The sequence below is a fragment of the Mycobacterium sp. 852002-10029_SCH5224772 genome (assembly GCF_001667315.1).
Taxonomy (GTDB): Bacteria; Actinomycetota; Actinomycetes; order Mycobacteriales; family Mycobacteriaceae; genus Mycobacterium.
In genome coordinates this window covers 1-57,671 of the sequence record NZ_LZHT01000106.1, presented here as the reverse complement: position 1 = coordinate 57,671, position 57,671 = coordinate 1, and the positions used below count along the sequence as shown (strand labels likewise).

General features: G+C 66.7%; 45 protein-coding genes and 1 pseudogene (1 of these 46 running past the window's edge). 19 read left to right on the top strand and 27 right to left on the bottom strand.

Features of this window, described 5'->3' with window-relative positions:
- Together efeU and A5775_RS18615 are read right to left on the bottom strand one after the other, a co-directional pair.
- Positions 1 to 584, bottom strand: the start of a protein-coding gene (gene efeU, locus A5775_RS18620; RefSeq protein WP_067255611.1) for an iron uptake transporter permease EfeU. 985 nt of this gene lie to the left of the window's left edge; the window shows 584 of its 1,569 coding nt (coding positions 1–584); its start codon is at positions 582 to 584; its stop codon lies off the left edge, out of view.
- A 94-nt stretch (positions 585 to 678) separates the two neighbouring features.
- On the bottom strand, positions 679 to 1,512 hold the full coding sequence (locus A5775_RS18615; RefSeq protein ID WP_067255608.1) for a DUF3097 domain-containing protein: 834 nt from the start codon (positions 1,510 to 1,512) through the stop codon (positions 679 to 681).
- A 221-nt stretch (positions 1,513 to 1,733) separates the two neighbouring features.
- Between A5775_RS18615 and A5775_RS18610 the strand changes: the two genes are divergently transcribed.
- Complete coding sequence (locus tag A5775_RS18610; protein ID WP_067255606.1) at positions 1,734 to 2,021, top strand: DUF3349 domain-containing protein; 288 nt, start codon at positions 1,734 to 1,736, stop codon at positions 2,019 to 2,021.
- Between the two features lie 24 nt (positions 2,022 to 2,045).
- On the opposite strand, the gene A5775_RS18605 is transcribed toward A5775_RS18610, so the two are convergent.
- The 6 genes from A5775_RS18605 to A5775_RS18580 all read right to left on the bottom strand — a co-directional run bounded on the left by A5775_RS18605 (position 2,046) and on the right by A5775_RS18580 (position 8,269).
- Complete coding sequence (locus A5775_RS18605; protein WP_067255603.1) at positions 2,046 to 3,023, bottom strand: patatin-like phospholipase family protein; 978 nt, start codon at positions 3,021 to 3,023, stop codon at positions 2,046 to 2,048.
- A gap of 66 nt (positions 3,024 to 3,089) precedes the next feature.
- Positions 3,090 to 4,160, bottom strand: a complete 1,071-nt coding sequence (locus A5775_RS18600; protein WP_067255880.1) for an ABC transporter ATP-binding protein — start codon at positions 4,158 to 4,160, stop codon at positions 3,090 to 3,092.
- Positions 4,161 to 4,162: 2 nt separating this feature from the next.
- Positions 4,163 to 4,957 carry a carbohydrate ABC transporter permease gene (locus A5775_RS18595; protein ID WP_369827889.1) on the bottom strand — a complete coding sequence of 265 codons (795 nt, stop codon included), beginning with the start codon at positions 4,955 to 4,957 and terminating at the stop codon, positions 4,163 to 4,165.
- A 34-nt stretch (positions 4,958 to 4,991) separates the two neighbouring features.
- Positions 4,992 to 5,960 carry a carbohydrate ABC transporter permease gene (locus A5775_RS18590; RefSeq protein ID WP_067255882.1) on the bottom strand — a complete coding sequence of 323 codons (969 nt, stop codon included), beginning with the start codon at positions 5,958 to 5,960 and terminating at the stop codon, positions 4,992 to 4,994.
- The gene (locus A5775_RS18585) at positions 5,957 to 7,282 is read right to left on the bottom strand and encodes a sugar ABC transporter substrate-binding protein (protein ID WP_067255599.1); all 1,326 of its coding nucleotides are present in this window, start codon (positions 7,280 to 7,282) and stop codon (positions 5,957 to 5,959) included. Before A5775_RS18585 ends, A5775_RS18590 begins: the two co-directional genes overlap by 4 nt.
- A gap of 12 nt (positions 7,283 to 7,294) precedes the next feature.
- Complete coding sequence (locus A5775_RS18580) at positions 7,295 to 8,269, bottom strand: sigma-70 family RNA polymerase sigma factor (protein ID WP_067255597.1); 975 nt, start codon at positions 8,267 to 8,269, stop codon at positions 7,295 to 7,297.
- 168 nt (positions 8,270 to 8,437) lie between these two features.
- On the opposite strand from A5775_RS18580, the gene A5775_RS18575 reads away from it, so the two are divergent.
- Positions 8,438 to 8,788 carry a DoxX family protein gene (locus A5775_RS18575; protein WP_067255594.1) on the top strand — a complete coding sequence of 117 codons (351 nt, stop codon included), beginning with the start codon at positions 8,438 to 8,440 and terminating at the stop codon, positions 8,786 to 8,788.
- An 11-nt stretch (positions 8,789 to 8,799) separates the two neighbouring features.
- Here A5775_RS18575 and A5775_RS18570 read toward each other — a convergent pair whose 3' ends face one another.
- Both A5775_RS18570 and pncA read right to left on the bottom strand, forming a co-directional pair.
- Positions 8,800 to 9,600, bottom strand: coding sequence for a ketosteroid isomerase family protein (locus A5775_RS18570; protein ID WP_067255591.1), 801 nt, complete (start codon positions 9,598 to 9,600; stop codon positions 8,800 to 8,802).
- The gene (pncA, locus tag A5775_RS18565; RefSeq protein WP_156660769.1) at positions 9,600 to 10,160 is read right to left on the bottom strand and encodes a pyrazinamidase PncA; all 561 of its coding nucleotides are present in this window, start codon (positions 10,158 to 10,160) and stop codon (positions 9,600 to 9,602) included. The genes A5775_RS18570 and pncA overlap by 1 nt, the downstream gene beginning before the upstream one ends.
- Positions 10,161 to 10,255: 95 nt before the next feature.
- Between pncA and A5775_RS18560 the strand changes: the two genes are divergently transcribed.
- The gene (locus A5775_RS18560) at positions 10,256 to 11,323 is read left to right on the top strand and encodes a DoxX family protein (RefSeq protein WP_067255589.1); all 1,068 of its coding nucleotides are present in this window, start codon (positions 10,256 to 10,258) and stop codon (positions 11,321 to 11,323) included.
- A gap of 19 nt (positions 11,324 to 11,342) precedes the next feature.
- On the opposite strand, the gene A5775_RS18555 is transcribed toward A5775_RS18560, so the two are convergent.
- From A5775_RS18555 to A5775_RS18535, 5 genes are all read right to left on the bottom strand, one after another.
- A complete protein-coding gene (locus tag A5775_RS18555) occupies positions 11,343 to 11,921 on the bottom strand; it encodes a zeta toxin family protein (RefSeq protein WP_067255586.1) in 579 nt (192 codons plus the stop codon).
- Between the two features lie 24 nt (positions 11,922 to 11,945).
- Complete coding sequence (locus tag A5775_RS18550; RefSeq protein WP_067255876.1) at positions 11,946 to 12,335, bottom strand: hypothetical protein; 390 nt, start codon at positions 12,333 to 12,335, stop codon at positions 11,946 to 11,948.
- Positions 12,336 to 12,547: 212 nt separating this feature from the next.
- Positions 12,548 to 13,042: a gluconokinase gene (locus A5775_RS18545; protein ID WP_067255584.1), complete on the bottom strand. Its 495-nt coding sequence runs from the start codon at positions 13,040 to 13,042 to the stop codon at positions 12,548 to 12,550.
- The gene (locus A5775_RS18540; RefSeq protein ID WP_067255582.1) at positions 13,039 to 15,087 is read right to left on the bottom strand and encodes a phosphotransferase; all 2,049 of its coding nucleotides are present in this window, start codon (positions 15,085 to 15,087) and stop codon (positions 13,039 to 13,041) included. Before A5775_RS18540 ends, A5775_RS18545 begins: the two co-directional genes overlap by 4 nt.
- A gap of 18 nt (positions 15,088 to 15,105) precedes the next feature.
- Complete coding sequence (locus A5775_RS18535; protein WP_067255580.1) at positions 15,106 to 16,623, bottom strand: carboxylesterase/lipase family protein; 1,518 nt, start codon at positions 16,621 to 16,623, stop codon at positions 15,106 to 15,108.
- Between the two features lie 79 nt (positions 16,624 to 16,702).
- Between A5775_RS18535 and A5775_RS18530 the strand changes: the two genes are divergently transcribed.
- Positions 16,703 to 17,383, top strand: coding sequence for a hypothetical protein (locus tag A5775_RS18530; protein ID WP_197512720.1), 681 nt, complete (start codon positions 16,703 to 16,705; stop codon positions 17,381 to 17,383).
- On the opposite strand, the gene A5775_RS18525 is transcribed toward A5775_RS18530, so the two are convergent.
- The gene (locus A5775_RS18525; protein WP_231995218.1) at positions 17,373 to 18,356 is read right to left on the bottom strand and encodes an SDR family NAD(P)-dependent oxidoreductase; all 984 of its coding nucleotides are present in this window, start codon (positions 18,354 to 18,356) and stop codon (positions 17,373 to 17,375) included. The two genes, A5775_RS18530 and A5775_RS18525, sit on opposite strands and share 11 nt — an antisense overlap.
- Entirely contained in the window at positions 18,356 to 19,579 is a 1,224-nt protein-coding gene (locus tag A5775_RS18520; protein ID WP_197512718.1) for a cytochrome P450, read from the bottom strand. The genes A5775_RS18525 and A5775_RS18520 overlap by 1 nt, the downstream gene beginning before the upstream one ends.
- A 92-nt stretch (positions 19,580 to 19,671) precedes the next feature.
- On the opposite strand from A5775_RS18520, the gene A5775_RS18515 reads away from it, so the two are divergent.
- The gene (locus tag A5775_RS18515) at positions 19,672 to 20,301 is read left to right on the top strand and encodes a TetR/AcrR family transcriptional regulator (protein WP_067255575.1); all 630 of its coding nucleotides are present in this window, start codon (positions 19,672 to 19,674) and stop codon (positions 20,299 to 20,301) included.
- Positions 20,302 to 20,313: 12 nt separating this feature from the next.
- Here the strand turns inward: A5775_RS18515 and A5775_RS18510 are convergent, their stop codons facing one another.
- The 4 genes from A5775_RS18510 to A5775_RS18495 all read right to left on the bottom strand — a co-directional run bounded on the left by A5775_RS18510 (position 20,314) and on the right by A5775_RS18495 (position 23,788).
- The gene (locus tag A5775_RS18510; protein WP_067255573.1) at positions 20,314 to 20,934 is read right to left on the bottom strand and encodes a hypothetical protein; all 621 of its coding nucleotides are present in this window, start codon (positions 20,932 to 20,934) and stop codon (positions 20,314 to 20,316) included.
- Positions 20,935 to 21,034: 100 nt separating this feature from the next.
- A complete protein-coding gene (locus A5775_RS18505; RefSeq protein ID WP_082953072.1) occupies positions 21,035 to 21,853 on the bottom strand; it encodes a mycofactocin-coupled SDR family oxidoreductase in 819 nt (272 codons plus the stop codon).
- Position 21,854: 1 nt separating this feature from the next.
- The gene (locus A5775_RS18500) at positions 21,855 to 22,937 is read right to left on the bottom strand and encodes a dihydrodipicolinate reductase (protein ID WP_067255569.1); all 1,083 of its coding nucleotides are present in this window, start codon (positions 22,935 to 22,937) and stop codon (positions 21,855 to 21,857) included.
- 62 nt (positions 22,938 to 22,999) lie between these two features.
- Complete coding sequence (locus A5775_RS18495) at positions 23,000 to 23,788, bottom strand: SDR family NAD(P)-dependent oxidoreductase (RefSeq protein WP_067255566.1); 789 nt, start codon at positions 23,786 to 23,788, stop codon at positions 23,000 to 23,002.
- Between the two features lie 208 nt (positions 23,789 to 23,996).
- Between A5775_RS18495 and A5775_RS18490 the strand changes: the two genes are divergently transcribed.
- Positions 23,997 to 24,596, top strand: a complete 600-nt coding sequence (locus A5775_RS18490) for a TetR/AcrR family transcriptional regulator (RefSeq protein WP_067255563.1) — start codon at positions 23,997 to 23,999, stop codon at positions 24,594 to 24,596.
- A gap of 12 nt (positions 24,597 to 24,608) precedes the next feature.
- Here the strand turns inward: A5775_RS18490 and A5775_RS18485 are convergent, their stop codons facing one another.
- Entirely contained in the window at positions 24,609 to 25,712 is a 1,104-nt protein-coding gene (locus A5775_RS18485) for a dihydrodipicolinate reductase (protein WP_067255560.1), read from the bottom strand.
- Positions 25,713 to 26,099: 387 nt separating this feature from the next.
- Between A5775_RS18485 and A5775_RS18480 the strand changes: the two genes are divergently transcribed.
- The 12 genes from A5775_RS18480 (at position 26,100) to A5775_RS18430 (ending at position 36,958) form a co-directional block, all read left to right on the top strand.
- Positions 26,100 to 26,747, top strand: a complete 648-nt coding sequence (locus A5775_RS18480) for a hypothetical protein (RefSeq protein WP_156660774.1) — start codon at positions 26,100 to 26,102, stop codon at positions 26,745 to 26,747.
- 219 nt (positions 26,748 to 26,966) lie between these two features.
- Positions 26,967 to 28,517 carry a nitric oxide reductase activation protein NorD gene (locus A5775_RS18475; protein ID WP_067255557.1) on the top strand — a complete coding sequence of 517 codons (1,551 nt, stop codon included), beginning with the start codon at positions 26,967 to 26,969 and terminating at the stop codon, positions 28,515 to 28,517.
- A gap of 22 nt (positions 28,518 to 28,539) precedes the next feature.
- The gene (locus A5775_RS18470) at positions 28,540 to 29,334 is read left to right on the top strand and encodes a CbbQ/NirQ/NorQ/GpvN family protein (RefSeq protein WP_067255554.1); all 795 of its coding nucleotides are present in this window, start codon (positions 28,540 to 28,542) and stop codon (positions 29,332 to 29,334) included.
- A 17-nt stretch (positions 29,335 to 29,351) separates the two neighbouring features.
- Positions 29,352 to 29,480, top strand: coding sequence for a hypothetical protein (locus A5775_RS26080; protein ID WP_255362120.1), 129 nt, complete (start codon positions 29,352 to 29,354; stop codon positions 29,478 to 29,480).
- Positions 29,477 to 30,202 (top strand): hypothetical protein, encoded by a 726-nt coding sequence (locus A5775_RS18465; RefSeq protein WP_067255551.1) that lies wholly within the window; start codon positions 29,477 to 29,479, stop codon positions 30,200 to 30,202. Before A5775_RS26080 ends, A5775_RS18465 begins: the two co-directional genes overlap by 4 nt.
- Before the next feature lie 13 nt (positions 30,203 to 30,215).
- Positions 30,216 to 30,632 (top strand): hypothetical protein, encoded by a 417-nt coding sequence (locus A5775_RS18460; RefSeq protein ID WP_067255548.1) that lies wholly within the window; start codon positions 30,216 to 30,218, stop codon positions 30,630 to 30,632.
- The gene (locus A5775_RS18455) at positions 30,629 to 31,681 is read left to right on the top strand and encodes a dihydrodipicolinate reductase (RefSeq protein ID WP_067255546.1); all 1,053 of its coding nucleotides are present in this window, start codon (positions 30,629 to 30,631) and stop codon (positions 31,679 to 31,681) included. Before A5775_RS18460 ends, A5775_RS18455 begins: the two co-directional genes overlap by 4 nt.
- Before the next feature lie 14 nt (positions 31,682 to 31,695).
- The gene (locus A5775_RS18450) at positions 31,696 to 32,928 is read left to right on the top strand and encodes a cytochrome P450 (protein ID WP_067255544.1); all 1,233 of its coding nucleotides are present in this window, start codon (positions 31,696 to 31,698) and stop codon (positions 32,926 to 32,928) included.
- Positions 32,929 to 32,990: 62 nt separating this feature from the next.
- On the top strand, positions 32,991 to 33,410 hold the full coding sequence (locus A5775_RS18445; RefSeq protein WP_067255542.1) for a hypothetical protein: 420 nt from the start codon (positions 32,991 to 32,993) through the stop codon (positions 33,408 to 33,410).
- A 58-nt stretch (positions 33,411 to 33,468) separates the two neighbouring features.
- Complete coding sequence (locus tag A5775_RS18440; protein ID WP_082953071.1) at positions 33,469 to 34,491, top strand: SDR family NAD(P)-dependent oxidoreductase; 1,023 nt, start codon at positions 33,469 to 33,471, stop codon at positions 34,489 to 34,491.
- Positions 34,492 to 34,565: 74 nt separating this feature from the next.
- Positions 34,566 to 35,639 (top strand): dihydrodipicolinate reductase, encoded by a 1,074-nt coding sequence (locus tag A5775_RS18435; protein WP_067255867.1) that lies wholly within the window; start codon positions 34,566 to 34,568, stop codon positions 35,637 to 35,639.
- Positions 35,640 to 35,731: 92 nt separating this feature from the next.
- Positions 35,732 to 36,958, top strand: a complete 1,227-nt coding sequence (locus A5775_RS18430) for a cytochrome P450 (RefSeq protein WP_067255541.1) — start codon at positions 35,732 to 35,734, stop codon at positions 36,956 to 36,958.
- Between the two features lie 162 nt (positions 36,959 to 37,120).
- On the opposite strand, the gene A5775_RS18425 is transcribed toward A5775_RS18430, so the two are convergent.
- The 3 genes from A5775_RS18425 to A5775_RS18415 form a co-directional block, all read right to left on the bottom strand.
- Complete coding sequence (locus A5775_RS18425; protein ID WP_067255539.1) at positions 37,121 to 39,727, bottom strand: sugar epimerase family protein; 2,607 nt, start codon at positions 39,725 to 39,727, stop codon at positions 37,121 to 37,123.
- Positions 39,728 to 39,803: 76 nt separating this feature from the next.
- Positions 39,804 to 52,379 carry a type I polyketide synthase gene (locus A5775_RS18420; RefSeq protein ID WP_067255865.1) on the bottom strand — a complete coding sequence of 4,192 codons (12,576 nt, stop codon included), beginning with the start codon at positions 52,377 to 52,379 and terminating at the stop codon, positions 39,804 to 39,806.
- A gap of 416 nt (positions 52,380 to 52,795) precedes the next feature.
- A complete protein-coding gene (locus A5775_RS18415) occupies positions 52,796 to 53,146 on the bottom strand; it encodes a hypothetical protein (protein WP_082953070.1) in 351 nt (116 codons plus the stop codon).
- Between the two features lie 173 nt (positions 53,147 to 53,319).
- Here A5775_RS18415 and A5775_RS18410 point away from each other — a divergent pair, with 173 nt between their 5' ends.
- The gene (locus A5775_RS18410) at positions 53,320 to 53,655 is read left to right on the top strand and encodes an RNA polymerase-binding protein RbpA (protein ID WP_067255534.1); all 336 of its coding nucleotides are present in this window, start codon (positions 53,320 to 53,322) and stop codon (positions 53,653 to 53,655) included.
- A gap of 9 nt (positions 53,656 to 53,664) precedes the next feature.
- On the opposite strand, the pseudogene lnt reads toward A5775_RS18410, so the two are convergent.
- Together lnt and A5775_RS18395 are read right to left on the bottom strand one after the other, a co-directional pair.
- Positions 53,665 to 56,306: pseudogene (gene lnt / locus A5775_RS18400) on the bottom strand (apolipoprotein N-acyltransferase).
- A 226-nt stretch (positions 56,307 to 56,532) separates the two neighbouring features.
- The coding region (locus A5775_RS18395; RefSeq protein WP_156660767.1) for an amidohydrolase family protein at positions 56,533 to 57,671 on the bottom strand (1,139 nt) is incomplete at its 5' end.

The window sequence follows — 57,671 nt, the reverse complement described above, 5'->3', positions numbered from 1 at the left end:
AGGACCAAAAACACCCCGGTGACCCGGAAAAACCGGCCGAGGTTGAGTCGCAGGCCACCCAGGTACAGGGCCACGCCGAGCCCGATCGCCGTCGCGATGCCCACCGCGCCACCGAGCAGGGCCAACCACCGGTTGCCGTGCGACGTCTCGGCGGCAGCCAGCAAGAACACCGACGTCTCGAAGCCCTCCTTGAGGACGGCGAGGAAGGCCATGGCGGCCAGCGCGAGCGCGCCGCCGCGGTTGACCGCTTGCCGGGCTTCGCGCTCCAGCTCGCCCTTGAGCTGTGCGGCGTTGCCGTTCATCCAGATGATCATCGACGTCACGAACACCACGGCGATGGCGTTGATGACGGTTTCCATCATCTCTTGCTGGGCCTGCGGCAGGCTCGCCGCGAACAGATCGAGGCCGACGCCCACAGTGACGCTGAGTGCCACGGCGGCGGCCACACCGACAAACATCGGGCGGATCGTCTGGCCGTTGCGCTTGAGGAAGGCGCCGACGATGCTCACGATGAGCGACGCCTCGAGGCCTTCACGGAGGCCGATGAGGAACGTGCCTATGAATACGCCGTATACGCCCTGCATGCGCCCTATTTCCGTCCCGCCGATCGGGACTTTCGGGTTAGCGTAGCCGACCTACGAGAGACCCCTATCGGCCCTGGTCGTTCGGGCACCGAGGTCAGCGGGCCGGCTGCGTCACGAAATCGATGAGTTCTTCGACCCGGCTGATCAGCGCCGGCTCGAGATCGTTCCAGTCGCGGACCCGCGAACGGATATGCCGCCAGGCCTTGGCGATGTCCGCCTGATCGGCGTGGGGCAGGCGAAGCGCCTGACACGCGCCGTGTTTCCACTCCACCTGCCGCGGCACGTCCGGCCAGGCGGTCAGCCCCAGCCGCTGCGGCTTCACGGCCTGCCAGATGTCGACGTAGGGGTGGCCGACGACGAGGGTGTCGGTGCCGCCCGGACCCCGTCGCACCGCATCGGCGATCCGGGCTTCCTTGGAACCCGTGACGAGGTGGTCGACGAGCACACCCAGCCGCCGCCCCGGGCCGGGCGCGAATTCGGCGACGATGTCCACCAAGTCGTCGACGCCGCCGAGGTGCTCGACGACGACGCCTTCGATCCGCAAGTCCTCGCCCCACACCTGCGCGATGAGTTCGGCGTCGTGGCGGCCCTCGACATAGATCCGGCTGGCGCGAGCGACCCGCGCGCGAACACCCGGCACCGCGACCGAGCCCGACGCCGTCCTGGTCGCGGCGGCCGGTGCCGCCCGCCGCGGCGCGGTCAGGATGACGGGGCGTCCCTCGAGCAAATAGCCAGGGCCCAAAGGAAAGCCACGCACGTGTCCGCGCCGGTCTTCCAAGTCCACTCGACCGTATTCGACGCGCACCACCGCGCCGACGTAGCCGGTTTCGACGTCCTCGACGACCAAGCCCAGTTCGGCAGGGTGTTCGGTCGAGCGGGGCTTGCGTTTGCCCGCGGCCAGCACATCGGTTCCGTAGCGATCCACCACGCGGCAATACTAGAAAGCCCTGCGGCCAAACAGCCTTGCGGCGCGCCACGGTGTGCCGATGGTCGGCAAAATCACTCTTCGCGCGCCTGCCCGGGCCGACCGCAAAAAGCGCGTTTAACTGTGTGGCGTTACCTGGCTGATGGCGTCGCCGATGGTACGTTGCTAGCTAAGGCAAGCACTGCCGCTCATGCGCAACTTGCGGCGGTTAGCGAGGTGGACGTATGGACTTGTCGCATTGGGTGACAAGCATTGTGGCGTTTGTGCGGGCCGGCTACCCCACCGGTATGCCGGCTCCCGCTCACGTACCGCTGGTGGCGTTGACGCGCCGACGACTGTGCAGCCATGACATCACCGCCATCGCAAGCGATCTCATCGCGCGCCGGCTATGGCCGATCAGCCCCATTGACATCGGGGTGGAGATCACCCGAATCACCAACCAGCTGCCGTCACCGGATGACGTCGAGCGTGTCCAGCGTCGCGTGCATGCGATTCGCTGCTCGCGCGGGTAGGCAGCGACACGCGATTCGGCGCGATCACGGTGATCGATGGCGGTCGCGCAGTACCGGGCCTCCGCAGGCCGCCAGATAGTCCGCGTAATTCCAGGTCTGCAGAAACTGTTGGCCCGCTTGCAATCCTCGTGTGTAGAGGGCTTCGCGCTGCTGCGCGGTGATGTCGAAGTCGATCGGGCTGACCTCGTCGGCGGGGACGAAGATGGTGCGCCGAACGGTGCAGGGATCGTCGATGTAGGCGTTGTCCTGGTTGCTCACCAGCGTCTCGATCGCGGCGAGCCCCAACGACACCGGTCCATGGATGGGGTGCGTGGGCGGGATGCCGGGACGCGCGGACAGACGGATCCCCAATGTGGGCCATCGTGGTTGGGCATCCGGCCGGTCGAACAACTGGACGGGAAAGTCCGACAGCAAGCCGCCGTCCACCCACGTCGCGCCGCCGACCCGAACGGGCTCGAACACGTACGGAATGGCGGACGAGGCGTGCACCGCGCGTGCCACCGGAAAGTCATCGGGATCGATGCCATACGTGCTGAGGTCCCAGGGAATTCGCACCAGCCGGCGCCGTGACAGGTCGCTGGCGGTCACCACAAGGGACCACGCGAACTGCTCGGGCTGCTCGCCCGTGCGCAGATCGCCGAACGTGCGCACGCCCAGATCACCCAGCAGACCGGCGAGCAACTGTTCGAGGTAGGCCCCGCGGTACACACCGTCCGACGTCAGCAAGGACAGCGCTCCGCCGATCAGCGGAACCCGCCCGATCAGATTGCGGTCGAGGAACTTCCGGTAATCGATGGTGCGCATGATGTCGGCCAGCCGGCTGATCGGCTCACCGGCGACCTGTAGGGCGGCCACCAGCGACGCGACAATGGCGCCCGCACTGCTTCCCGCGACGCGGGGAAATCGGTATCCGGCCTCGGCGAGCGCATCCACCGCTCCGACCAGGCCGATACCCCTGACACCGCCGCCTTCGCAGACCAGGTCGGCGCGCACATCACTCACTGCCACCACCCTAGCCGGACCGGGCCGGGCTGTGCCTGCACGGCACGCCGAAACCCGGAACCATGATCAACACAGCCGACGGCCATCCATGCCGAAAAAATGCAGGTGCCCCGGCTGCGGATGCAGGCGCACCCGGCTGCCCCTTTCCGGTGGATTGCGTCCGTCGGCGCGCGCCACGATGGGCGCGTCGATTACCTTGCCGGAGCCCGTGATTCGCCCATACAGGTAGGCGTCGGCCCCCAGCTCTTCCACGACGTCGACCTCCATCTCGACCCCCTGGCCTCCCAGCTCGAAATGTTCGGGACGGACCCCGACGATGACCTCGCCCGCGCCGCCGGCAATTTCTTGCGGCAGCGTGACTGGCCAATCACCAAGCGACACAGCGGAATCCGTGATGGGCAGGGTGAACAGGTTCATCGCCGGCGACCCGATGAAACCCGCCACGAAGACGTTGCCCGGGTTTCGGTAGAGCTCGCGGGGCGGGGCGAATTGCTGCAGCAGGCCGTCGCGTAGCACGGCGACGCGGTCACCCATGGTCATCGCCTCGACCTGGTCGTGGGTGACGTAGACGGTCGTGGTGCCCAGCCGTCGTTGCAATGCGGCGATCTGGTTGCGGGTTTGCACTCGCAGTTTGGCGTCGAGATTGGACAGCGGCTCGTCCATCAAAAACACCTGCGGCCGGCGCACGATCGCGCGGCCCATCGCCACGCGCTGGCGCTGTCCGCCGGACAGGTCCTTCGGTTTGCGATCGAGATACGGTTGCAGATCAAGTAATTTCGCCGCGTCCATTACCCGTTCCCGGATCTGCGCCTTCGGAGTTTTGGCGATCTTCATGGCAAAGCCCATATTTTCCGCAACCGTCATGTGCGGGTAGAGGGCATAGTTCTGAAAGACCATCGCGACGTCTCGGTTCTTGGGATCGACATTGGTGACGTCTCGGTCGCCGATCCGGATGCGGCCGGAGTCCACGGTTTCCAGCCCGGCCACCATCCGCAACGATGTGGTCTTGCCGCATCCGGATGGCCCCACCAGAACGACGAATTCGCCGTCGTCGACAACGAGATCCAGGTTGTCCAGGGCGGGGCGATCCGCTCCGGGATAGCGCCGGGTCGCCTGCTCGAAGCTCACCGAAGCCATGGTCACCCACCCATCCCGGTGACCGCGATGCCGCGGACAAACGAGCGTTGCGCGAACGCATAGATGACAACCAAGGGCAGCATGATGAGTATCGAGGTTGCCATCAGGACCGGCCAGCGGGCAACGTATTCACCCTGCATCCGGACCAGCCCCAGAGTCAGGGTGGCCAGGCTGTTGCGCTGAATCATCAACAGTGGCCACAGAAAATCGTTCCAGACGTTGACCCAGGTGAGCACCGCGAGCACCATCACCGCCGGTCTGGCGTGGGGCAGCAGGATGCGCCAATAGACCTGCCACGGTGAACAGCCGTCGAGTATCGCCGCCTCCTCCAGGTCGGTAGGCAGGGTGCGGAAGAATTGCCGCATCAAATACGTGCCGAAGGCGCTACCGAAGAAACCCGGCACGATCATCGCCCACGGGGTGTCCACCCATCCCAGGGTCCGCATGACGAGAAACTGCGGAATCACCGTCACCGTCAGCGGCACCATCAACGTGCCCAGATACACGACGAACAGTGCATCGCGGCCGCGGAAGTCCAGTCGCGCGAACGCGTATCCGGCCAGTGAGCAAAAGAAGACCTGCCCCGCGGTGACGCACCCCGCGTACAGCACGGTGTTGAAGAACATTCGCCCGAGCGGCAGCAACGCGAACACTTCGGTGTAGTTGGACCATCGCGGGTGCGCCGGCAGCAGCGTGGGCTCGCTGACCTCGCCTTCGGTTTTCAGCGAGCCCGACACCGCCCACGCTATCGGGAACAGCGCGCACCAGGCGATGCCGAGCAGCGCAGCGTAGACCATGCCCCCACGCACAGCGCTGCGCCTGATGACAACCTCACTTAAGCCCACGCGAAGTCTCCAAAGAACGTCGATGGCTGACTTTCAACTGCACCACGGTCAGCACCAGCAGGACAGCGAACATCACCCACGCGAGTGCGGATGCATATCCGAACTCGAGGAACGAAAACGCGTGCTGGAACAGCATGATGCCCAAGATGTAGGTCGCCGATTCCGGTCCGCCGCTGGGGCCGGTGAGGACGTAGACCATGTCAAATGCCTGAAAGGCGTGGATGACCGAAATGATGACCACAAACGAGATCGACCCCCGGATCAACGGCACCGTAATGGAGACGAATTGTCTTGTCTCGCTGGCCCCGTCGATCTTGGCCGCCTCATACACCGTCTCCGGGACGCCCTGCATCGCGGCCAGCAAGACGACCGCGGCAAAGGGCACGCTGCGCCATACGCTGACGATGCACAGCGAGACCATGGCCCAGCGGGGCTCGACCAACCAGGGGACGGGGCCGAGCCCAATCCAGCCGAGCATGATGTTCAGCAAGCCATTGTCGGTGTTGAAAACGAATTGCCACACCACCGCCATCACCACCGATGAGATGGCCAGCGGCAGGAAGACAATGGTACGGAAAATGCCGATGCCCCTGACTTTCCGGTTCAGCACACCGGCGACGGCCAAACTGATGACAACCGTCGGCACCACCGTTCCCAGGGTGAAGATCACCGTGTTGCGGATCGCGATGACGAAGAGTGGGTCAGCGGTGAACAGATCTCCGAAGTTCTTCAGGCCCACGAATTTCGGCGGTGTGAACACATCCCACCGCTGAACGCTCATGTACAGGGAGAAGCCCAGCGGAAAGAGCATGAACACGGCGACCGCCACCAGGTTGGGGGCGACGAACAGCCGACCCGCCCGCGCGTGCCGGCGCCACGGGCTCTGATTTTTCGGGACCCGTTCGGCCGCTCTCCCCGCCGGGGCGGCCCCACCACCTGAAGGCATCGAGGTCATGGACTGCGCAGCACCTCGTCGACGGAGCGGGACAGGCCGGCCAAGGACGTCGCCGGTTGGCGACCCCGCAGGACGGGACCAAAGTTGCGGTCCATCAACGCGTTGACCTTCTCCCAGGCCGGAGTGATCGGCAAGCCTTCCGAAAAGGCCGGCCCCTGGGTGAGCACGCTGAGATTGCCGATTCGTCGGTGGGCGGTGGCGAATCCTTCCGACTCGAGCGCCGACCGCAGCACGGGAACGAACAGGCAGGATTCACCGATCAGCGCTTGCCCGACCGGACCGGCCGCGAATTTCACGAACTCCCAGGCCTGCTCCTTGCGCGGACTGGTCGACGAGATACCCAGCCCGGTGGTGCCGACGTCGGAACACGCCGCACGTCGGTGTGCGAGCGCCGGGCCGACCGGCAACGGCGCGACATCGAAATCGAGGTCTTCGGCGCGCAGGTAGGTCTGGTAGCGCCAGTGCCCGCCGAGCGCGATCGCCGCCCGCCCCACCGCAAACAAGTTGGGGGTCGACATCGACTGCGTCTCCGAAGCATTCGGCGCGACCCGATGTTCGTTGGACAGGTCGGCGTAGAACTGCACCGCCTGCTGAAAGGCGTCGTTGTCGAAATTGAGGTGGGTCGGATTCACCCGCGGGGTGGACCACGGGACGCCGTTGTTCATCGCGAACAGGCCGGCCGAGTAGTTCGAGACCCAGGTGTTGACGAAGCCGTACTGCGCGGCCCGCCCGGATGCGTCGCGCTTGGTCAGCGCGCGGGCCGCATCCAGGAATTCGGTGAAACCCCAAGGCCGTTCCCACGTCGTCGGCGGCGCGGGCACGCCCGCCTCGGCGAACAGCCGTTTGTTGTAAAACAGGAAGTTTCCCGACCATTGTTCGGGAAGTGCGAACTGTCTTCCGTTGAACGTGAAGGTTTCATACAGCGCCGGGATGCTGTCCGCCTTGAGGTGCCGGGCGAACGTTTTGTCGCGTGCCAACAGGGGGTTCAGATCCAGCAGCACACCGCGGTCGGCGAGTTCGGCGTAGGACAGTTCCCACGTCATCAGCACGTCTGGGCATTTGCCGCCGACACAGAACGCCGCAAGCTGTTGCATGACGCCCGGCCCGGATAGCACGGCCCGGACCTTGATGTCGGGATGGCGGCGCGCAAACTCGTCGACGATGCGCATCCGGGCGTCACGCTCGTCCGGATTGGCCGCGAAAAAGAAGGTCAGCGCGTCGTCGTCGGGAGCGCAAGCGGCCGTCCACGGTGCCAGCGCCGCCGCGGACAGCGCGCCGGCGCCGCGCAGCAGGCTGCGCCGTCCGAACGGCTTATCGCGCATGGGTCTCCCGGTCTAGCCGCGTTTCCGGCCCTTGGCCGGCTCTGTCTGACGTCCTTGGTACCCGATGAGGTTGTGATGTTCCTGGATCGGTCCACGCGGCAGCGCGAGCGCCGCCCTGCGGATGCGCTCGGCATCGCCGGTGATGTAGATCGTGTGGATGCGATCGTCGGCGCCGATGCCGATCACCAGCAGGATCTGCGCGCGCCCACGTGCGACGATCGCGATGCCCGGGGTCCCGTCGATGAGCATGACAGCACCGGCGCGCGCCCGCCGCGCGAACCGGCGGGTCTCCGCGGCCACCTGCGCGGCGCCGCGCAACGTGGTCGGCACGTCCACGGGCACCAGGGCCCGGTCGACCGTGCGCACGACGTCGGGAGCCAGCAGCTCGAGCAGGGCGGCGATATCGCCGCCGCGGGAGGCCGCCAGAAACGCCTCCACCACCTCGAGGTGGCCGGCGGTGCGGCGTGGTTCGGCGACCGGGCCCGCGTGCAGCCGATTGCGGGCCCGGCTGGCGAGCTTCTTCGCCGCATCCGGCGACCGGTCCAACAACGCGGCGATCGTTTCGAACGGCATGGCAAACACGTCGTGGAGCACGAAAGCGACGCGCTGTGCCGGTGAGAGCCGGTCGAGCACGACGAGCAGCGCGCTGCTCACCGACTCCGCCAGCAGTGGGTCCTGGTCGGCCGGCGCCGACGCCGCCTCGGCGAGCCGGTCCAGCTCGTCGGGTTCGCCGAGGGGTTGCTCGGCGCGCCGCTTGCGCGCGCGGAGTTGGTCCAGCGCCTCGCGGGCGGTGATCGTCGTGAACCAGCCGGAGAGGTTGTCGACGGCCCCGAAGTCCGCACGGCTGGCCTTCAACCACGCCGTCTGCACCGCGTCGTCCGCGTCAGCCACCGAACCCAGCAGTCCGAACGCCACCGACCGCAGGTGTCGCCGATCCGCGTCGAAACGCTGGGCGAGTGCCACCAGATCCGTTGTTGTTGTGCCCATGGGTCACCTTTTCTGCCCGGAAGTCGTCAAGGAGATGACCGCATCTGACGAGATTCCTGTTGCGAAGGAGGCCAACACCATGACCTTACCGATTGTGCGCCACCGCGCACTCGGCAACCATGCGACCCGCCGCTGCGGAAATCGCTGCGGGACAAGGGATTGATCGACATGGGCATCGCACTTGTCGTGATCACGCTGTCGACCGCGGCCGTCACCGCCGCAATAGCGATCGCCGATTTCGTTCCGGCTCGATTCGTGCTGGCGAATTCCGCCCAGGTCGGGGTGCCGCGTTCGTGGTTACCGGCGCTGGGCGCGGTGAAGCTGGCCGGCGCCGCCGGGATCGTGGTCGGGCTGCTGGGCCCACGCGAATTGGGAATCGCGGCTGCCGCCGGCCTGGTCCTGTTTTTCGTCGGTGCGGTGTTGACGCACCTGAGGGCCCGCGTCGTGTACAACATCGCGTTCCCCGGGGCCTACCTGTGCCTGTCCGCGGCGTCGCTGGCGCTGATGGTCCTGCGCTGAACCGAGTCGGATCAGCCGGTAAAGTACCGGATCCGATTGATCGCGTTGCCGCGCCACGCCACATCGGCGAACATGATGGCGCGCCCGTGTCCCGAGTTGACGGAAACCGCGACCGTCGGACCCGCGCTGATCATCTTGGTGGCGCCGGCCCCGTCCAGTTGTTCCACGAGTTCGGCCAGTTCGATCGGGTCGCGATCGCCTAATGTTATTGCGGCTCTTGATGACAACGCCCGCGCCGCAGCGAACGTGTCTCCTTGCGCGACGGCGGCGAGGAACGTTTGCACGAGCCGCTGGTGGCGCGCACCCACCCGCCGGAATCCGGCCATGAATCCGGCGCTCCCCCGCCATCCCTGATTGGTCAGCAGGCCCTTGGACAGGTGCAGCGCGGGGCTCACGGCGCCCGGGCCGGTGCGCAGAAACTGCGCCATCATCGCGGGCAGCTCCCAATAGGCCCGTAGTTCGCCGATTAGCCACTCGCCGTTGGCTTCTCGGAGGTCATAGCGCAGGAATGCGGGAATATACATGGTCACGGCCGGACCCATCGCCACCTCGAGTTCGAGATCGCGCAGAACCGCTGTGCCGAAGACGATGTCGAGATCGCGATGGAACCTGATGTCGCGCGGGCCGATGAAAGTGTCATAGAAACGGCCGATCTGCTCACGCCCCACGTGGGGCCGCGAGCCCACCGGGTCCTCGACCCGGCCGTCTCCGGTAAACAGCGCCACCCACCCGGCGCGATCGTGCGCAGCGGCCGCCTGCGGCGAGCGCTCCACCGCCGCGAGCAGACGTTCCCGGTCCAGTGGCACCACCATCACCGATTCCCCACCAACTCGATGCCGACGGATTCCATCTCCGCCAGCGCCTGTGCGGCCGAATCCGCCGCCGCGGCCGCGGTCAGGTCCACCAGCACCCTGGTGGTCAGACCCGCGCGTGCCGCGTCCTCGGCGGTCCGCCGGACGCAATGGTCGGTGGCGATGCCGACCACGTCGACGTCGTCAACCCCGCGCTGCCGCAACCACTCCAGGAGGGAGGTCCCGTTCTGGTCGGCGCCCTCGAAGCCGCTGTACCCCGCGGAGTAGGCGCCCTTGCGGAAGACGGCATCGATGCGCGTGGTGTCCAAGTCGGGCCGAAATTCCGCGCCCGCGCTTCCGGCGACGCAGTGTGGGGGCCAGGACGAGGAGTAGTCCGGCCGGTCGGAGAAATGGTCTCCCGGGTCGATGTGGAAGTCCTGGGTCGCCACGATGTGCCGGTAGCCCGGGCCGCCGGCGAGGTAGGCGTTGATGGCGGGCGCGACGGCGGCGCCACCGGCCACCGGCACGGAGCCGCCCTCGCAGAAATCGTTTTGCACGTCGACGATGATCAACGCTCGCACGCGCTCCACCCTATCCGGGTGCGCCACTGCGCCGCCCTAGCTGCGCATATCGGCGTCACGGTTTGCTCGACAAGCAGTCGGGTAATACACGGGCCATGGTGATCAGGAGAATCGCGCGACCCCTGTTGTCAGTCGCATTCATCGGGCAAGGAGTCAATTCACTACTCAACCCCAAATCGGCGGCCCAGGCGGCGGCGCCGGCAGTCGACGGCTTGCAGGCGTTGCCGGACGCGGTGAGCGGCAACATTCCCAGCGACCCGGAGACGGTCGCCCAAATCACCGCGGCCGTCCAAATCGGCGGCGGCCTGCTGCTTGCCACCGGCAAGCTCCCCCGCATCGCCTCGGCCGCACTCGCGGTGACGGTGTTACCGGCCAACATCGGGGCGCACTCGTTCTGGAACGAAAGCGACCCGGCGGCCAAAGCCCAGAAGCGCCAGCAATTTCTCACCGACCTCAGCCTGCTGGGCGGGCTTCTCATCGCGTCCGCCGATACCGCGGGCAAGCCCTCGCTGGGATGGCGCGGACGCCGGGCGGCCGAGCGGCTCTCGGAGCGGGTCTCGTCGGCGTGGCCCGGATCCGACGATTCGGCCTTCGATGGCGATTTTTCGGAGCTCGGTGATCGGATCGCACACGGCCTGCAGGTCGGTGCCGAACGCGGCCGCGAGTTGGCCAGCACCGCGGCGGAACGGGGCGCGCCGTACGCCGAAGCCGCGCTCGAACGCGGCCGCGAATTGGCCAACACGGCAGCGCAACGCGGCGCACCGTATGCCGAAACCGCACTGGAACGTGGCCGCGAGCTGGCGAGCACCGCGGCCGAGCGCAGCAGGCCGCTGGCGAAGAAGGCCCGCAAGCGTGGGGAGGAATGGGCCGACGAGGCCGCCGACCGCGCCGCCTATCTGGCCGAGAAGGCGCGCAAGCGCGGCGAAGAACTCGCTGACGAGGCCGCCGACCGGGCCGCACCATTGGCCAAGAAGGCGCGCAAGCGCAGCGAGAAGTTGGCGAAGCGGGCGCGCAAGCGCAGCGAAAAGCTGGCCGATGCCGCACGGGTGCGCGGTGAGGAGCTCGCCGAGACCGCGCGCCAGCGCAGCAGCCACCTTGCCGACACCGCGCGCGAGCGAGTCGGCGGGCAGGTCGAGACCGGCCGCCGCAAGCTCCCCTGGTAAGTACGCCGGACCGGCCGAGCTAGTTGCGCCAGCGTGACCGCAGGTGCTCCGGCGTGAACGCGGGCCACTCGGGGGAACCGACCGTCAGGCCGCCGCTGAGGCGGGCGACGATGCGGGGCCCGCGCAGGCGGCTGTTGTCGTAGACGGTGGCGATGTCGGATAGGGCGACGGCTTCGGTGACCGGCGTCCACAAGCGGCGGTGGCGCTCGCGGATCTTGGTCTCCGGTACGTCATGGCCGCCGGCCCGCACGCGGTGTCGGACACGTTCCACGGCAAGGTCTTCCGGGATGATCAGCGCGTGCACGACGACGGTGAAGCCCGCGCGCCGGGCGGCGTGGATCAGGTCCAGCTTCGACGGGTGGGAAAATACGGTCTCCGCGATGAACGACCGACCGAGGTCGATCAGCTTCGCGCGCGTGCCGGCGGCGACGTGCGCGGCGTCGTAGGCGTGCGCCGTCGGATCCTCCGGCCAGCGCTGTCTTGCGATTTCGTCGGCGTTGACCACCAGGCTTCCGGGTAACAGCGGCGCCAAAGTGAACGCGATAAGGGTCGATTTGCCGGCGCCGTTCGGCCCGACCACCAGGTCAAGTCGATCCATCGGGCCGTGTCCACGAACGCCGGGTCAGCGCCCGGCCGCAAGCACCACGGCGGCGCCGTCGGGCCGGTGCTCGACGATGTCGCCGTTCTCGTCGAGGGCGACGGTGGTGACGCCCTGCCCGGCCAGCGTCGCCCCGTAGTTGGTGCGCGCCAGGCTTTCTTCGATGGCCGCGGAGATCTCGGCGTTGAACACCACGCCCTCCTCGACGGTGAGTTCGCCGGTCGCCAGCTGGCCGGCGAGCGCCGCTTCGACCCGCCGCCGCGAAGCGGTGTGCTGGCTCGAGACAGCGCGCCCGACCCGCGCCCAATGGTCGAGCTGCTGCTTGGCCGAGCGACTCTGGCGGGCGCCCTCGGCGGCCGCGCTGTCCATCAGGTCGGACGCGACGCGGGTGACACGATCGACGGCCTCGGCCATGACATCCTCCACATGCAGCACACCGTTACGTTTCGTAGCATAATGCTACACGAGGGCGTTTGCCCCTGCTAGAGTGGCGGTGCGGGTCACCGAGCGCGTCGGAGATGGACGAAAAAATTAGAGGTTAGGGGAATTCGTACCTAACCCCCACGCGACGCAGCCCGGCCTCACAGCGCCAAACCATGCCGGGTCCGCATTTTTGACCGAGGACGCTAGCGGCGCGTTTTCAGGATGGCGTCGATGATCGCGTCGACATCGTCTCCGGCGTCGACGGTCATGCCGGCCTCGTCGGGGGCGAGGGCCTCCAGCGTGCCCAATTGCGACCGCAGCAGCGCGGCCGGCATGAAGTGGTTGGTCCGGGCCGCCAGCCGGCGGCCGATCAGTTCGGCCGAACCGGACAGATGCAGGAATTCGACGCCAGGGCAGTGCGCGCGCAGCTGGTCGCGATACTGCCTTTTCAGCGCCGAGCAACTCACCACACCGCCGCCGCGATGACCGGTCAGCCATTCGCCGACTTTTTCCAGCCAGGGATAGCGGTCGTCGTCGTCGAGCGGTTCGCCGGCCGCCATCTTGGCGACGTTGGCGGCCGGGTGCAGGGTGTCGGCGTCGACGAACGGGACCCGCATACGTTGCGCGAGCGCCGCCCCGACCGTCGATTTGCCCGATCCGGATACGCCCATCACCACGACGGGGGCCGTTCCGCTCACCCGGTGTGTTCGCCGAGGTTGCGGTTCCATTCCAGCCAACCGACACCGCTGCGTCCGTCGGCGGTGGTGATGCTGGCCCACACGCGGGGGAACTGGCTGACCCGTCCGTCCGCGGCGACGAGCCGGACCGGCGCCTGGCCGCGGACGTCAACGTCGGCGGTGATCTCCCCCGGGTTGAGCGTCAATGTCGCGTTCAGCGGTAACCCGTTGCCGGCGAAGGACTCTCGTGAGTCGACGGTCTGCAGCTCGGTGACCCGGCCGTCGGCGTCTTGGGTGTAGCCGATGCTGAACGCGGGTGCGCCGGGAATGCGGATGTTGACACCGTGCAGATGGGTGCCGTCGTCCAGATGCAGCGCGCTCCAAATCCAATCCATGCTCCACCAATCGCGCACACCCCAGGAGTGATCACGCTGGCCGGGAACGGAATCGACGCGGTAGCTGGTCCCGTCGATGGTGATGGCGCCCGAGACGGTGCACGGAATCTCATACCGCGTCGTCAGCCCGTACTTGTACGGGGTGCCGTCGGTGTCCCACACCAGGTTCATCGTCATCTCGACGGGCGTGCCGGATTCCCCGCGCAACAACGCCGCCGGGTCGGCGTAGGACTGACCCCGCGCGCGCAGGTCGACGCGGTAGCTCCGCAATGGCGCACCGACGGAATGGCCGAGCTCGAACTCATCGGTGCGCACCGTCCACGGGTCCGCTGGCATCCGAACCTGCGCCTCGACGGCGACGGTGGGCATGTCGGGCCCGCACAACAGCACATGAACCCATGCGGTCTGCTCGTTGGCCACCAGGCCCAGGCGGAACCAGCCACCCAATCCCTGTGCGGGATCGGCGAAGTCGGCGTACCAACTCTCGCTCCACAGCGGTTCGGCGGTGGGATCGTGGGCGAGTTCATCCTCGGGCGAGGGTTGCAACGGCTCGGGCGCCACCGCGGCCGGCAGCGTCGCCAGCGCGTCCGTGTCGAGCACATGATCGCAGTGCCGACGCAGCATCGTCATGAACATCTGGTCGCCACGGTCGGTGCGCTCCACCAGCATCGAGGAGACGATCGCCATCATCACGCCGAAAAAGCTCTGCCGGCGCACGCCGTCGGCGACGTCGGCCAGGGTGATGGGCGCGTCGGGTCCCAGCGCTTCGCAGTAAGCCCGCAGCAGCGCATCGTAATGCTTCCGACGGTCCTCGGTGGGCAGCGCGCACCCGAGGAAGTAGGACAGGTCGGTCAGCGCCGGACCCCAGGACACGGTTTGCCAATCGACCACCGTCAACGCGCGGTCGGCACCGGCGGTACCGAACAACATGTTGTCCAACCGGTAGTCGCCGTGCACCAGGCCCTGGATGCGGCCCTGCGCGGAAGCCCCCGCCGCCTCCTGTTCCGAAGCCAGGTAGCCGTCGAATGCGGCCACCAGCCGTTCACACACCACACGGTGCTCGGGTGCGATCTGGTCGCCGTAGCGGTCGACGAAACCCGCGTACAGCGGGGTGATCATCGCCTGGTTCAGCGGCGCGTCACGGTTGAGCCACGGCGCTTCGGCCAGCGAGACGTCGCCGAGCAGCGGGCCGTGCAGCCGGCCCAGTTCGACGGCGCCGAGGCGGGCCTGTTCGATTGTGGCGCCGGCGATTTCGTCGCCCACGACGGCCGGTCCGGCGTCGCCCAGCAGCAGGTCGAACACACCCGTCGAGGTGTCGACCGCCGCGTGGTAGCAGGGCGCGATCGGTCCACCCAGGCGCGGCGCGATGTCGCCGTAGAAGCGGACCTCCCGCTCGTAGAGTCCCAGCGCCAGACCGGTCTGCCGGCTCACCGGGTCGGTGGCCGCAACCTTGAGCACCACCGACTCGGGCCTACTGAGCGGCCCCTCGCCGTCGGCGTCGCCGTCGGCGTCGGCATAGCTGAGCCGGACGCGGTAGCACTCACTCATCTGGCCGGTACCGATGCGCTCGACCGAGAAATCGGCGATGGGTCCGGTGCCGATCACCGCGGTCAACCAGGAGGCGGTGAGGTCACTGGGTCGTTCGATGACTTGCGCGGTCTCGGTGTGCATGAGGGTTAGCGTGCCAGGTCACTGTGCGAGTGAGAAGCCGTCCCAGGCCATCCGGCGGTGCGGGTGTGGATCGAACTCGACGCGGGATTTCCGGTCGAAGACCAGCACGGCGCGATCGGCGGCGTTGTAGCGGGGCCAGTCCTCGCCCGGGACCCCGGTGCGGCTGAAGGCGCGCCAGCGCCGTTGCACCTGATTGCTGACCCGCAACGCGGCCCGTCGATCCGCCGCCGCGGTCAACAGCGCGCCGAATCTGGTGCGGTAGACGTCGAAGACGGCCAGCAACTCGGTGGCATGGGTGGCGCCGAAGCCGGACCAGCGCAGCGTGCGCGGGGCGTAGTCATATCGGTAGAGGTAGGTCGGCGCGTGCGTACAGTGCGCGTCGGCGATCTGCCAGGCCGCCGAGCCGAACGCGAAGTCACCGCCGAGCTGGATGCACGCCGCCCGCTCGGGATAGTCCGGGTATGCGGCGGTGATGCGTTCGCGGATGGCGGGTTCCGCCTCGGCCAGCAGCTCTTCGACCATCGATTCGTTGATCGGCAACATCGCCAGGAACCGGGTGAACAGCCGTCCCTCTTCGGCGTTGGTGCCCACGATGAGCGGCACCGGATGCGCCTCGCCGCGCCGCATCGCCTCGACGGGATCCATGGGCAGGATGTCGTCACCGACGACGGGGCCAATCGGGAAGGCGCCCAACCTGTTCTGCATGCCCTCGTCGATCAATGCGTGCTGGGTTTGTACCAGTTGGGCCGCCGACACCCGCATCAGCGCGTCGGCCGCATCCTGCTTGCGTACGCCGAGCAGGCCGGCGAAGCGGTTCGCGAACTCGGCGGCGACCTCTTTCGACCGCACCAGGCCCGAGGCGGGGCTCTCCGAAATCGCCCGGGTGAACAGGCCTTCGGCGGCGGGCACCGCCAGCAAGGATGCGGTGATGCACGCGCCGGCGCTCTCGCCGAAAATCGTCACATTGTCCGGGTCGCCGCCGAAGCCGGCGATGTTGTCGCGCACCCATTGCAGCGCCAGCACCAGATCGCGCAGGTACAGGTTGCTGTCGATGGTGGTCTCGCGGGTCGATAGCGACGAGAAATCCACACATCCCAGCGCGCCCAGGCGGTAATTCACCGACACGTACACACACCCCCGGCGTGCCAGCGCCGCCCCGTCGTACAGCGGGGTCGCCGAGCTGCCCAGGAAATACCCGCCGCCGTGGATGAAGAGCATGACCGGTAGCGGCCCCTCGGCGGCGGCCTCGGGGGCCACGACGTTGAGGGTGAGGCAATCTTCGCTCATCGGCTGGTAGCGGCCTCCGAAACCCGACAAGCCGAGCAGGGTGTAGCGGCGCTGCTGGGGCGCGCAATTGGCGAAGCCGTGGCAGTGCCGGACCCCCGACCAGGGCGCCGCGGGCTGCGGCGCCCGGAAGCGCAGCTTTCCCACGGGTGGACGGGCGTACGGGATCGACCGCCACCGATTGACCCCGTCGCGGGTGAAGCCTTCGACGGTGCCGAGGGCCGTGCGTGCGCGGACAGTCCGGTCATGCATCACCCGACGGTAACCGACATGACGGTCGTAACGCGCGCGCAGCGCCTTAGTTTCCCGGCGCGGCGGTTAGCCTGACTGCATGCGGATAGCTGCGATGATCGCCGCGTCGTTACTGGTCGCCGGGTGCTCACACACCACGGGCAGCCACTCGGAGTCGACGCCCAGCGCCACCCCGACATCCGCCGGGGCCGCCGCCGGCCCGTCGGGAAGCAAACCGGCTGCAGGAGCCACGGCGCCGGGCGACGGTGCCGCGATGTCTGACGTCATCACGTGGATAGAGGCGGGCCACCGCGCCGATCCGGCTCGCTACCACACGGCCACCCGCGACGGCGCGGCCACACCCTTGGGCAACGACATCGCCCTGGCGGGTGCGGCCGGCAAAGTCTCCTGCATGACGGATGCCCAACACAGCGGCGGCGCCCTGAATTGCCTGGTGAAGCTGACCACTCCGCCCCCGGCGCCCGCGACGGCCTACGGCGAATGGCAGGGCGGCTGGGTCACCTTCGACGGGGTGAACCTGCAGGTGGGAGCCGCCCGGGCCGACCCCGGGCCGTTCGTCAACGGCAACGGACCGGAACTGGCGAACGGGGATTCGCTGTCGTTCGGTGACTATCGGTGCCGCGCCGACCAAGCCGGCTTGTATTGCGTGAACTACGCGCACCAGTCGGCGGTACGTTTTGCCGCCGCCGGCATCCAGCCCTTTGGCTGTCTGAAGTCGGTACCGCCGCCCGACGGGGTCGGCGCGGCGTTCAGCTGCTGAGTCCGCCCATGATGCTTGCGAAGAGCTCGCTCATCTCGTCACCCGGCCCGCCGGGAACGGTGTACCCGGCCTCGTCGCGGATCTCGTCGAGGTGATCGCGCACGTCCTCGACGGATAGCCCGGGACGGTAGAAACCCTTCGTTCTGCCGATGAAGAACCGTGCGACGTGGCCCGCGCCCACCGTGTAGATCTCACCCGAAACCGGGCAATCCTGGTGGGTGAGGAAGGCCGCGACGGGCGCAACCTGCCCCGGGTCCAGTTTCTGGAGGTATTGGCCCACAAGGTCATTCAACACCGCCTGTGACGCCGCATCACTGCCGACGGCGTGCTGACCGGTGGCCCCGTCGAGCGAATAGCCCAACATCCGCGTGTAGGCGATCGGCGAAATGGCGTTGACCTTGATGCCGTGTGCGGCCCCTTCGGCCCCGAGCACCCGCGTCAAGCCCACCAATCCGGCTTTCGCCGCGCCATAGTTGCTCATGCGTTCGGCGCCAAGGATTCCCGCGGCCGAGCAGGTGTTGAGCACGCGACCGTACCGTTGCTCCCGCATGATCTTCCACGCGGGACGAGTCACATAAAACGCGCCCTTGAGGTGCACATCCACCAGCGGTTCGAGCCGCTCGGCGGTCATGTCCTCGAACGGCGCGTCACCGACGATTCCCGCATTGTTGATCACGATGTCGACGCGCCCCCAGGCGCGCAGGGCGGTATCGATGATCGCCTGCGCACCATCGGGATTCGTGACGCTGTGACCGTCGGCGATCGCCTCACCTCCCCGCTTTCGGATCTCCTCCACGACGGCGCTCGCCGCCTCGGCGTTCGAGCCGTCCCCGGTCACCGACCCGCCCGTGTCGTTGACCACGACGCGCGCCCCGCGCCACGCGAGAAGCAGCGCGTACTCCCTGCCCAATCCCCCGGCGGCGCCCGTTACCACGGCCACCTGTTCGTCGAACCGCAACGGCATGGTCGCCATCACCAGGTGACCGGAAGCTCTTTCATGCCGTAGATATCGGCATCTTTGAAACTCAACTCCTCCGGCGGAACGGCCAGTTTCAGCCCCGGCAGCCGCCGCGCGAGAGTGGCGAACGCGACCTGCATCTCGACGCGGGCCAGGTTGGCCCCGATGCATTGGTGCACGCCATAGCCGAAACCCAAGTGCCCGCGCGTGTTTCGATCGATGTCGAAACTGTCTGGATCGTCGACGAATTCGGTGTCCCAGTTCCCGGCGGGCAGGTTCATCATCACGAACTCTCCGGCCCGGATCAACTGGCCGCCGATCACAAGATCCTCGGTCGCCACGCGGTCGACCTGGCTGTGCACGATGCTGAGATAGCGCATGAGCTCTTCGACGATGTTCGCGACGACGGCGGCATCGTCGGTCTGGCCGAGCCGCTCGAAAGCAGTTGGATGCTGCAGCAGCGCAACCGTTCCCAGCGAGATCATGTTGGCGGTGGTCTCGTGGCCGGCCTGCATCATGATCACACTGTTCATCGCCGTGGTCGCGTGATCGAGTTGACCCGTCGCGACGTAATCGGTGATCAGCCGGCTGATCAGATCGTCGCCGGGTTCGCGCTCCTTGCGCTGCACCAACTCCTGAATGTAGGCGTACATCGCCCCGAAGGCCTGCCCCTTTTCCGCGTCTGTCGTCTTCTGGTCGAGCCCGGCGGTGGTGTTGTGCTGAAAGAGCTCGAGATCCTCGGGCGGCACTCCCAGCAGCAGCGCGATCACCAACGATGGTACCGGTAAGGCGAATTCACGCACCAGGTCCGCCGGTGGCCCCACGGCGATCATTTCGTCGAGAAAGTGGTCGACCGTCTCTTGGATGTGCGGCCGCATCGATTCGCAACGCCGGAAGGTGAAGTTGCCGGTCATCATTCGCCGGATCCGATGATGCTCGGGATCGTCGGTGCGCGCGAACATCACGGGAATCTTGTTGTCGGCGTCGGTGGGCATGACGGAGTCAGGAATGGTCTTCGCGGACAAGCGCGGATCGACGAGCGCGGCCCTGATGTCCTGGTAGCGGCTCACCACCCAGACCGGGTTGCCATGGAACATCGCTCGTCGCAGCCCGGGTTCTTCCCGCCAGCTCGCGAACTCTACGGGCGACGCGAGCGGGCACTGCGCGGGACGCGGCACAGGCAGCGCCGGAAGCGCGGCGCCGGAGCAGGAGTCGGAGGTCTCGAAAGATATTGACATAACCCGCGTTTCCCATTAAGTGTCAGTTACCTGCCAGTTGTAGAGCGTAAAGCGACGGTTGCCGGTAGTCAACCGTCAGTTACGCTGTCACAATGACCGCGGTGGAAGACCGGCCGTTACGGGCGGACGCGGCACGCAACGTCGAGCGCATCCTGCGCGCAGCGCGTGAGGTATACGGCGAGTTGGGCCCCGACGCCCCGTTGGAGGCGATCGCCCGGCGGGCCGGCGTCGGTGAACGAACCCTCTACCGCAGGTTCCCCACCAAGGCGGACCTCGTCCTGGCGGCGCTGGAACAGAGCATCGCCGAGGATCTCACCCCGGTGATCGACAGCGCCCGCCGCGCAAAGGATCCATTGCGCGGCCTCACCCAACTGATCGAAGCGGCGATATCGCTGGGCGCCCGCGAACACAGCCTGCTGTCCGCAGCGCGCCGAACCGGGTCACTCACGTCCGACATCTCGGTGTCGCTCAACGCTGCGCTCGGCGAACTTGCCCGCAAAGGCCAGCAAGTCGGCACCATCCGCGCCGACCTGGTCAGCGACGACCTGCCTCGCCTGATCGCGATGCTCTTCACCGTGCTGTCGACGATGGATTCGGACAGCGACGGCTGGCGACGCTATGTCGCCCTTGTTATCGACGCGATATCGGTCGATGAGCGACAGCCATTGCCGCCGGCCGCCGCGCTGCGCTACACGCTGCAACCCGACGGCTGGCCCCCGTGAAGGCGCGGCAGCTCAGCTAGCCGGCAGGCCCGCCTGGATGGCGGCGTCCTGCTTGCGGGCGAGATCGAGCAGGATGTCGCCCGGCGTGGGATTGCCTGTGACACAGTCGAATTCCAGGTCGGCCATGGCCCTGCCCTCGACGAATACCGCCTCGGAGATCTCCATCGGGTTGGCCGGGTCGGTGCCCTGCCCGATCACCATGAATCCGTTGGTGCCGACGTCGATGGGCTGCTGCTCGCCGCTGACCTTCTTGCCGACGACGTCCCGCATGTTCGCCGCCGTCCTGTCGGCCGTCGCTGCATCGGGAAAGACCGCAATCGTGTCGATGATGGTGCGCTTGCCGTCGGGGTTCTTGAAGACCTGCCCCACGCCGACGATGCCGCCCGGATTCTGGCTGGGCGGTCCGTCAGCCGTGGCGTGGGGGCCGACGTCGGCGGGCTTGATCAGCAAGGAGCTGTAGTTCGCCGGCGCCCCGGGCGAGGGCGGGGCACTCGACGAGACAGCCGCGCTCGACGACGAGGCCGAGCCCGATGCCGCCGTCGAGTTCTTGTCCTCGCCGCAACCCGCCATCGCGGCGCTGAGCAGCATCGCGGTTGCCGCCAGACCAAGCGCGGACGTCCGGACGTCAGTCATAAGCCCTCCTTTCGAGGTCAGCTATTTCTATCTCGTACCCCACCGACGCGCAGCATGAACACGCAAACTGCCTTCGGGGCCGGCGTTGCCGCGTTTCGCTCTAATTGATCGTCACGCCGGCGTCGACTTTGAACTCGAGCCCCGTGACGTATCGGGACTCGTCCGAGAGCAGGAACAGCACTGCGCTGCTGACGTCGGCGGGCTCGACGGCCGGCGTGGGCATCGCATTGACGAAGATGGGAATGAGATCGGACCGATGCTCTCCCAAGAGGGGCCCGAACGACAGCGGAACCATCCCGGTGGGAACGCCGGTGGGAAGCACGGTGTTGACGCGCACGTTCTGTGCCGCCAGTTCGTTCGCCAACGCCAGCGTCAAGCCGACGACCCCGTGCTTGGCGGCCGTGTAGGGCGTCTGCAGCGGAAAGCCTTTGATCGCACCGGCGGAGCTGATGTTGACCAGGCTGCCTCCACCCTGCTCAAGCAGGTGCGGTATCGCGGCGGCACAGGTGTTCCAGACGCCGATCAGGTTCACGTCGACAACCGTGCGCCACTGATCGGCGGTGGTCTTGTCCCATGGCGCCACCGTGAGCACGCCGGCGTTGGCGACCGCGCCGTCCAGCCCGCCCAGCTCGCTGACTCCCTCGTCGACCGCGGAGCGTAGTCGCACCTCGTCACGAACGTCGACGACGCGACTCACACAGCGACGGCCGAAATCTCGTACCAGCCTTGTCGTTTCGGCTAGATCGTCATCGGTGGCCAAGGGATACTCAATCTGCGGCAAGGATTGGCAGATGTCGACGAGGATGAGGTCCGCACCCTCCTGCGCCAGCCGCAGCGCATGGCCGCGCCCCATGCCGCGAGCGGCGCCGGTGATCAGAATGCGTTTACCGGCAACGCGTCCTGGAGCTGAGGCCGTCAGTTCACCGCTCGTTCCACATCAGCCCGCGCATCGTCGCCGACAGCGGGATGTCCTCGACACCGATCAGTCCCGATGGCGCACTGCACACCCAGTCGATCGCATTGACGGCCCGGCCGGCCGTCGAGATACAGCCGGCATCGGTGGAATCCAGCACCGGATGGGACACGTGGGTGTTGATCTCAACCCGCGGTTCACCCTCGACGACGACGCGGTGCACGCCGGTGTGGCCCGAGGGCGGGAACTCCCAGTCGGGTGCCGCAGCCTGGGTAAGCCTGGTGACGTGCTCGAGGGTGATCACCGGTTCGCCGTCGCGCACGCCCTCGGTGGCAAAGCGCACCGCGGCCATCTGTCCGGGCTCAACCGTCATCATCGTGCACTCGATGCGTTCGGGGGTATACCAAGGTTCGACGCGCTGGCGCACCTCGTCGAGCTTGATGTCGAGATGGTCAGCCAGGCTGCGCACCTGACCGCCCCACATCGACACGATCACCCCGGGTAAAAACATCATCGGTGAGTCGTCGTTCGGTGTGGACCCGAATCCCATTGCCGCACCCGTGAACTCGGCGTCATCGTAGTTGCCGTAGTCGAAGATTTCCTGCACGGTGATCGAAGAGACGCGCGTAGTGAGGCTGACCGCGGAATGCACCAATGTGTCGCCGGAGAAGCCCGGGTCGATGCCGTTGACGTAGAGCGAAGTATTGCCGGCCGCACATGCGGCTTCCAGAGGCGCGCGCAACCAATCCTCGGCGTGGCGGGGCGTCACCAGCCAGACCATCGACGTGCCAACGACGTTGATGCCCGCGGCGAGGAACTTGGCCATCTGCTCGATGGCTTCGATGGGCCGTGTCTCGCCCTGCGATGTGTAGACGACACAATCGGCGCCGAGGTTGAGCAGCGTGTCGATATCGTCGGTGGCGATGATGCCGGTCGGTTCGTCCAGCCCGCAGAGCTGCGCCGCGTCCTTGCCGATCTTGTCGGCGCTGGCGGCGTGCACGCCAACCAGTTCCAGATCCGGTCGTCCGATGATGGCCCGCAACGAATGCCGACCCACATTTCCGGTGGAGAACTGTATGACTCTACGCACTGACCCTCATCCTTCCGACCGCGAGCGATGACCCATCATGACGCGTTGCATCGCGGTCCAGGTCAGTAATCGGGGATTGGCAACGGCGAATTGTTCGAGTCGATGCCGCCGTCGACGTGGAAGATCGCGTTCGTCGCGTAGCAGTCCCGCGTGCTCAGGTATACCGTGAGCCGCCCGAGATCCTCGACGTCACCCAGCCGATGCAGCGGTGTGGCCTCCTGCATTTTCTCCAGCGAGCCGGGCATCAAGTCCAGGCTGCCCCGCAGCCCATCGGTGGCGAACGAACCCAACGCAATGGCGTTGACGCGGATCTTTGGCGCGAGTTCCTGTGCCATGGCGCGGGTAAGTGCCTCGAGGCCGCCCTTGGCGACGCAATAGGCGGTCAACGCGCGGATGCCGAACCGGGCGGAACCGGACGAGATGTTGACGATGGATCCGCGTCCCGCGCTGAGCATGTGCGGGGCCACGAGTTGGCTCATGATGAACGCGGACGTCACGCACCAGTCGAAGGTGTGCCGGAAGTCCTCGTCGGTGATGTCCAAGAACCGCGCGTAGGTGGAGCCGCCGACATTGTTGACGAGAATGTCGATGCGGCCGAACCGCTCCATCGCGGTGTTGACGACGCGCTCTGAATCGGCACGACTCATCGCATCCGCGACGAGCGCCAGCCCCTTGCCACCCGCGGCCTCGATACCCTCAATTGTGCCAACGATATCCGCCTCGGTGCGGGCGGTCCCGACAACCGTGGCGCCGGCTTCCGCCAACACCCGGGCGATGCCCGCCCCGACGCCCTTCCCGGCGCCCGTGACGATCGCGACCTGCCCATCCAGCTGGAACTGTTCCAACGCCATGCCGAGCTCCTTCGATCGCGCGTGGGTGCGCCGTTCAATCTATGAAGCCTGCTGACTAAAGTCAACGACTCGGTCGAATTGCCATCGACAAGGCCTCCGATTGTCAGAGGATGATCAAGTTGTGCAAGCGTTTCTGACCCGGACACGGCATAATGGGGCGGTGAGCACCGGAACTCTCGCATGAGTCGGGTCAACCGTGAGGAAAGAAATGGCTGTGACGGATCGCCTGTCGGCACGGGAAGCAAAGCGCTTGCAGACGAGGGAGCGATTGATGGGCGCCGCGATCGCGGAGTTCGCTCGCGCCGGCATGGCCGAGGCCGATGTCAGTGCCATCGTGGCCGCCGCAGGAGTCGCGCATGGGACCTTCTTCTTTCACTTCCCCACCAAGGAACATGTGCTGCTGGAGTTGGAACGCCGCGAAGAGGACCGCATCGCCAAGCAATTCGCGCAATCCTTGAAGTCCAAGCACGATCTTGTTTCCGCATTGAATGAGGCGGTGCGCCTGGTGGTCGGGTTGGAACGTCGCCTGGGCGATCGGCTCTTCAATGATTTTCTCGCGCTGCACTTCTCCCAAACCCGCCCGCAAACAGAAGACGGCAGGGATCACCCGTTGATCGTCTTGGTCGCCCGGGAAATCACGCAGGCGCAAGAACGCGGTGAGACGGATCGGCACGTCAATCCCATGAACAGTGCGGTGTTCTTCTTGTTGGGTCTCTACGCCCTGTTGATCACGACCAACCACTGGCCTACTGGCCACACCCTGCTGGAAGACTTCGTCGCGAGGACAGTGCGAAGTTTGAAGCCCTGAGGCGCCTCGACGCTAGGGCCGTATGACGCCACGCAGCGGCATCAGGCCGAGTTCCTTGTGGGACATGAATCCCGGCGGAGCGTCGCAGACCGCGGGAATGGCGTTCGCCGGGCCCATCGCGGTCCAGGTGTAGCCGGGCAACGCGTAACCGCCATTCGGGTCTTGGGCTCCCTGCAGGATCAGTTCGGTGGAGGAATCACCCTCGATCACTATCCGGTAGTGGTAATGCTGGGGCCAATCTTCTTGCGGTTCAATGGCGTCGAAGGTGTCCATCGTGTAGATCTCGTGAAAAACGATAAGGGGCTTGCCGTCCACCCACGCCGTCCACTCGTGGTGCTGGCGTGCGACAGTTCCCTTTTTGATGACGCCCTTGAAGCCGGGCATGTCGCTGTTCTCCCCTCCCTCGAAGGGGATATCGCGGGTGGCGGTCCCGAGCTCTACCTCAGTAGTGTATTTCTCGACTGTTTTACCCATTCCCTCGACGACCATTGCCATCGACTGGGCGAACAACGGCCATGCTTGCCCCAACAGATTTGGGCCATCCTCAAACCCGGCCGGATCGCTTCCCATTCCCATCTCGAACAGGTACTTCAGGGTGTCCCGGCCGAAATTCACCACCTCGTAGATGTGAATAGTGTCGATCTGACTGACGATTCGAGCCAACGTCAGGACGAGCAGGTCTCCGGCAAACCCCGGGTTGACACCACCGGCATGAAACGATGTGCCGCCCTCGCGGCAGGCGGCATCGATCTTGTCGATGTCCGCCTGACTGTGCTCGGTCCGATACCACCACGCCCCACCCGACGCGACGACATTCTTGCCGCCGCGCAGTAAGCGGCACACCTCGTCGGGGTCCGACCATAACGGCGCATAGAAGACGCAGTCGGCGTCGAGCGCCTCGATGGCATCCTTGTCGGTGGTGGCCCGCACGCCGGTCGGCGGTTTGCCGCAGAGCTCACCGGCGTCCTTGCCGACCTTCTCGGGTCGATTGCACAGGACTCCGACCAGTTCGTAGGCAGGATTATGCACGAAGTGCCGGAGCGCTATCGTCCCGACATTGCCGACGCCCCATTGGATTACGCGATATTTCTTCTCAGCCGGCGACTTGAGCGTCATCGCTACTCCTTTGCATGGCCAGAACGCTTGAGCGCTCGCTGAGCGTAGGCGTCTCCCGAAGGGCGTGTCAACGATTGCAAGCTGACTTTCGTCAGTGCGATTGCCATGGCGCTCCGGCGCCTATGGCGGCCCGGAACGCCGGCATTAGTGCTGTGCCGCGTCATAACTGCCAGTACCGCGGAGGATCTCGCCGGATGATTGCCGCGAATTCATCAGCGTCTTATGCTGACTGTAGTCAGCCTGTTATAGTGCACTCGCCGATCCAATCAGTGTCGATGGCGGGGAGGGTTCGTGGATTTGCCGAAGCTGCATCAGCGCGATGCCGGGATTGGTGCAGCCACCCGTTCGCCTGGCTCTGGCCCAACGGGCCTGACCATCGACGAGCACATGGAACGCTCACAGATGGCGCAGCACCGGGCCGACAAATGGCTTATCTCGGGCAGTCTCCTGATCGGCACCGCGGCCCTGGGCGTTTTCGGGCTGCCCCTGTTTCTCTGGGGAGTGCGATTGCTGCGCCGGGCACAACGAGACGGCCTCTCCGTTCGGCCGATGCTGGTCACCCTGCTCGGCTATCTCGTCATCATCGACGCCGCCATCAACACCGTCGGCTGGGCCCTTGACCTGGTAGCCAACCACACGCTGCTGGCCCGCGTGCTGCTCAACGGGTGGGGCAACATGTTCGACGCCGGTTATTTCTGGCATTACAACGAGTTGTGGGTCGGCGGCGCGGCCGGCCCCGGCGAGAAGGCCCTGGAGGTCGGCCTCATCCTGACCGTGTTCACCATGCGGATCGCCGCTGCCATCGGCTTTCTACAGATGAAACGCTGGGGCCACCAGTGGATGGTCATCACCTGCTGGATGGGGGTGGTCATCTGGATTACCTACGTCTTCAACATGACCATGTTCGCCGACGTGCGCTTTGCCGGCGTCGTGCTGCCGGTCGTCGGCTGGTGGCTCTACGACATCTTCTACATCACCCCGTTCCTGGCCATCCCCTATCTGCACACCGTCAACCGTGAACTCTTTTCCGACTGAAATGCCGTACGCGCCTTTGGCTCACGAGAGTTTTGGAAAGCTCAGCACGCATCACCTGACCACGTCACCGAGGAGGTCACATCGTGGGTTATCTGTGGGAGATCCTTCGCTATGTCGCCGCGTGGGGCGGCACCGGCCTGATCATCTGGTTCTGGTACTGGCTGTTCTCCAACATCGGCACGTTCTGAGCCGGGGTCCGGGGAGAACGGGATTGGATCGATGACTGAGCATTCCGACGGCCACGCCATGGCGCTGGAACGCAGTTGCGCGGTGACGGCGGTCGCACTCAGCGACCAACGCCGCGAAGGCGTTCGGCTCGTCACGGGCGAGCGGCGGAACTTCGGATTGAACGCGGCGCTCACGTTCGTCCATGTCCCCTATCCCACCCCCTTTCGCGCACAGTCCGATTGGACACGCAGAACCCTGACCTGCGGTGTGGCCCTGCAGTGTTCGCCATCGAAGGAACGCGTCACCGAATATCGCCTGGCCGAGCTGTCCGCTCGTGAACTGCGTGCGCTCACGCTCGTCGAAGGCGGCGTTGCGCTCGGCTGGATAGCGTCGCGGTGGCCCGGCCTACTCCCCGATGTCCAACGACTGCTCCCTCAAGTCCACGCCGAGGCCGCTGACATGGACGTCGCCCAGATGCTCAACCGGGCAATCGCATTGGCGGCCACCAACCAGGAACTGACGGTCCCCCCGCTTTTGGGCGCCTTGCCGCTGGCCTACACGACGCCGCAAGGCTTGACCGACAAGCTGCGACGCAGCTTTGGCCGGATGCCGTGGACCACCACACAGAAGCGCCTTCCGCGACCGTACTCGGTTCCGGTCGGCGGCGATGGGGGTGTCCGCAATCCGAACTTGCCGCCGCCGAGCCGGCCACAGGACAACGATCTCGACGTCACACCCCAACACCGGCCCGGGATTCCCTATCCCGAATGGAACATGTGGACACAGCAATTCATGCACGACCACGTCGCCTTGATTGAGCGGGCCGAGCACGCCGACGGCCGACACCTCCGCCGGCCGGTGCCGGTGGCCGTCGACGTCCGCAAGTGGTTCGAAGAACACACCCACCGTGCGATGACCAACCGCCTCGAAGACGGCTCCGACCTCGACGTCGACCAATACGTCGACCACTACATCGACCTGACGACCGGCGAGGCCAAGGAACCGAGGGTGTTCCGCGACCTGCTGCCCAGCAGCCGCGACGTCACCACCGCGGTGCTGCTCGACGGCAGCTCGTCGTTAGGGGTGCACGGCGGTCGCGTGTTCCAGCTGGAATTGGCCTGCGCCGATGCGCTTTCGCGTGCCATGACGCTGGCGCGCGAACGCCATGGTGTTTTCGTGTTCACCGGCAACACCCGTCATCGGGTCGAGGTGCGGTGCCTGAAGGACTTCGAAGACCGCCGGTTCGTGCCGCCGAGCGGGCTGGGTCTGGCCACGCGCGGCTACACCAGACTCGGTGCGCCACTTCGCCATTTGACCAACCGGCTGCTTGCCCAGGCCTCCGAGCGGCGCCTGCTGATCGTCATCGGTGACGGGCTGATCTCCGATGAGGGCTACGAGGGCCGATACGCCTGGGCCGATGCCGCGCACGCCGTCGAGGAGGCCAACGAGGCCGGAGTATCGATGTATTACGTGGGCGTCGGGCCGACCCGGGTCGACCCACTTCCGGAGGTGTTCGGGCCGCGGCGGTCGCAACGAATCCGACGCATCGAGGAATTGCCCCGGGTATTGGCCCATGTCCATCGCGAACTGGTCGCAGCCTGACCGCAGACCACCTGAGGAGAAGATGACCACCGACACATATTTCGCCAACGGCAACGAAGTTCAGCTGTTCGAGCAGGCCTTTCAACGGCGCCTGCCGGTGATGCTGACCGGTCCAACCGGGTGCGGCAAAACCCGGTTCGTCGAACACATGGGTTCGCTGCTGCAACGGCCGGTGGTGACGATCAGTTGCCACGACGACCTCACCAGCTCCGATCTCGTCGGCCGCTTCATGGTGACCGGTGGCGATGTCGTCTGGACCGACGGACCGCTGACCCGTGCCGTCAAAGCCGGTGCGATCTGCTATCTCGACGAAGTCGTCGAGGCTCGCCACGACTCGCTGGCGATCCTGCATTCGCTCACCGATCACCGTCGGTCGCTGTACCTCGACCGCGCCGGCGAGGTGGTGAAAGCCCCCGAAGAGTTCATGCTGGTGTGTTCGTACAACCCGGCCTATCGCAGCTCGCTCAAGGAGCTCAAACCCTCGTTCCGCCAACGGTTCGTCACGCTGGCGATGCAATATTTGCCGCCCGACCGCGAAGCCGACGTGATCGTCGCCGAATCCGGAATCGCCCTGGCCACCGCCCAGCGGTTGGTGGGGTGCGCGTTGGCGATCCGTACCGCCGACGAAGCCTTCCACTTCGAACCGCCGTCGACCAGGGTGCTGGTGACCGCCGCTCAGTTGATTGCCGCCGGCGCAACCGAATTGGACGCGGCCGACGCGTGCATACTCGCGCCGCTGAGCACCGATGGCGCAGTCACCGACGGTCTGCGTGAAGTCGCGGCAGCCAGCCTGGCCACCTCGAACAGTTCGCCTTAGGGAAAGGAGCAACCGGCATGGACCGACAGGAGGAGAAGCGCAAAAGGGCGCTCATCATCTTCCAAATTTTCATCTACGGCTACCTGCTGGCGATGTTCGGCATTCAGCTCTACATGTCGTTCGCGCGGGGGTGGTGGGATCTGTGAACGTACCGCTGCTGAAACGCAATTCGGGAGGTAAGCCGAACCGCACAGACGGGTCGCTCGGCCTCGAGGATCACCACGACCAATCCCGCCTAGCTCAGCGTCGTGCCGACCAGTGGATGATCGTCGGCGCGGCCCTGATGGGCATGTGGGCTCCGGGCCTGATCGGGTTCCCGATCTTCATGCGCGGGGTGTTCCTGCAGCGGCAAGCCTTGCGCGCCGGCCTCTCGGTGCGGCCGATGATCGTGACCCTGATCGGCTATCTGGTCCTGATCGACGGGATGCTCAACAGCCTGGGCTGGGCCCTGGACCTGGTCGCCAACCACACGTTGATCAACCGGGTGCTGATGGTCGGGTGGGGCAACATGTTCGACGCCGGTTATTTCTGGCATTACAACGAGCTTTGGATCGGGGGCTCGGCGGGGCCGGGCGAGAAGGCCTATGTGGCGGGGCTGATCCTCACGGTGTTCTCCATGCGGGTGGCCGCGGCGATCGGGTTTCTGCAGATGAAGCGGTGGGGTCATCAGTGGATGGTCGTCACCTGCTGGATGGGCGTGGTGATCTGGTCCGCCTATGTGTTCAACATGACCATGTTCGCCGACGTGCGCTACGCCGGTGTCGTGTTCCCGGTCATCGGCTGGTGGCTCTACGACATCTTCTACATCACCCCGTTCCTGGCGATCCCCTATCTGCACACCGTCAATCGCGAAATCTTCTCCGACTAAAAGGAACAGCGCCATGACCGCACCGACCACCGAAGACAAAGACCCGGCCACCGATCTCGAGCCGGGGACCACGCCGTACTACGCGCGAATGCATAAATGGATCAAGCGTGCCGTGTTGGTGTGCCTGGTGGCGCTGGTGGTCGAGGGCGCCTTCACGCTGCCGTTCATGGCGGTCTACTACGGCTACCCGACGTTGAGTCTCACCGAGGTCTGCAGTGAACTGCTCAAGATCCGGTACTCCAACGACACTTTGGAGTGCAAGTACCCCTACCCGCCGTTCGGGCCCCCGGAGGGCGCCGAAGGCAAGGCCACCGCACAGGACGTGTGGGGCATCCAGCCGATACCGAAGTACCACAGGCTCGGATTCCGCGAACTCGTCAGGATCCACGACGAACGACTCGCTCGTCAACACGCGGCGCCGCACCCATGACCTATCGCGTCGTCCAGTGGACTACCGGCAATGTGGGCAAGAAGTCAGTCCACGCGATCGCCGAGAATTCGTTACTGGAACTCGTCGGCTGCTACGCATGGTCTCCCGACAAGGTTGGCCGTGATGTCGGTGAGCTGTGCGGCATCAAACCCTTGGGCATTCCGGCAACCGACGACGTCGATGCGCTACTGAACCTGGAGCCGGATTGCGTTGTCTACAACCCGATGTTCGCCAGTGTCGATGAAGTGACCCGCATCCTCGAAGCGGGGATCAACGTCGTGACCACATCTGAGTTCATCACGGGACACCAACTGGGCCGTGACCGCGAACGGATCAGCGACGCATGTGCGCGCGGGGGCTCGACCATCTTCGGTAGCGGCATCAACCCGGGGTTCATCGAGCTGTTCGCGATCGTCACGGCCGGTATCTCCGACCGGGTGGACCGAATCTCTATTGTCGAATCCTTCGACACCACCATTTACAACTCTCCGGCGACGGAAATACCGATGGGTTTCGGCTATCCGATCGACCAGCCTGATCTGCACGCGATCACCGAGAAGGGATCTGGCATCTTCCGCGAGGCGGTCCTGCTCATGGCCGACGCTCTCGGAGTCGAACTCGACGACATCCGGTGTGAAGCCGAATATGCGTACACCACAGAGGATCTAGTGCTGCCTGGCGACTGGACCATCAAGCAGGGTTGCGTCGCTGGCATCGACGTCCGGTGGAAGGGAATTTTTGCTGCGCGCGAGGTGGTCGAGGTTCGCGGCGTGTGGACCAAAGGTCAATTCCTGGAACCGGCTTGGTCGACGACTTTCGGTTACACCGTGACGGTGGAGGGCCGGCCAACGATCAAGAGCACCCTGAGTTTCGAGCCGCCAGCGGACTTTCAAGGCCAATCGATCGACGACTACATCATGCTCGGATTGACCATCACCGCCATGCCGGCGATCACCGCGATACCCGCCGTGGTCGCCGCGCCCCCCGGCATCGTCACCTACAACAACCTGTCCCTGCTGCTTCCGCGCGGAGTACTGGCGCGCAACTGAAAGGACGTGCGCAAGTGACCACCGCCACCGATGCGCCCAACATCTTCGAGGCAGGACTTCCGGCTCTCGAGTATGAGGTGACCGAATCGCCGCACGCGGTCCGCGACCGGATTCGAGCGGCACAGCAGCGGGCACCGATCGCCATCGGGCCGCTCGGTCCCGAAGTGCTCTCTTACGACCTATGCCGAAATCTTTTGCGCGACACCCGATTCGTGGTCCCACCCGGCCTTCATCTGAGCGCGCAGGGAGTGACCTCAGGACCACTCTGGGACAGGGTCGTCGGGAGCATCATCTGCGCGGAAGGCGCCGAACACCATCGGCTGCGCACCCTGGTATCAAGGGCGTTCACGCCGCGGGCAATCGCACGTCTGGACGAAACGATCGGCGACGTGATCAACGAGCTGATCGACGGCGTTGCCGCCGCGGGCCGCTGTGACATCGTCACCGATATCGCTAGGCACTATCCCATTCCCATCATCTGCGCCCTTCTCGGTGCGCCACGCGCGGATTGGACACACTTTGAACGATGGGCCGAAGCCATCTTCAAGATGGTCAACTTCTCGGTGAATCTGGTCGAAGAAATGCCCTCCGTCCTTCGGGGCTGGGCCGAACTCGACCTCTATGTCGACGAGATGGTCGCCGAACGACGACACCATCTGACTGACGATCTGCTCTCCAATCTCATTCGTGCCGAGGACGATGGCGACCGCCTCAGCGCCGACGAACTGCGTATGACGGCGGCCGGATTATTGCTCGCGGGAACGGATACCACCCGCAATCAGGTGGCCGCTTCCGTGCAGGTGCTGCTCGATCACCCCGAACAATGGGCGTTGCTACGCGAGCATCCCGAACTCGCCATGTCTGCGGTCGAGGAGAGCATGCGACACTCACCCGCCGTGTGCAATACGGTCCGTACCGTGAACGAGGACGTCGAGTTAGGCGGATACACCTTCCCCAAGGATACTTACATTTTTGTGAATTCCTTTGCCGCCAACCGTGATCCCGCCACCTACCAGGATCCCGAGCGCTTCGACATCTCCCGCAAGGGGGCCCCGGCGATATTGACCTTCGGTGGCGGCGTGCACTACTGCCTCGGCGCAAACCTCGCCAGGCTCGAGCTCGCTGAAGGGCTCAGGATCCTGTCCTGCCGGATGCCCGACGCCCGACGCGTCGGGCCGGCGCCGTGGAAACCGATGCTCGGCATGAGCGGACCGACAACCCTGCCCATCGAGTTCGGCCCGCGATGACCCGCCCGGGCCGCGTCGTCCGTCTCCCCGACCCCTCTCTCAATTCTGCCCGGAGGTCGCAGATGAATGATTCATCGTCGCGGTTGCATCACGTCGTGTTCGCCGTGTCACGCGAACAACATGACGCCGTAGGACAATTGCTGTCCGAGTTGGGCTTCAGCTTCGAAAAGGTCGAGCTCGACGAACTCGGGATCCGCGTGCTTCTGGATTGGAATCGAGGCATCGAGCTGATCAGCCCGAACCCGGGCTCTACAGCTGAAGTTGCGACGTCGGTAACCGACTTCCTGGCGAGTCACGGCAATGGCATTTTCACGGTAGTGCTCCAAGTACCCGGAGCGTCGGAGGCAGAAACCATTGCCGAGCGCTATGGCTCGACCACCCGCTTCCGGCAAGGCTTCGAGGGCGACGGCAACTATCTCGATGAGATCGACTTGTCGGTGTTCGGCTTACCACTGACTTTCCTGTCGACCAACCTGCCGTGAGGGGCTAAAAGATGTCACGTACCAATCCCGCTCTCACACAAGTCGTCTAAGGAGTGCCATGAGTGAACTTCGGTTCGACGGCCAAGTCGCCATCGTTACTGGCGCTGGCGGCCAGGACCCAAGTCTGGGCCGCTCCCACGCCACCCTGCTCGCCGAGCGGGGAGCCAAAGTGGTGGTCAACGACCTTGGTGTCGGTCCCGACGGGCGGGGGATCATGCGGGCGAACGCAGAGCAGGTCGTTGAAGAGATTCTCGCTGCCGGCGGCGAGGCGGTTCCCGATCTGCACAGCGTCGCCGAGGAAGAAGACGCGCGCAAAGTAGTCACAACCGCACTGGACACCTGGGGACGGCTGGACATCCTGGTGAATAACGCCGGTGTCTGCTTCATGGCGCGTTTCGACGAGATCTCTAGTGCCGACATCCGCAACATCATCGACGTGCACCTGATGGGCACCGTATGGATGTGCCGGGCGGCGTGGCCGCACATGCGCGAGGCAGGGTACGGACGGATCGTGAACACCACGTCCGGCGCGATGTTCGGGATCGAGAAGCTCTCTATCTACGGTGCGGCCAAGAGCGGCATTTTCGGATTGACCCGCGGGTTGGCCGTGGAGGGTGCGGAATTGGGGATCAAGGTCAATGCATTGGGACCGGCCGCCAACACTACCGCGATCCGCCACTTCAATGAGACGTCACCGTTCACCGAATTGATGGAAAACCACTTCCCTACCAAGCTGGTCTCGCCAGCTGTCGCGTACCTATCTCACCGGTGTTGTGAGCTCTCCGGAGCCAACCTCGAAGCCGCCGCCGGAAACATCGGCTTTCGCGTTTTCGGCCAGACGGCGGGATACACCGATACCGATCTCACCGCCGAGAAAGTGCGGGACAACCTCTCGACGATCGCGGACAAGAACACGGCGACGATGATCCCGGACCCGGGCGAATTACCCGCCGGACCTACCGGTGCGGCCCAACTCGGCGCGGTGCTGAAGCCCTATCACCCACTCGAACCGTTGCGAGCCAAAAGCATTCGCGAGCCACTCGCGAGACAAACCCAGCTCCACGACCAGGAGACATCGTGACCGTGGCACCGCCGTTGCGGGTTGATCACCGATGAAACCAATGAACCGACTCCAAGGAAGGCCCGACCGTGACGTTGAGGCATAGCGAGCAGTCCCCCCTTCGGGTTGTTCAGTGGACCACCGGGAGCGTCGGCAAACGGTCAGTGCGGGCGGTCGCCTCGAACCCCACATTCGAACTGGTCGGGTGCTACGCCTGGTCGCCCGACAAGGTCGGCCGCGACATCGGCGAGTTGGCCGGCATCGAGCCGCTTGGCGTAACGGCGACCGACGACGTCGATGCGCTCATTGCGTTGCAGCCCGACTGCGTCATCTACAACCCGATGTGGCCGGATGTCGACCTTCTCGTCCGCCTACTCTCGGCTGGGATCAACGTGGTAACGACGGCCGCCTTCATCACCGGTCACTCCTTCGGCGAAGGTCGTGACCGCATCATCGACGCATGTGAGCGCGGTGGCTCGACCATCTTCGGCAGCGGCATCAACCCGGGATTTGTCGAGATGATGGCCGTCATGTCATCCACGATCTGCGATCGGGTTGACAAGATCACGATCACTGAGTCCGGAGACAGCACCCTGTACGACTCGCCGGCAACCGAAATGCCTGCGGGCTTCGGTCAACCCATCGACAACCCAGACCTGCAGGCGATGACGGCGGAAGGCACACGGGTATTCCGCGAGGCATTACTGATGATGGCCGACGCGTTGGGTATCGAGCTTGATGACGTGCGATGCGAAGCCGAATACGCGCAAACCACAGAGGACCTCGATCTTCCCGGTCCGTGGAGAATTGAAAAGGGCTGTGTTGCAGGAATAGACGCGCGCTGGCGAGGGTTCGTCGGCGACCGCGACGTCGTCGAGATCCGCGTCAGGTGGCGCAAGGGTCAGACGTTGGACCCCGACTGGAAGATGGACACCATGGGGTATGAACTGGAAGTCCAAGGACAACCCACGGTCAAGACCTCGATCCAACTACTCCCACCACCGGACTTCCCGTTCGAAACCCTGGCCGACTTCATGGTGCTGGGCATGATTATCACGGCCTTGCCCGCTGTCAATGCGGTTACTGCCGTGGTCGCAGCTGCGCCAGGCATCGCGACATACAACGACTTGCCGCTGACGCTTCCGCGCGGCGTAATGAGTTTCAAATAGATGGCGTGCTGGCTAGATCCCGAAATCAGCTGGCCCTTTCCGACTAGCGCCGTGCCCCGACTACCGCTGCGAATTCTCACAAGGGAGACATCATGACCATCGGCACCGCAAAGCCGAGTGTCTTCGACGCTGATCTACCGGTACTGAACTACGACGTCACCGACACGCCTCAGGAAATCTATCCACAATTTCGGGCTGCTCAGCAGGTGGCGCCGATCGCGCTGGGTCCGGTCGGCCCGGAGGTGCTCTCCTACGAACTTGCTCGAACCGTGCTCGGCGACCCGCGTTTCGTAATTCCTCCAGGTATTCACCTCACCGCTCACGGCGTGACGTCAGGTGAGCTATGGGATCGCGTCGTTGCCAGCATCCTGTGCATGAACGGCCCCGAACATCGTCGGTTGCGCAGCCTGGTGTCGAGGGCATTTACGCCCCGGGCAACCGCGGGCATGGACGGAACCATCCATGCCGTCATCAATGAACTCACCGATGCCGTTGTCGCGGAGGGCAGTTGTGAGTTTGTCGAGCAAATCGCGCGACCCTACCCTATTCCAGTCATTTGCGCTCTGCTAGGCGCGCCACGGGAAGATTGGCAGCTGTTCTCGAAATGGGCCGAGGACATCTTCAAAGTGGTCAGCTTCGATTGCAATCTCGCCGAAGAGGAGCCAAAGGTTCTGAAGGCCTGGGATGCTTTTGATGAATACGTCGACGAGATGATCGCTGATCGGCGTAAGGCGCTGACAAACGACCTACTCTCCGAACTCATCCGGGCGGAGGATCGCGGTGACCGCCTCGATGCCGGTGAAGTGCGGATGCTGGCGTTCAGCATCCTACTAGCCGGAACCGACACCACCCGAACGCAATTGGGGGCCTCGATGCAGGTATTGTGCGAGCACCCAGAGCAGTGGGTGTTGCTCCGCGACAATCCGGAGCTCGGAATGAATGCCGTCGAAGAAACCATGCGCCACTCCCCGTCGATGTGCAGCACCCTGCGCAGCGTGACCGACGACGTCGCGGTCGGCGAGTACACATTCCCGGCCGGCACGTTCATCATCGTGAACACCTATGCAGCCAATCGAGACCCGTCTATCTACGACGACCCCGCGCGTTTCGACATCACGCGCAACGATCCGCCGCCCATCTTGACCTTCGGCGGTGGAGCTCATTACTGCCTGGGCGCAAACCTTGCGAGGCGAGAACTCTCCGAAGCGCTCAAGATTCTCTCACGCCGCCTGCCGAACCCACGGTGCACCGAAACACCGCCCTGGCGACCACTTCTCGGCATGAGCGGCCCCACCCGTTTGCACATCGAATTCGACTAGCGCGATGAGTCGTTAGTTCGCTTGAAAGGCGCTGCGGCTCACCGAACGTGTGGGATATGGATGAAAAACGAAGGCAATTCGCACCTAATCCCCACATTCGACCCAGTCCTGTCGGCCTCAGAACGCCAAACCGCACCGGTTCCGCACTTCTGACTCAGGACGCTAGCTCGGTAGCGTATCTTTGGCGTCGAGCACTCTGATCTCCCCCGTGCTGCCGTCGACTTCGACAAGCGCGCCCGGCGGTAACACCCGAGTGGCGCCCTGAACGTCGACCACACAGGGGAAACCAAATTCGCGCGCCACCACGGCGGCGTGTGACATCGGGCCGCCCAGTTCGGTCACCACCGCCGCGGCATAGCAGAACGCCGCGGTGTATCCGACGTCGGTGACCTCCGCAACGAGGATCTCGCCGGGCTGTAGCTCGTCGATGGTATCGGGGCGCACGATGCGTACCCGTCCGCGAACCCGTCCGCCGCACACCCCGACCCCGCGCAGGCTATCCCCGCCGGCAAGCGCGGGTGACGAGGCCGCGGTTGGCTGCCAGCTTCCGCTGAACACCGTCGGCGGAGCCACCACGACCAGGCGGCGTTGTTCCTCCCGGCGCCGGGCCACCACGCCCCCGACATTCGCCGGTAGCGAATCGAGCTCGTCGACAAGCAGATAGAAGACGTCATCGGCGGCGTCGAAGACGCCCGTCTCGACGGCCCTACGCCCATACTCGCGCAGCAGAGTTCGCAGCACCCAGTTCGCCCGCACCACTTTGTCGCGGCGGACTTCGCGGTCCCGCAGTTGCTGCGTGGCCAGCGCCGCAATAGGCTTGGCCCGCAATGGAATCCGGGTGCGCTGCGGCTCCGGCGCGGCCGGCGCGCTCATCGCCCTGGTCACCATCCGGACCAGCAACTCAGGATCGTCGGCGTAGCTGGTTGACAGCATCTCGAGCTCGGCCGGACCACGATGCCCGATCAGCGCCAGCTCGGCCCGCAGCGCGGCATGGAATTCCGGTGCCTCGACCGCCAGCTTGTCCAGCCGGTCCCCCGGTTCTGCCAGCAGCGCCGTCACTTTGGGATCGCGCTGCGCGGCGAGCACCAGCCGCTGCATCGCCTCGACCGAACGCGCGCTGACCAATTCCGGTCCGGCGGGCGCGGCGGTGTCTCGCCCACACAAACCGCGCAGCAACACATTGAACGCCGCACACAACAGGAATGAGCCGGCCGCCAGCACCCAGCCGTGCACCACCTGGTCCCGCGCCAACGAGATGAGGCTCAGCAACCGACGATCGTCGAGCCGGGTCAGATCGCCATCGGTCAAGCGCTCCAGGCGATCGACATCTGCAACGAATTCGCGGGTGTCCAGTGGCGCGCCCGCCGACAGACCGATCAGGTTGACGCCGAATACCCCGATGTTGCGTATGGTCCGCAGTCGCCTTCGGATACGGCTGGTGTCGGAGCGTGGACGCTCCTCACCGAAGATCGGCAGGGCCGCCATGCTCGGGCCGAAGAACCCGCTGCTGCTCACCACCGTCGTCGGCTTCACGAAAGGCACCGTCTCAGCCATGAAGTGCGCGGTCGTGATGGCGCCGTACAGCCGGTGGGCGAACACCGCGACCATGCGCATCGCAATTTCGCGCTGGATCATCCCCCCGGGCCGTAACCGCTCGGCGACGCACACGGCGCTGGCCCGCAGTCCGCGCACCGTCGCCGACGCCGACGCCGGCGAGAACGGGCCGGGGAGCGCCTCGGACAAGTTCGTGGCCAGGAACGTGGGAAAGCGAGGGTCGATGGGTGTGTCGAATTCCCCGTTATCTCCCGCTGCGCCCGCCAAATTGGGTTTCACCCCGTCGTTGCTCGGCGCGTCGACCGCAGGGAGGTCCTGGATGTTGGCCAGCCGCCAGGGCAGCGATACCACCCGCTTGCCCACCGTTAGCCGGCCGCGCACCGCCAGCGCAAAATCGTCGACACATTCGCCGGATTCCCACGCCGACCGGAATCCCCACTCTTGGCGCAACCGTGAGATGTCCATGAGTGGAGCACCCTGCGCCAGTTGCAGCTCCGCCGGCGCGAAGCCCACCCGCACGACCGGGCGGTGGAGCGTCGCGGCGATCTGCCGGAGGGTCACCTCCCCGGGAGCGGCGAGATTTACCGGGCCGCTGTCGATTCCAGCTTCCACGATCGCCCGGTTGAATAGCCGCAGCGCGTCGTCGAGGTGGACGACCTGCATGCGGCGGTCACCCGACCGGGTGGGAAACGCCGGTAGCGCCAACAGCCGACGCACCCAGTTGTCGACGCTTCGGCCGAGGATCAGCGCGGAGCGGATCGCGATCCATTCCACGCCCGATTCCGCAAGCAAGTGTTCGGCCCGGGCCTTGAATTGGCCATCAACGCTCACCGGAGTTATGGCGTCATCTTCGGTCTTCGGCGTATCTCCCCCGCCGTAAACGTGCGCCGACGACGCGAAAACGATCCGCCTGGACCCGGTCCCGGCCATCGCGTCGAGCACGTTGCGGGTGCCGCCGATGTTGACCTGGCGACTGATGGGGTCGTCGTGTCCGCGACTCGTCGCCCATGCGCAGTGCGCGACGACTTCGGCGCCGGCCAGGGCGCGGTCGACCGCGGCCGCATCACGGATATCGGCGTCGACGAAGTCGGCTGCGCTCGGCCAGCTTTCGGGGCGGTGACGGGCGATGCCGACGACATCGTGGCCCTGGGTGAGCAGCCGCACGGCGAGGCCGCGGCCGAGCACCCCGCTGGCCCCGGTGACAGCAATCCTCACTGAATGGCCTCACTCAATTGCGCGGCTCCTCTTCATCGCTGCGCTCTGCATCGTCACCGGCGCGAGTCATGGGTGGCTATTCGTCGTCGTCCAACAGCGCCGCGTTGACCAGATCGTCGAGATCCATGTCGGCGATGTCCTTCTCGGTGCTCGCCGGCGCCGCGGACTGCCCACCGCCGTTGGATTCGTCGGCCAACGCCAGCAGCAGTTCCAACACGCCGGCCTGTCGGAGGCGCTTGACCGGAATGGACCCGACAACGCGCTGGATCTCGGCTTCGCCCGGTGCCGCGGCCGCCGCGGTGTGTTCGGACGCTCCGACGAGTTCTCGGTGCATGTAGCCGGCCAGCGCCGCGGAATTCGGATAGTCGAAGATGAGCGTCGGTGAAAGCGGCAGTCCGGTCGCGGCTTTGAGCCGGTTGCGCATCTCGACGGCCGTCAGGGAGTCAAAGCCGAGCTCCTGGAATGCCCGGTCCGGATGGATCGCCTCCGGACTTGCGCTGCCCAGCACGGTGGCGATGTGGGAACGCACCAAATCCAGCAGGATCGCCTGCTGCTCATCCTCGGGTAGCCCTTCGAGACGTTGCAGCAGAGCGGATTTCGACTTAGCAGCGGCCAGCGAATCATCGACCTGACGCCGTGTTGGCGCATTGATCAGATCGACGAACATTGGCGGCAACGTGCCCGCATCGAACTTGACCCGCAGCGCCGCGAGGTCGATATGAGCCGGCAGCATGAACGGCTCGTCGACGATGAGCGCGGTGTCCATCAGCTCCAGAGCCTGGTCCGAGGACATCGCCACGATTCCGTCCCGGCCGAATCGGGCGAGATCGGCGGCGCCCAGCCCACCGGTCATGGCGCTGGCCTGATCCCACAGCCCCCAGCCCAGCGAGATTGCGGGCAGCCCATGGGCGCGTCGATGCGCGGCCAACCCGTCCAGGAACGAGTTGCCGGCGGCGTAGTTGGCCTGACCCGAGGCGCCCGCCAGTCCGGCGATCGACGAAAACATCACGAAGGCCAAGAGATCCAGATCGCGGGTCAACTCGTGCAAGTTCCATGCCGCGTCGACCTTGGACCGCAGCACGGCACTCATCCGCTCGGGACTCAGCGACGTCACCACCGCATCGTCCAAGACGCCCGCGGCATGAATCACGCCGGTCAGCGGGTGCTGCATCGGGATTTCGGCGATCACCTTGGCCAATGCCTCGCGGTCGGCGGCATCGCAGGCCACCGCCTCCGCGTGCGCGCCGGCCGCACTGAGCTCGGACACCAGCTCCGCTGCACCCGGCGCATCGAGACCGCGCCGGCTAACCAACACGACGTTCCGCGCGCCGTGGCGGGTCACGACATGCCGCGCGACCGCCGAACCGGCCATCCCGGTGGCGCCGGTGATCAACACCGTGCCCGTCGTCCACGCGTCGGGCATCGTCATGACGACCTTGCCGACGTGGCGGGCCTGGCTCAGATAGCGCAGCGCGGCGGGCGCGCGGCGCACGTCGAATCGGGTCGCCGGCAGCGGCCTCAACACGTCGTCGCCGAACATGGCGGCCAGCTCGTCGAGAAGCTGCGCAATGCGGTCCGGTCCGGCTTCGAAGAGGTCGAAGGCCCGGTAGCGCACACCGGAATGGTCCCGGGCGACGACCTCTGGATCGCGGATGTCGGTCTTGCCCATCTCCAAGAACACCCCGCCCGGCGCGACCAGCCGCAGGGAGGCGTCCACGAAATCGCCCGACAGCGAGTCGAGCACGATATCCATCCCGGCCATGCCCGTCCTGGCAGTGACCGCCCGGAACTTGTCCTCGAACTCGCAACTTCGCGAATCGCCGATGTGATCGTCGTCAAAGCCCATGGCCCGCAACGTGTCCCACTTGCCGCGGCTAGCCGTCGCGAACACTTCCAGTCCGATCTGGCGGGCCAGCTGGACCGCGGCCATCCCCACTCCGCCTGCGGCGGCATGCACCAGCACCCGCTGACCGGGCTTTGCGGCGGCCAGATCCACCAGGGCGTAGCGCGCCGTGGCGAACACCACCGAAGCCGTCGCGGCGGCGGTGTGTGACCATCCCGCCGGCACCTTGACGAGCAATCGCTCGTCGGTCTTGGCGATCGTTCCCGTGCCATCCGGGAACAGGCCCATGACGCGGTCGCCGACCGCGAAACGTCCATTCTGCGACGTGGTTTCGGTGATCACACCGGCGGCCTCGATGCCCATCACCGCGTCAGGATCAGGATACAGTCCCAACGCGATCATCACGTCACGGAAATTCGCGGCGATGGCCGACAGCGCCACTCGCACCTGACCGGGCGCCAACGGCGCGTCGGCATCGGGAATCCGCTCTATCCGCAGGTTCTCGATGGTGCCGTAGCTGCTCATGCCCAGCCGCCACGGGCCCTCCTCGGGCGGCGTCAGCAGGCCGCCGACCACGCGGCTGCCGAGCACCCGCGCGGTGTAGACCATCCCGTTGCGCAGCAACGCCTGCGGCTCGCCGACCGCCAACACGGCGGCGACCGCGTCGGGATCCAGGGGCGCATCCGTGTCGACGAGCACGATCCGGCCGGGGTGCTCGGTCTGCGCCGACCGCACCAGGCCCCACACCGCCGCGCCGGCCAAATCGGTGACGTCCTCCCCCGGCAGCGTCATCGCGCCCCGGGTCGACACCACCAGCGTTCCGGCGTCCTCGCTGGACAACCAGGACTGCAGCACCGGCAGCACCGCACGCGTCGCCGAGTAAACCTCGGTGACCACGTCGCCGGACACCGGCTTTGATTCGAACAGCACCACCGATCGCTCGGCCCCAGCATCATCGGACTCCACGGATTTCGGTGCGCCCCAGCCGCTTACCGACACCGGCTGCACCGCCGCCGACGACGGCTGAGCGGACCAGACCAGCTCGAAGAGCCGGTCTGGCCCCGACTTCGACACCGCGGCCAGGAGCTGCTGACCGGTCACCGGACGGGCGGCCATCGATGCCACCGAGAGCACGGGAAGCCCCAGCCCGTCGGCCAATTCGATCGACACGGCCGTGGGGCTCACCGGCGTGATCCGCGCGCGCACCGCCGCCGCCCCCGCGGCGTGCAGCGACACCTGCTGCCAGGAGAACGGCACCAGTATCGAACCCGGTGCGAGCTCGTCACTGTTGGACCCCAAGATGACCGCATGCAACGCCGCGTCGAGAATCGCCGGGTGGACGCCGAACCCGGTCACCGACACCCCGGCGTCGGCGGGCAGAGCCACTTCGGCGAAGATTTCGTCGCCGCGACGCCACATCGACGTCAAGCCACGGAATGCGGGCCCGTACCCATAGCCGCGGTCGGCCAGTTGCTCGTACCCGTCGCCTACATCCACCGGGACCGCACCCACCGGCGGCCACACCGACAGATCCGCACTCGGCTCCACCGACCCCGCGCGCAGAACGCCTTCGGCGTGCAACGACCATCCCGAGCCCGCTTCGGCCCGCGAGAACACCGACACCGCACGCGAACCCGCATCGTCCGGGCCGCCGACAACGACCTGGACCGCGACCGAGCCGCCGGCCGGCAAGACCAGTGGCGCCGCCAGATTCAGCTCGTCGACGATCCCGCAGCCCACCTCGTCGCCGGCGCGGATCGCCAACTCGACGAATCCCGCACCGGGGAACAGCACGACACCGCCGATGGCATGATCCGCCAACCAACCCTGCGTGCCCGAGGACAACCGGCCGGTCAACACCACCCCACCCGACGCCGGCAGTTCCACCACCGCGCCCAGCAGGGCGTGTTCGCCGGGGGCCAGGCCCAAGCCCGCCGCATCGGCGGGGGCGCCGTCGCGCGAGAGCCAAAAGCGCCGTCGGTCAAAGGCATACGTGGGCAATTCGACAAGATTCGCCGTACCGATTGCACCGCGCCAGTCCACCGCCATCCCGGCGACGAACCCGTGCGCGACCGCGTTGACCAGGGCCACCGGTTCCGGGCGGTCCTTGCGCAGCGCCGACATCGTCGTCACCGGGTTATCGGCCAGTGTTTCCTCGATCGACGCCGTCAGGCCGCTGCTAGGCCCGACCTCGAGGAATCGGCTGCCGCCGGCCGACTGGACGAAACGCACGCTGTCGGCGAACCGCACCGCCTCGCGAATGTGGCGCTTCCAGTACGCCGCGGTTCCGAAGTCATCGGCGGCCAAGATCCCGGTCACATTCGACACGATCGGGATGACGGGCTTGCCGATGGTGAGTCCCGCTGCGACACTTCCGAATTCGTCGGTCATCGGATCCATCAACGGGGAATGGAAGGCGTGAGATACGGAAAGTCGATGGACGCGGTGGCCGTCAGCGCGGAGCTGGTCGGCGATCGCGGTCACCGCGCCTTCAGTTCCCGAAATCACCACCGAGGCAGGACCGTTGACGGCCGCGATGCCCACCTCAGGCACGAGCAGCGGTCGTACCTCTTCCTCGGTGGCCTGCACGGCCACCATTGCCCCACCCGCCGGCAGCGCCTGCATGAATCGGCCCCGGGCGGCCACCAGGACCGCGGCGTTCTTCAGTGACAGCACTCCGGCGGCGTGCGCGGCGGACAGCTCGCCGATCGAGTGGCCCATCACGAAGTCGGGGCGAACGCCCCAGGATTCGAGCAGTCGGAACAAGGCGACTTCGACCGCGAACAGGGCCGGCTGCGCGAATTCGGTGGTGTTCAACAGGCTTTCGTCGTTGCCCCACATGACGTCGCGCAGGGGCCGCAGCAGGTGCTGATCCAGTTCGGCCAGCACGGCGTCGAAAGCCTCGGCGAAGACCGGGAACGCGCCGTGCAATTCCCTACCCATGCCGAGCAGCTGGGAGCCCTGACCGGGGAAGACGAAAACGGTCTTGCCGCCGGGCATTGCGGTACCACGAATGATCGAGCCGGCCAGGTCGTCTTCGGCCAACTCGTCCAGCCCGGCCAGCAGGCGGTCTCGGTCGGCGCCGACGATGACGGCCCGCTGCTCGAAGGCCGACCGGCCCGCCAGCGTCCACCCCACGTCGGCGACGTCCAAATCCGGGTGCCCGCGCAGGTGGGACGCCAACCGGGCGGCCTGAGACCTCAACGCCGCCGGCGATTTCGCCGACACCGCCCACGGCACCACCGGCAGCTCGGGGCCGGCTTCCCGATGCGGGGATTCCGGGCGCGAAACCGGCGCAGCCTCGATGATCACGTGGGCGTTGGTGCCGCTGATGCCGAACGACGACACCCCCGCCCGGCGCGGGCCCTCGGCGCGCTCGGCCTTCCAGGGCCGCGCCTCGGTGAGCAACGACACCGCACCCACCGACCAATCCACGTGCGGACTCGGCGCGTCCACGTGCAGCGTCGCCGGCAACATCTCGTGGCGCATCGCCTGCACCATCTTGATCACACCGGCAACACCCGCCGCGGCCTGGGTGTGACCCATGTTCGACTTGATCGACCCCAGCCACAAGGGCTCGCTCGAACCTCGGTCCTGCCCGTAGGTGGCCAGCAAGGCCTGCGCCTCGATCGGATCACCCAACGTGGTGCCGGTGCCGTGGCCTTCGACGACATCGACCTCGGCCGCCGAGAGCCCGGCATTGGCCAGCGCCGCACGCACCACCCGCTGCTGCGAGGGACCATTGGGAGCGGTCAACCCGTTGGAGGCGCCGTCCTGATTGACCGCCGAGCCCCGCACCACCGCCAGCACCGGATGACCCAGCCGCTGCGCGTCCGACAGGCGCTCCACCACGAGCATGCCGCCGCCCTCGGAGAATCCGGTGCCATCGGCTGCCCCCGCGTATGCCTTGCATCGGCCGTCGACGGACAGCCCGCGCATCCGGCTGAACTCGACGAAGATGTCGGGTGTGGCGTTGACGGTGACGCCGCCGGCCAGCGCGAGATCGCACTCCCCCGAGCGCAGCGATTGCGCCGCCATGTGAAGCGCCACCAACGACGACGAGCACGCCGTATCGACCGACACCGCCGGGCCTTCCAGCCCGAGCACGTACGACACCCGGCCCGACGCCACACTCGAAGACTGGCCGGTCAGCCGGAAGCCCTCCGCGGTGGGCGCGGCGTCCATGCCGTAGCCCTGCGTGTACACGCCGGCAAACATGCCCGTGGCGCTGCCACGCAACGCACCGGGCTCGATTCCCGCCCGCTCCAAGGCTTCCCAGGAGAGCTCGAGGAACATGCGCTGCTGCGGGTCCATCGCGAGCGCCTCGGTCGGGGCGATGCCGAAGAAGGCCGGGTCGAAGTCCGCGACGCCGTCGACGAAGCCGCCGACGCGGGTGTAGCAGGTACCCGGCACATCGGGGTCCGGGTTGTACACGCCGGCCAGATCCCAGCCGCGGTCGGTCGGGAACTGCGAGAGCACGTCGCGGCCCTCGGTCAGCATCTGCCAGAGATCCTCGGGCGAATTCACCCCGCCCGGATAGCGGCACGCCATGCCGACGATCACGATTGGATCGCCCTCGGTGGCGCGGGCGACCGGGGCATGCTTGATCTCTTGCGGGACCCCGGCAAGCTCGGTGCGGATGTAGCCGGCCAGGCCGTTGGGCGTCGGGTAGTCGAAGATCAGCGTGGGTGAAAGCGCCAGTCCGGTCGCGGTTTTGAGCCGGTTGCGCATTTCGACCGCGGTCAACGAGTCAAAGCCCAACTCTTGGAAGGCCTTGTCCGGGTCGATCGCCTCGGCGGAGGTGTTGCCCAGCACCGTGGCGATGTGGGAGCGCACCAGATCCAGCAGCACGGCGTGCTGCTCGGCTTCGGGCAGCCCGTGCAGGCGGTGCGCCAGAGCCGATTTCGATTTCGCGGCCGCCAGCGAGTCGTCGACCCGGCGCCGGGTCGGTGCGCTGACCAGGTCAGTGAACATCGGTGGCACCGCGACCGCATGGGCGCGCAGCGCGCCGAGATCGATGCGGGCCGGCGCCAGGAATGGTTCGTCGACGATCAATGCGGTGTCGAACAGCTCCATCGCCTCGTCCGAGGACAGTGCCAAGATTCCGTCGCGGCCCAGCCGGGCGAGGTCGGCGGCGTCGAGCCCGCCGGTCATGGCGCTGGCCTGATCCCACAGTCCCCAGCCCAGCGAGATCGCCGGCAGCCCGTGCGCGCGCCGATGTGCGGCCAGCCCATCGAGGAACGAGTTCGCGGCCCCGTAGTTGCCCTGGCCAGACGAGCCCACAAGTCCGGCCATCGACGAAAACATCACGAAGGCCGACAGATTCACGTTGCGGGTCAGCTCGTGCAGGTTCCAAGCCGCGTCGACCTTGGCCCGCAGGACCGCGTCGATACGCTCGGGTGTCAGCGAGGTGACCATCGCGTCGTCGAGCACGCCGGCCGCGTGGATCACCCCCGACAGCGGCCGCCGCGCCGTAAGTTCGCTGATCACCGCGGCCAGTGCGGACCGTTCGGCCGCGTCGCAGGCGATCGCTCGCACCCGGGCGCCGGCGGCTTCCAGCTCGGCAATCAACTCGGCGGATCCCGGCGCGTTCGGTCCGCGCCGGCTCAGCAGCGCCAGGTCCTCGACGCCGTGGTGGGCCACCAGGTGGCGAGCCAACGTCGAGCCCGCCATGCCGGTGCCGCCGGTGATCAGCACCGTGCCCGAGGCCAGGCCGGCACTTGCGCCGGGACCGGGCCCGGAAGGCATAGTCATGACGACCTTGCCGATGTGGCGGGCCTGGCTCAGGTACCGCAGCGCCGCACGACCGCGTCGCACATCAAAGGTCGTCACCGGCAACGGTTTCAGGACCCCGGCGTCGAACAGACCGGCGAGCTCGAGCATCCACTGGTGCATGCGGGGACGGCCGGGCTCGAACAGGTCGAAGGCGCGGTAACGGACGCCCGGATATTCCCGGGCCACCACACCCGGGTCGCGGATGTCGGTCTTGCCCATTTCCAGGAACATCCCGCCGGGAGCGACCAGGCGCAGCGAGGCGTCGACGAACTCGCCGGCCAGCGAGTCCAGGACTACATCCATGCCGCGGCTGCCGGTGACCGAGCGGAACTTGTCTTCGAACTCGAGACTGCGGGAATCCGAGATGTGGTCATCGTCGAAGCCCATGGCTCGCAAGGTGTCCCACTTGCCGCGGCTCGCGGTGGCGAACACCTCCAGGCCCAGATGCCGGGCGAGTTGGACGGCGGCCATCCCGACGCCGCCGGCGGCGGCATGCACCAGCACCCGCTGCCCCGGCTGGACCTCGGCCAGGTGGATGAACGCCATGTAGGCGGTGGTGAAAACCGCTGAGATACCGGCGGCTTCGGCGTAGGACCAGTCGGCGGGCTTGCGCTGCAGCAGGCGGACATCGCCGGGCACCAGGGTGCCGCTGCCGTCGGGGAAGAAGCCGTACACCGAATCGCCGACCGAGAAGTCGGTGACTCCCGGCCCGACCTCGACCACCACGCCGGCGCCTTCGCCGCCGAGCAGCGCCTCGTGGGTGAACATGCCCAGGGTGATCATGACGTCGCGGAAGTTGGTGGCGATGGCGCGCAGGGCCACTCGAACCTGGCCCGGCTCCAGTGGGGCGTCCGCGTTCGGAACCGGTTCGAGTTGCAGGTTTTCGAAGGTGCCCGCGCTGCTGATACCCAGCCGCCAGGGCCGGCCTTCGGGGGGCGTCATGATGCCGTCGACCGCCCGGCTGCCGCGTACTCGTGCGGTGTAGGCCTTGCCGTCCCGCAGCAGCACCTGGGGTTCGCCGACCGCGAGAGCGGTCGCTATCGCGCTATCGTCCAGCGCGGCATCGGAATCCATCAGCACGATCCGGCCGGGATGCTCGGTCTGCGCCGACCGCACCAGGCCCCACACGGCCGCGCCGGCCAGGTCGGGGACGTCTTCCCCCGCCAACCCCATCGCACCGCGTGTGGCGACGACCAGCACCCCGGAGTCATGCTCGCTCAGCCACGACTGCACTGCGGTCAGGGCCTCATGGGTGCGGCGATACGATCCGGTAACCGGATCCTCTTCGGCCGCAACGGATTCAAACACGTCATGCGCGGGCGTCGCGGCGGTGGCCGTCGGTGCCGGCGACCACTCCATCTCGAAGAGCCGGTCTGGGCCCGAGGCTGAGACGGCCGCGCGTAGCTGCCGCTCGCTGACCGAGCGCGCCACCATCGCGCGCACCGACAGCACCGGCAAGCCGAGCCCGTCGGCCAGCTCGATGGAGACCGCGTTGGCGGACGCCGCCGGTACGATGCGCGCGCGCACCGCCGATGCGCCCGCCGCATGCAACGAGACGCCCTGCCAGGAGAACGGCAACATCACTTCGTCTGTGTCATCGGCGATTTGACGGCCGATCACCATTGCGTGCATCGCCGCGTCGAGCAAGGCCGGGTGGACGCCGAACCCGGTGGAGCCCCCGGCGGCCTCGGGCAACCGCACCTCGGCGAACACCTCGTCGTCGCGCACCCATGTCGCGGTCAGGCCCTGGAATGCCGGACCATAGCCATAACCGCGCGCCGCCAACTGCTGGTAACCCTCCGCCGGGTCGACCGCGACGGCGCCTGCCGGCGGCCACGCTGACAGATCCGCGCCCGGCTCGACCGCGCCGGTGCTCAACGTGCCCTCGGCGTGGCACACCCAGCCCGAGCCGGTGTCGGGTCGCGAGAAGATCGACACCGCCCGCTGACCGGATTCGTCGGCGGCACCCACGACGACTTGCACGGCAACCGATCCCGACCCGGAGCCCTTGGCCGGCAACATCAATGGCGCTTGCAGAGTCAGTTCGTCGACCGTCGAACACCCGACTTCGTCACCGGCGCGGATCGCCAACTCCACAAACCCGGCGCCGGGAAACACGACCGAACCCGACACCGCGTGATCGGTGAGCCAGCCCTGCAGGCTGGGCGACAAGCGGCCGGTCAGGACGACTCCACCCGAGGAGGGCAGTTCGACGATCGCGCTCAGCAGCGGGTGCTCGCTGGCGCCCAACCCCAGACCGGTGGCGTCGGCCGCGACGCCGTCGCCGGACAGCCAAAACCGGCGTCGGTCAAAGGCATACGTGGGCAGCTCGACGAAGCCGGCACCGTCCAGCGCACCGCGCCACTGCACGCTCACTCCCGCGGTGAACGCGGTGGCGACCGACGTCAGGAAACGATCGAGCCCGCCGTCGTCGCGGCCCAGGGTGGGAACGACTATGGCTTCAGAGTTCTCGGCACCCCCGCCGGCCTGGTCGTTGGCGGTGTCCTCGATCCCCGCGATCAGTGCGGGATGCGGGCTGGATTCGATGAACGTCCGGTATCCGTGCTCGCTCGCGCTACGCACCGCTTGGTCGAATTGCACGGTCTGCCGGATGTTGCGGTACCAGTAGTCGACGTCCAATCCCGCTGTGTCCAAGCGACTTCCGGTCACCGTGGAAAAGAACGCGATGCGCGAGGATTGCGGCTCGATACCGGACAGCGCCTCGGCGAGATCACCGCGGATCGCTTCGACCTCCACCGAGTGCGAGGCGTAGTCCACGTCGATCCGCCGGGTGCGCAGTTCAAGGTCGGCGCAGAACCCGACGAGCTCGTCGAGCGCAGCCACGTCCCCCGAGACCACGACGGCCGACCGGCCGTTGACGGCGGCGATGCTGACCCGATTACCGTAGGGCGCCAACAACTCCCGGGCCCGCTCGGTGCCACAGGCGATCGACAGCATGCCCCCGGGGCCGGCGAGCGAGCGCAGCAATTTGCTGCGCAGCGTGACCACCCGGGCGGCGTCGCGCAGCGACAACGCGCCGGCGACATAGGCCGCGGCGATTTCGCCTTGCGAGTGGCCGATCACCGCATCCGGTGCCACCCCAACCGACTTCCATAATTCGGCCAGCGACACCATCACCGCGAACAGCACCGGTTGCACCACGTCGACGCGGTCCATTCCCGGAGCACCGGGGGCGCCGCGCAGCACATCGATCAGCGACCAGTCGACGAACTCCGAGAATGTTTCTTCGCATGCCTGGATCTGTTGGGCGAATACCGGTGCGGTATCAAGCAATTCGATACCCATGCCCAGCCATTGGGAGCCCTGGCCGGGGAAAACGAACACGGTCTTGCCCGCCGACGTCCCGGTGCCCCGGATAACCGTCCCTGCCGGATCATCGTCGGCCAGCTCGTCCAAGCCGGCGAGCAAGCGGTCCCGGTCGGCGCCCACCACGACGGCCCGATGCTCAAACGTCGCGCGACCGGCCAGCGTCCAGCCCACGTCCGCCACGTCCAATTCGTCATGGGTGCGCAGATATTCGGCGAGCCGCGCCGCCTGGGCCGCCAGCGCCCTGGCCGACTTCGCCGACACCGGCCACGGCACCACCGGCAGCTCGGGGCCGGCTTCCCGATGCGGGGCCTCCGGGCGCGAAACCGGCGCAGCCTCGATGATCACGTGGGCGTTGGTGCCGCTGATGCCGAACGACGACACCCCCGCCCGGCGCGGGCCCTCGGCGCGCTCGGCCTTCCAGGGCCGCGCCTCGGTGAGCAACGACACCGCACCCACCGACCAATCCACGTGCGGACTCGGCGCGTCCACGTGCAGCGTCGCCGGCAACATCTCGTGGCGCATCGCCTGCACCATCTTGATCACACCGGCAACACCCGCCGCGGCCTGGGTGTGACCCATGTTCGACTTGATCGACCCCAGCCACAAGGGCTCGCTCGAACCTCGGTCCTGCCCGTAGGTGGCCAGCAAGGCCTGCGCCTCGATCGGATCACCCAACGTGGTGCCGGTGCCGTGGCCTTCGACGACATCGACCTCGGCCGCCGAGAGCCCGGCATTGGCCAGCGCCGCACGCACCACCCGCTGCTGCGAGGGACCATTGGGAGCGGTCAACCCGTTGGAGGCGCCGTCCTGATTGACCGCCGAGCCCCGCACCACCGCCAGCACCGGATGACCCAGGCGCTGGGCATCCGACAACCGCTCGACGACCAGCATCGCCCCGCCCTCGGACCAACCGACGCCGTCGGCCGCGCCGGCGTACGCCTTGGACCGCCCGTCGGGGGCCAATCCCCGATGCCGGCTGAATTCCACGAAGACCGTCGGTGTGGCGTTGACGGTGGCGCCGCCGGCCAGCGCGAGGTCGCACTCCCCCGAGCGCAGTGACTGCACCGCCATGTGAAGCGCCACCAACGACGACGAACACGCGGTGTCCACCGACACCGCCGGGCCTTCCAGCCCCAACACATACGACACGCGGCCCGAGGCGACGCTGGACGTCATGCCGGTTAGCCGGTAGCCCTCGATCTCCTCGGCGAGCATGCCGTAGCCCTGGACGATGAGCCCCGCGTACACCCCGGTGGCGCTGCCGCGCAGTCCGCTGGGGTCAATTCCGGCCCGCTCCAACGCTTCCCACGACAGTTCCAGCAACATCCGGTGCTGGGGATCCATGGCCAGGGCTTCGCTGGGCGCGATGCCGAAGAAGGCCGGGTCGAAGTCCGCGACGCCGTCGACAAAACCTCCGGTGGTCACATAGCACTTGTGGCGGGCGTCGGGATCGGGGTCATACAGCGCGGCGAGGTCCCAGCCACGATCGGCGGGAAAGTCCGAAATCACGTCGCGGCCTTCGGCGACCATTTGCCAGAGCGACTCAGGGCTGTCGACGCCGCCGGGGAAACGGCAGGACATCCCGACGATCGCGATCGGCTCGCTAGACCGCTCCAGTAGCGCGCGGTTGGTGCGCTTCAGGCGTTCAACCTGGACCAGCGCTTTCCGCAGCGCTTCGGTCGCATGCTGGAGTTGCTCCACCATCACTAAACCTCGCCCTAACCCTCACCTAATGTATGGCCGACTTGTCCCGCCGGATGCGGTTGCCGCCGATTCACGGGATTTGCTGCACGTGGCGACGCCGTGTTTCGTTCGACCAGCGTCGTGCTGCTCTCCGACCCAAGAATGTTGCTGGTGAGTATGGCCAACTCCGACTGGATTTCAAAACGTCCGCTACTCCCGGCTGCTACAGGAGGACCGGATCGGACATGCGCGGCGCCCGGCGCAGGCACGAGGCGCCGCGGGGCGCGCGATGTGCTCGCTGAACAACGGTGCACCGTAGACGCGCCCCGTGTTCCATGGCGCGACTGTACCTGGCTAGCCATAGCTGGTGGTCAGGCGCATGTCGTGGCACGTTCCGGCGTGCGGTCGGGTCCGGGTGGCACGGCCGACCGATGCGATCAGACACCCGCTCGGCGCCAGCCGTCGGCGGCCCGGGCAGCGTTCATCAGCACGTCGCACAACTGGCGGAGTTCGGTGGCCTCGGCGCCTTCCTCGAGTGCGGTCACGACGTCCTCGGCCGCGCACCGCACCTGGTAGACGCGATCCGAGAGATCGGCCGCGTCATCGGCGGTCAGCACCACCGCATCGTCGGGCACGGCTGCTGCGCCGTGCCGATTCAGCGAGGCTCGTTGCTCGTAGGCCCGCTGCCGACACGACTGCCGGCAGTACTGGCGGCGACGGCCCATTCCCGCGTCCGTGACGTCTCGACCGCACCAGCGGCAGGGGTGCGAGTGGGTGCGGCGGCTCACGCCAGCCGACTTTAGTCGGGATTTTCCTGCGATCCCGGTATCATTGATGGTCGCGTCGCGTATTCCGGCTTTCAGCCGGGGAACTGCGCAGATCGCCGCAGCGTTGCTAGTCGAGAGAGAATTGCATTACGGGAGCCGCAGAGCTCCGAAACGACTTAAAAGGAGTAGCACCCATGGCTGATCGCGTACTGAGAGGCAGTCGCCTCGGGGCCGTGAGCTACGAGACCGACCGCAACCACGACCTGGCGCCACGTCAGCTCGCGAAGTACCGCACCGAGAACGGCGAGGAGTTCGAGGTCCCGTTCGCCGACGACGCCGAAATCCCCGGCACGTGGCTGTGCCGCAACGGCTTGGAAGGCACCCTGATCGAGGGTGATCTGCCCGAGCCGAAGAAGGTGAAGCCGCCGCGCACGCACTGGGACATGCTGCTGGAGCGCCGCTCGGTCGAAGAACTCGAGGAGCTGCTCAAGGAGCGCCTCGACATCATCAAGACCCGTCGGCGGGGCTGACCCAATCAGTTAGGTGCGGTTGTCGGCCCCGGTGGCCCGCGCGCCCGACTTGCGGCCCTCGACACCCCATCGGGTGACTTTGACCAGGGCTTCGCGGATGTTGGATCCGCTCATCTTGGACACGCCGAGCTCGCGCTCGGTGAACGTGATGGGCGCTTCGACGATGGTGAAGCCGTTGCAGATGGTGCGCCACGTCAGGTCGATCTGGAAGCAGTAGCCCTTGGAGTCGACGCGGTCGAGGTCGATCGCCTCGAGGACCTCGCGGCGGTAGGCCCGAAAGCCGGCGGTGATGTCGTGCACCCCGATGCCCAGCGCCAGGCGCGCATAGGTGTTGGCGGTCCAGGACAGCGCCCAGCGCCGCCACGGCCAGTTACGCACCGTCCCGCCGTCGACGTAGCGTGAGCCGATGGCCAGATCGGCGCCGTCGTCGACCGCGTCCAGCAGGCGGTGCAGCTGTTCGGGTGCGTGGCTACCGTCGGCGTCCATCTCGACGAGCACCGAGTAGTCACGGCTCAACCCCCACGCGAAGCCCGCCAGGTACGCCGCACCCAGCCCGTCCTTGGCGGTGCGGTGCATGACGTGGGTGCGACCGGCGTCGGCCGCCGCCAGCTCCTCGGCCAGCTCGCCGGTGCCGTCGGGGCTGCTGTCGTCCACGATGAGCAGGTGCACGTGCGGGCACGCGTCCTTGAGCCGCCGGTGGATCACCGGCAGGTTCTCCAGCTCGTCGTAGGTCGGGATGATCACCAAGACGCGCTGGCTGGGACGATTGCCCGGGGCGTGGGGCGCCGGCTGGCCGGTGGTCATGTAGCTCCTCTGTGTCGCCCGAAATCGAAAGCAAGTCGGCCGCCCCCCGGTGGGGCGGAGTGTCTTTAGCCGCCGCCGTCTGCCGGCGTGCGGTCCCCGCCCTCGTCGGGCGCGGTGGCTGAGTCGTGCTCGTCGGGCGGGTGTGTGCCCGGCGCTGTACCGGCCGTTTTGGAAGGACGTGCCGATCGACTCGAGGACCTTGACCTGAGACGAATCGGACGCGGGAACCATCCATTGTGCCGTATCCCGGCCAAAATGACCGCCCCGGCCGCAGCCACCATGATCCACTGCAGCAGCGGCGCCCAGCGGGTTGCCGGCGTCAACTTGGTCTTGAGGCGCACCGGCATGTCCAGGTACGCGGGCTGGAAGAAGCCGGTGCGCGCCAACTCGCCACCGTCCGGGGCGATCACGGCGCTGATCCCCGTCGTGCCGGCGACCACCACATAGCGGTCGTGCTCGACGGCCCTGACCTTGGCGAACGCCAACTGCTGTTCACTCATCGCGGCGTTGAAGGTGGCGTTGTTGGCCGGCACCGCCAACAGCTGCGCACCGCCCAGGACCGCGTGTCGCGGGACGCGATCGAAGATCACTTCCCAGCATGTGGCCACCCCCACCGGCACCCCCGCCATGTGCACCACGTCGCTACCCGGGCGGGACACCATGCTTCCGGCGCGGCCGGCGTACCCGGACAGATGCTTGAACAGCCACGGCATCGGCAGGTACTCGCCGAACGGCTGCACAATTTCCTTGTCGTGGCGTTCGGCCGGGCCGGTGGCCGGATTCCACACGATCATGGTGTTCGTGTAGCGGGGATCCTGCGGGGGGCGTCCGGGGACCTCGAGCACGCTGCCGATCAGGATCGGGGCGCCGATCGCCGCCGCGGCCTGCGATATCTCCAACGCGGCATCCGGGTTGACGAGCGGATCGATGTCGGAAGAGTCTTCCGGCCAGATCACGAACTGCGGTTGCGGAGCGGTCCCGGCGCGCACGTCGTCGGCCAGCGCCAGCGTCTCCCGCACGTGGTTGTCCAGCACCGCTCGTCGCTGCTCGTTGAACTCGAAGCCCAGCCGCGGCACGTTGCCCTGCACCGCCGCGACGGTCACCGACGGCTCGCCGCCCGAGCCGGTGCCGGCATGCCGCACCTGCGGCCAGACGATGACCGCCGCGAACAGCACCAGACAGATGCAGACGCCGGGCAGCACCACGGCGGGCGGCGGCGGCTCGCTTTCCGCCGTTGCGGCTGCGTCGCGCACCGGGTGACCGGAGCGCCACCACTTCACGATCTCCAGCGCGATCGCGGTCGCGCTGAAGCCCACCAGCATGATCGCCATGGACAGCAGCGCGACGCCGCCCAGCTGAACCAGCGGCAGGAACGGGCCGTGCGTTTGCCCGAAGGCCACCGAGCCCCAGGGGAAGCCGCCGAACGGGAAAATCGACTTCAGCCACTCCTGAGCCGCCCACAGCAGCGCGAACCAGATGGGCCAGCCCGGGAGCCGGCGCACCACGACGGCGAACAGACCGAAGACGGCCGGATACAACGCGGACACGGCCGCCAGCGTGAGCCACGGGACGGAACCAACCAGGAGGCCGACCCACGGCAACAGCGGGAGGTAGAACGCCAGCCCGAAGAGGAACGCGTAGCCCAGCCCGCCCGCGGGCGTCGTCGCGGGGTGGGTCAGCACCCACGCCAGCAACGCCGCGGCGACGACCGCGCCCCACCACCAGTTCAGCGTCGGGAAGCTCGCGCACAGCAGCAGGCCGCCCACCACCGCGCAGATCAACCGCGTCAGCCGGGGCAGCAGCGCGGTCTGGGCGGCGGGCAGCCTCGCGAGCAGCGCGGCCACCAGCCCCGTCACCGCCCGGCGCCCCGCGGTCCCCAGTCGATCGCTCAGCCGCGCGCTCTCGCCGGGCCGTTCCGGTTCCGGGGTGTGGACGTCGGCGGGCTCGTCCTCGGGCTCCGATTCGGCCTCGTCGCTGATCGGGTCGGTCTTCGGCGGCGAGTCCTCGTCCACCGGATCGGTCGCAGCGCTTTGGTCCGGGGGTTCGTCTGGGGGTTCGCCACCGGACCAGTGCCTAGCCATGGAGGACAGCGCCCCGATGCACGGTGCGACGGCACCGCGGTGCGGCATCGTTCGGGCCCAGGCGCGGCAATGCGGGCACGCGGGAACGCGGATCGGTCGACCAGCGCTGCACGGTGTCGCGGGGTGCGTGCACCTCCAGGGTTCCGGCGTCCCAGATGGCGTACGAAGCCAGCGCGCCCGGCGCGAGGATGCCCGTCGTGCCGTCACGGACACCGGCTGCCCGCCACCCGCCGCGGGTGGCTGCAGCAAACGCGGCCCGCGCCGAGACCGCGCTGCCCGCGGTGCGATGGTTGACGGCCGCGCGCACGCTCATCCAGGGGTCGAAACCCGTCACCGGGGCGTCGGAACCTAGCGCGAGGGGCACGCCTTGGGATGCTAACAGCGCAAAGGGGTTGAGCCGACTGCCTCGCTCGGCGCCCAGTCGCCGCGCGTACATGCCGTCGGTGCCACCCCAGAGCGCATCGAAATTGGGCTGCACGCTGGCGATGACGCCCCATCGGCCCAGTTTGGCGGCTTGCTCGGCGTTGACCATCTCGACGTGCTCGAGGCGGTGCCCGCAGCGGGCGACGGCGACCGGGCCGAGGTCCTCGGCGACGCGCTCGAAGGCATCCACCACGGCGGCGACGGCGGCGTCGCCGATCACGTGGAATCCGGCGGTGACCTCGGCCTCGGTGCATGCGCGCACGTGCGCCTCGACGGCGCCGCGATCCAGGTAGCAGGCGCCGGTGCAATCCGGTGCGTCGGCGTACGGCTCGTGCAGCCACGCGGTGCGCGAGCCGAGCGCCCCGTCGACGAACAGATCACCGGCCAGCCCGCGGGCGCCGGTCGCGTGCATCAACTCCCGGGCCTGGGCCGGGGTGCGCACCGGCTCACCCCAGTAGCCGATCACCTCGACGCCGTGATCGAGGGCCCGCAACTGCAGCCAGTCGTCGATCCCGCCGATCTCGGGTCCGGCGCACTCATGCACCGCGACGATGCCGGCCGCCGCGGCGGCCTTTAGTGCTGCGGCGCGGGCCTCGGCGAGCTGGTCGGCGGTCAGCAGGTCACGGGCGGCGGCGCGCCGCTGTCCATCCAGCATGATCGTGGACAGCAGCGCGACCGCGATCGCGCTGGAGATCGTGAAGTGGTGGC

Excerpts from the sequence above, each read along its gene's own strand:
- A5775_RS18430 (WP_067255541.1), top strand. The coding sequence starts at position 35,732 with ATGACCATCGGCACCGCAAAGCCGAGTGTCTTCGACGCTGATCTACCG.
- A5775_RS18420 (WP_067255865.1), bottom strand. The coding sequence starts at position 52,379 with ATGGTGGAGCAACTCCAGCATGCGACCGAAGCGCTGCGGAAAGCGCTG.
- A5775_RS18485 (WP_067255560.1), bottom strand. The coding sequence starts at position 25,712 with ATGACGCTCAAGTCGCCGGCTGAGAAGAAATATCGCGTAATCCAATGG.
- A5775_RS18590 (WP_067255882.1), bottom strand. The coding sequence starts at position 5,960 with ATGACCTCGATGCCTTCAGGTGGTGGGGCCGCCCCGGCGGGGAGAGCG.
- A5775_RS18530 (WP_197512720.1), top strand. The coding sequence starts at position 16,703 with ATGCGGATAGCTGCGATGATCGCCGCGTCGTTACTGGTCGCCGGGTGC.
- A5775_RS18560 (WP_067255589.1), top strand. The coding sequence starts at position 10,256 with ATGGTGATCAGGAGAATCGCGCGACCCCTGTTGTCAGTCGCATTCATC.
- A5775_RS18470 (WP_067255554.1), top strand. The coding sequence starts at position 28,540 with ATGACCACCGACACATATTTCGCCAACGGCAACGAAGTTCAGCTGTTC.
- A5775_RS18525 (WP_231995218.1), bottom strand. The coding sequence starts at position 18,356 with ATGGCGACCATGCCGTTGCGGTTCGACGAACAGGTGGCCGTGGTAACG.
- A5775_RS18490 (WP_067255563.1), top strand. The coding sequence starts at position 23,997 with ATGGCTGTGACGGATCGCCTGTCGGCACGGGAAGCAAAGCGCTTGCAG.
- A5775_RS18510 (WP_067255573.1), bottom strand. The coding sequence starts at position 20,934 with ATGACTGACGTCCGGACGTCCGCGCTTGGTCTGGCGGCAACCGCGATG.
- A5775_RS18585 (WP_067255599.1), bottom strand. The coding sequence starts at position 7,282 with ATGCGCGATAAGCCGTTCGGACGGCGCAGCCTGCTGCGCGGCGCCGGC.
- A5775_RS18515 (WP_067255575.1), top strand. The coding sequence starts at position 19,672 with ATGACCGCGGTGGAAGACCGGCCGTTACGGGCGGACGCGGCACGCAAC.
- A5775_RS18540 (WP_067255582.1), bottom strand. The coding sequence starts at position 15,087 with ATGCACACCGAGACCGCGCAAGTCATCGAACGACCCAGTGACCTCACC.
- A5775_RS18600 (WP_067255880.1), bottom strand. The coding sequence starts at position 4,160 with ATGGCTTCGGTGAGCTTCGAGCAGGCGACCCGGCGCTATCCCGGAGCG.
- A5775_RS18580 (WP_067255597.1), bottom strand. The coding sequence starts at position 8,269 with ATGGGCACAACAACAACGGATCTGGTGGCACTCGCCCAGCGTTTCGAC.
- A5775_RS18520 (WP_197512718.1), bottom strand. The coding sequence starts at position 19,579 with ATGTCAATATCTTTCGAGACCTCCGACTCCTGCTCCGGCGCCGCGCTT.
- A5775_RS18445 (WP_067255542.1), top strand. The coding sequence starts at position 32,991 with ATGAATGATTCATCGTCGCGGTTGCATCACGTCGTGTTCGCCGTGTCA.
- A5775_RS18475 (WP_067255557.1), top strand. The coding sequence starts at position 26,967 with ATGACTGAGCATTCCGACGGCCACGCCATGGCGCTGGAACGCAGTTGC.
- A5775_RS18480 (WP_156660774.1), top strand. The coding sequence starts at position 26,100 with ATGGAACGCTCACAGATGGCGCAGCACCGGGCCGACAAATGGCTTATC.
- A5775_RS18570 (WP_067255591.1), bottom strand. The coding sequence starts at position 9,600 with ATGGTGGTGCCACTGGACCGGGAACGTCTGCTCGCGGCGGTGGAGCGC.
- A5775_RS26080 (WP_255362120.1), top strand. The coding sequence starts at position 29,352 with ATGGACCGACAGGAGGAGAAGCGCAAAAGGGCGCTCATCATCTTCCAA.
- A5775_RS18495 (WP_067255566.1), bottom strand. The coding sequence starts at position 23,788 with ATGGCGTTGGAACAGTTCCAGCTGGATGGGCAGGTCGCGATCGTCACG.
- A5775_RS18440 (WP_082953071.1), top strand. The coding sequence starts at position 33,469 with ATGAGTGAACTTCGGTTCGACGGCCAAGTCGCCATCGTTACTGGCGCT.
- A5775_RS18595 (WP_369827889.1), bottom strand. The coding sequence starts at position 4,957 with ATGGTCTACGCTGCGCTGCTCGGCATCGCCTGGTGCGCGCTGTTCCCG.
- A5775_RS18610 (WP_067255606.1), top strand. The coding sequence starts at position 1,734 with ATGGACTTGTCGCATTGGGTGACAAGCATTGTGGCGTTTGTGCGGGCC.
- A5775_RS18455 (WP_067255546.1), top strand. The coding sequence starts at position 30,629 with ATGACCTATCGCGTCGTCCAGTGGACTACCGGCAATGTGGGCAAGAAG.
- A5775_RS18460 (WP_067255548.1), top strand. The coding sequence starts at position 30,216 with ATGACCGCACCGACCACCGAAGACAAAGACCCGGCCACCGATCTCGAG.
- A5775_RS18575 (WP_067255594.1), top strand. The coding sequence starts at position 8,438 with ATGGGCATCGCACTTGTCGTGATCACGCTGTCGACCGCGGCCGTCACC.
- A5775_RS18555 (WP_067255586.1), bottom strand. The coding sequence starts at position 11,921 with ATGGATCGACTTGACCTGGTGGTCGGGCCGAACGGCGCCGGCAAATCG.
- A5775_RS18550 (WP_067255876.1), bottom strand. The coding sequence starts at position 12,335 with ATGGCCGAGGCCGTCGATCGTGTCACCCGCGTCGCGTCCGACCTGATG.
- A5775_RS18410 (WP_067255534.1), top strand. The coding sequence starts at position 53,320 with ATGGCTGATCGCGTACTGAGAGGCAGTCGCCTCGGGGCCGTGAGCTAC.
- A5775_RS18535 (WP_067255580.1), bottom strand. The coding sequence starts at position 16,623 with ATGCATGACCGGACTGTCCGCGCACGCACGGCCCTCGGCACCGTCGAA.